The organism is Tatumella terrea, from assembly GCF_039523755.1.
Classification (GTDB): domain Bacteria; phylum Pseudomonadota; class Gammaproteobacteria; order Enterobacterales; family Enterobacteriaceae; genus Tatumella; species Tatumella terrea.
On the sequence record NZ_BAAAFX010000002.1, the window covers coordinates 1 to 56,920 of the forward strand.

A 56,920-nucleotide genomic window follows, 5' to 3' on the forward strand; every position below is an offset into this window, starting at 1 on the left:
CGGAAAAGATAAGTGCTGAAAGCATCTAAGCACGAAACTTGCCCCGAGATGAGTTCTCCCTGACTCCTGGAGAGTCCTGAAGGGACGTTGAAGACGACGACGTTGATAGGCCGGATGTGTAAGTGCAGCGATGCATTGAGCTAACCGGTACTAATGACCCGTGAGGCTTAACCTTACAACGCCAGAGGCGTTTTGCGAGAGACGCAAAGAATTTTCAGCGAAGTTCCGGATTGCTAATTTAACAATTTAGTGGGAATGAAAGATTTTACGTTCAGACAAGGCGGTAACCGCGCGATGAGAAGGAGCATACATGAGTATGTGACTGAACAGCGCAAGGGAAACCAACGCCGTATGAACGTAAAAGATTCATTTCCGCACCAAGATTTGCCTGGCGGCAAGAGCGCGGTGGTCCCACCTGACCCCATGCCGAACTCAGAAGTGAAACGCCGTAGCGCCGATGGTAGTGTGGGGTCTCCCCATGCGAGAGTAGGGAACTGCCAGGCATCCAATTTAAAGTGCTGATATGGCTCAGTTGGTAGAGCGCACCCTTGGTAAGGGTGAGGTCCCCAGTTCGACTCTGGGTATCAGCACCAGTTATACAATTAAGTAAAAAGAATTTGCCTGGCGGCAAGAGCGCAATGGTCCCACCTGAACCCATGCCGAACTCAGAAGTGAAACGTTGTAGCGCCGATGGTAGTGTGGGGTCTCCCCATGCGAGAGTAGGGAACTGCCAGGCACCAAATCAAGTAGAAGGCCCTGTCTGATGACAGGGCCTTTTATTTTGCGTGTAATATAAGCAGAAAATGGCTGAAAAGGCCGGATTTTCTCTGCTGAACGTCAGAAGGCCACCCGGAAGGGTGGCCTTTTTGCGTTTAATCCTCAGTAAAACGGCGACTAAAACCGGCCGGAAGCTGTTTTCTGCCCTTTTTATCGCGCAATCCATCGTCTTTTGCGAAGCGTTGCTAAACTAAGCTGAAACATTTTCATCATTGGCTAATCATTCTCGACTTTTCTGCAGACCCACGTTAGTCTTGGCTGTCTGGATGTCTAAACGTTTATATGGTTAAAAAAAGGTGTCAGGTAATGCCAATCAGAGTGCCGGATGAACTCCCTGCAGTAAATTTTTTACGTAATGAAAATGTCTTTGTCATGACCTCATCCCGTGCGCTGGTGCAAAATATCCGGCCGCTAAAAATTCTGATCCTTAACCTGATGCCCAAAAAGATAGAAACTGAAAACCAGTTTCTGCGCCTGCTTTCTAACTCACCACTGCAGTTAGATATTCAGTTACTGCGGATTGATAACCGTGAATCCAGAAACACGCCAACAGAGCATCTGGACACGTTTTACCGTAATTTCGCCGATATTCGTGATGAAAACTATGACGGTCTGATTGTCACCGGCGCGCCGCTGGGGCTGGTCGACTTTGATGATGTGGCTTACTGGCCACAGATCCAGCAGGTATTACACTGGGCGAAAGATCACGTTACTTCCACGCTGTTTGTCTGCTGGGCGGTTCAGGCGGCACTGAATATTCTTTATGGTTTACCTAAAATAACCCGTCAGCAAAAGTTATCGGGTGTCTATCAGCACAGCCTGGTACAGCCGCATGCATTACTGACCCGGGGATTTGATGACCAGTTTCTGGCCCCTCATTCACGCTATGCCGATTTTCCGACGGAAATTATCCGCGAACATACGGATCTGGATCTGTTTGCTGTCTCCGAAGAGACCGGAGCCTATCTGATGGCAAGCCGGGATAAGCGTCTGGTCTTTGTGACCGGCCATCCGGAGTATGATTCACATACCCTGGCCGACGAATATTTGCGGGACATCGGTGCCGGGATTGATTCGCCGCTGCCTTATAATTATTTTCCGGGCAATAATTGTCGCCTGACACCGCAAGCCAGCTGGCGCAGTCATGGGCATCTGCTGTTTTCAAACTGGCTGAATTATTATGTTTACCAGATAACTCCGTATGATCTGAAACATATGACACCCACCCTGGATTAATCCCTCCTTAATAAGCGAAGTCAGGCGCAGATGAGCCTTAGGGAATATTTGCGCCGCTAAAATATTTGCCGGCGACCAGCAGGGTCTCCTGATCTTCTTCGGCCAGCGGAGTCCCGCCGGGGCGTCCGGTAATGTGTCTCAGCCTCAGCTGTTCATTATACATCCTGAGTCCATGGACCGGGTTAACCGGCATCCGTCAGGATCGCTGTGGCGGTGTGCCGCCGTCTTGCTTAACCCGGCCGTGTCAGCCTTGCGGTGAGTTGCTGCCTGGCTTGTGACCTCTTCACCGCCAAATTCACCGTTTACCACGGTATTTTACCGAATGCAGAATCCCGGGGTGACGGTAAGAAGTCTGCCAGTACCATAGCGACCGCCAGTAAATCTGCACTGCCGCCGGGGCTTAGCCGCCGCAGAGTAAAGTGACGGTCCATTTCCTCCAGTTCAGCGACTCCCCAGGGGGTCATCAGTGTCTGCTGCGCAGAGTGGCGTACGTACTGCAACCCCTCTATCCCTCCCCGGGAAACCAGATTACTGTCTGCATTGACGGCCATCAGCCTTAACAAAGCATTATGGTGTTGCCGGTCGCCGCTTTCCTGGTGCCAGTAAGGCAGCACATACCGGCGGACGGTAAGAAACCCGCTTTCTGCTTCTCCTCTGGCACCGGTCAGGGAATACCGTTGATAGAGCCTGGCCCCCGCAGATGGCGTTGCCTGGCCGGTGGCCAGTTCACGAGCGACAATGCCCTGGCAGATAGCGCTGGTTTCCTGGCACAATGCTGTGGTGCTGAGGGGCTCTTTCCGCCCGGCTAAGCGGCCGGCCGCACAACAGAGCAGTCCCAGAGAAAATATCCCTCCCTGATGGGTATTGACCTGTCCGGTAGCAGAAAACATCGCTTCTTCACACGCCAGTCCAGCGGGCCGTAGCAAGGACAACTGACTTTCCGCCGGCAGGAAAGCCTGTCTGTATCCCAGTTGCTCAAATACCGTTAACCACGGGGTAATCGCACGGATACTCTTCATGAACAGAGCGTGGTCCATATCATGGTGGGCACCGTTATTATTACGGTCAACCAGTCCGGGCTTGGGTGTCAGGTCCAGCTCGCACCGGAGTGCGGCGATCACTTTTTCCGGCAGCGCGGTGACCGGAGAACTAATTGCGGGTAAACCAGTCATTAATGATCTTCTCTACACTGGCCAGAACTTCTGCCCGGGAATGGCATTGTGAACGGGAGCAACAGGCTGCAGGTTCATTGCATACGAGGCATCTTCGGCTATGCCGGTTTAGTGATTGCCTGCCGAGAGGACCGGCGACCGGACAGATAACATCAAAGTCCCAGAGCCTGCCCAGCGGATGAGTCTGTTCAGTCTCAATCAGCTGTGCTTTCAGCTCCGGTGCCGGATGATCGACGCACCATAAGGCTTCCGGTCCGGTCGGCAGCCAGTTCACTTCTCTGGCGATAACCGGCCAGCCATGACTCCGCAGCCACTGGTCACACACCTGAAGTGCCACTCCCATGATATTTTCATAGCGGGCACTGGTTTTCAGCGGGCCCGGCGTGACCAGAGTCAGAGAAATGAGCGGCCGGGAATAACGGTCTGACCATTCTGTCTGACGTTGCGCGCGCTTTTCTTTAGCCAGTAACATGGCTTCCAGGCTGACAGCCGTCCGGATAGTTCCCCGGGTCACCATAATTACTCCTCCCGCAGTATCTGACGGACCACATCGATGACACTACCATCACGGTAGTGGATGATGCCGACCACCTTATCGGTAAATTTTATCGGCTGTGGCTCGCCGCAAATCAGTAATGCACGCTGCCACAGATCTTCAATGGACAGGATATCCATCCCCGCATCAATAAGACGACGGCGGAGGTCCGGGCGGGCAGGGTTGACGGCTATCCCATGGTCAGTGACCAGAATATCGATGCTTTCACCGGGGGTGACCCGCGTGGTGACCTGTCTGACCACTGTCGGGATACGGGTGCGGATTAAAGGGGCGACAACAATGGTCAGGTTCGCGGCTGCAGCAACGTCACAATGCCCTCCGGAGGCTCCGCGCATCACACCATCAGACCCGGTGATCACGTTGACGTTAAAATCGAGGTCGATCTCCAGTGCGCTGAGGATCACTACATCCAGCTGGTCACAGCTGGCACCTTTACTGGCCGGATTGGCGTAGACATTGGTGGATATTTCGATGTGCTGAGGATTACGGGCCAGCGATCCGGCGGCCTGACTATCAAAGCACTGAGTGTCGAGCAGCTTTTCGATCAATCCTTTTTCATGAAGATCCACCAGGCTGCCGGTGATCCCGCCGAGAGCAAACCGGGCATGGATCCCCTGTGCGGCCATTTTATCCCCCAGGAACCGGGTACAGGCGGTCGCCGCAGCCCCGGAACCGGTCTGCATAGAAAATCCGGGCGTAAAATAGCCTGAATGTTCAATGACATCGGCGGCACGACGGGCGATCAGTAATTCACGGGGATTTCCCGTCATCCTTGCCGCGCCGACACCGATCTTTGCAGGATCGCCGACACAGGCGGTACGGACAACATAATCCACCTGATCCTGTAAAATACTGGCCGGTAAATTCGGGTAGGGCAGCAACTCTTCGGTCAGCAGTATCACTTTACGTGCATAACGGGCATCCGTCATTGCATAGCCAAGTGAGCCGCAGGCGGAATGGCTGCCTGTGCCACGGGCATTTCCAAATTCATCACAACCGGGAACCGCCAGAAATGCGACATCAATCGTGATCTCACCGTCCTGCAGCAGTTTGACCCGCCCGCCATGTGAATGGATATGAACCGGGTTCTCCATCAATCCGTTGGAAATGGCTTCTGCCAGCTTACCGCGCATTCCTGAGGTATAAACAGAGGTGATGACCCGCTGACGGATCGGTTCAATCAGCGGTGCATTGCAGCTCATCAATGAACTGGATGCTAAGGTTAACTCCCTGAAGCCCAGAGAAGCCAGTGTGGCCACCACATCATTAATGACTTTATCCCCTTCGCGGAAGGCATGATGAAAAGAGATGGTCATCCCGTCCTTCAATCCGCTTCGGCGTATTGCCTCCTCCAGTGAGCTGCAGAGTTTTCGGGTTCTTTTTTCCCGGGCGTCAGCAAGCCAGGGCGTGGAAGTATTGGCACCGCTGAAAGGGGCAGAGTGGTCAGTGCCGGAAAGGCTATCGATAGCATTCATTCTCTCATCCTTAGTGATATAAACCGGAGGCAGCAGCACGTTCAAGGACGGTCTGTGCATGGTTGATGATAGGGGCATCGATCATTTTCCCGTTCAGGGAGACCACGCCCAGGCCCTGTTTTTCCCCTTCACTGGCCGCTTCAAGCACCTGTTTCGCCTGTTCCACTTCCTGCGGGGTTGGGGTAAATGCCTGATGTAGCAGGGCTATCTGACGGGGATTGATCAGTGATTTCCCGTTGAATCCCATCCGGCGGATCAGGTCGGTTTCTTTCAGGAAACCTTGTTCATCGTTGATATCGGACCAGACCACATCAAAAGCATCAATGCCGGCGGCCCGGGCAGCGTGAAGTACTGCACAACGCGCATAGAACAATTCGGTACCGTCGCCCCGTTCGGTCTGCATATCCATGACATAATCGAAAGCTGCAAGCGCAATCCCTATCAGTCGTGGTGAACTGCGGGCGATGGCCACGGAATTAATCACTCCGGTCGCGGACTCTATCGCGGCCATCAGGCGTGTCGACCCAACCTGGCGCCCGCAGGCCTTTTCGATGGCTTCGAGATGAGTCTCCAGCGCGTAAATATCTTCCGGCGAATCTGTTTTGGGTAGCCGGATCACATCCGCTCCGGCGTGTACGGCAGCATGAAGATCCTTAAGTCCGAAAGGGGTCGTTAATGCATTAATGCGGACAACTTTCTCTATATCCCGATACATCGGATGCTGTAATGCGTGAAAGACCAGCAGACGTCCCGCATCTTTTTCATGAACCGATACGGCATCTTCCAGATCAAACATGATGGAATCCGGACGATAGATAAATGCGGTGGAAAGCATGGCAGCACTGGTGCCAGGCACAAACAGCATACTGCGACGAAGTTTTTTCATAACAGTTTCTCCGGGTCCAGTGCAGTGACTTCTGCGGCACGTAATATGGCGCACTGTATCCGTGCGCGTAGCACACAATCGAGAGCGCCTTTATCCTCGATAATGACTAATCCGCTGTTTACGCCAAGAGTCGTCAGCGTTTGTACGGCGACCGCATGGATTTGCTGTCCGAACTGCTGCATGACCTCACTGCGGATCACTATCTCTGTGGCGCCGTCGGCCGGGATCACTTTGATCTTTGCATCTCCGGATTCCAGAGTGCCTGCTAACGCCTCTCTGAGAATGTTCATTATTTTTTTCCTTTTTTATTCAGGGTGATACCGGCTGCGCGATATGCTGCGCCTCCAGATATGAAAAGGTGGTCGGGGGGACCTTGTCACGAAGCTGGTCATAATGCCGGCCGGCCAGTAACCGGCGCACTTCTGACGCTGAAACTGCTGTGCCGTCATGGCTGGCGATGCGGGATATTTCTTTCACCGTGACCTTTCCGGCCAGCAGGGTATGCATCGTTTCGTTATAACGACGAGTCGTCGGACAAAAAGGCTCAGAACCGATGTAGCGGTGGGTGATCCCCAGTGCCGGTGCGATGTCATCGCGAAAAAGGATCAGATCGATAGCGCACCAGGCCTGATCGACGACGGGGGTTTCTTTCAGGAAATAGGCAGGGAAGGTGGCCCGTGAAATAATGTAGGGAGACCCGCCATGGACCGTGACATTGGGCAGATGAGCCATCCCCCGGCTGACCATGGTGAGCCTGTCGGCATAAGAAAAGAATGACCCTTCTTCACCGACCAAAAACAGGTGTAACCAGTCACACTGACGTGCAGCCAGTCCGGCGAGGAACTGGTGGCCAAGGGTGAACGGATTCGCATTCATCACTATCGCGGCAATTTTTTCCCCGGGTTGACGGTATTGTGATAACTGCCGACAGTAATGTTGCAGACCCACAGGATTATTCTCCATCAGTACGGCACGATCCCCGTCACGGGCGAGGGGCCAGAAGCCACACTGGCGGAACTGCCCGATGTTCTCCGGACGGGTGCAGAGAAACAGTGGTGAGATTCGGTTCCGCAGTGCGAAGCCTTCCAGTACGGACAGTAACCGGGCGGTCAGATTAATGCCGCGCCAGGGGAGGTCGGTCACTACACATTTGATAATATTGCCGGCGAGCCCGGCACAGCCCGCCAGCCGGTTGCCGACAAAGGCCTCGGCAAAGTATTCGATATCGGCGTCGGGTTGAATATGGAAGTTCTGAAGAAATTCGGTGATCCGTTCAACGCGCTGAGTGTGTCCGGCGACGCGGGTGAGACGCAGAGAAAGTGCAGGCTGTAGGTCCATGGCATTCAGGCACTCCTTTTTTCCGTGGAGAACGCTGCCCCCACGGGATCATCGGCGACGGTGTTGATCAGATGGCCGATCTGTTCTATTTCCACTTCTACCCGATCCCCCGCAGACATAAAAAGCGGGGGATGACGTTTTTTACCCACCCCGCCGGGAGAGCCGGTAATAATGACATCGCCGGGACTGAGCCGGGTGAATGTACTGATATATTCAATCAGCCCGGGGATCTTATGGATCATGTGGCAGGTATTATCCTGCTGAACGACGTTGCCGTTCAGCCAGGTTCTGATCATCAGATTATGGGGATCATCTATTTCGTCGCGGGTCGTCAGGCAGGGTCCGAAGCTACCGGTATTACGCCAGTTTTTGCCGGCGGTAAACCAGCTGTGTTGCCAGTCTCTCGCTGAACCGTCCATATAGCAGCTGTAGCCGGCAATGTGGCTGAGTGCCTGGCTGCGGGGAATATGGCTGCCCCCGACGCCGATAATCACTGCCAGCTCACCTTCATAGTCAAATTCACTGGAATAATACGGTTTAAGCAGCGGTGTATTATGGCCGGTCTGTGAATCCGGAAAACGAATGAATAAGGTGGGGGCAGGATCCGTTTGCCCGAACTCCTGACGTTTTTCAGCGTAATTCATCCCGACACACAGTATTTTATTCGGATGCTCAATGACCGGTAAGTAATGGATTTCCTGCCCGGTAAAATCGACCTTCTCCCCGTAATATTGCTGGACGGAAGCGAGTTGCCCCGCCTCCAGCAATGATTTCAGGTCCGGAAACCGGAGACTCAGGCGACTGCCTAAATCAATAATCCCTTCCGGTTTCACTATCCCGTAACTGCGGGTTCCCTGGTGCAGATAACTGGCAATTTTCATTTTACGTCCTGCAATACGCGGTTAAATAAGGAAGTTACCCAGAATCAGTAACGACACTGAAACGTTAATGGCCCCCCCGATACGGGTGGCTATCTGCGCGAATGGCATTAACACCATCCGGTTGCCTGCGGTCAGAATGGCGACATCTCCGGTGCCGCCTTGCCCGCTCTGACAGCAGGAAATAATGGCGACATCAATGGGATGCATCCCCAGTTTTTTTCCGACGAAGAACCCGGTAGCGACCAGTGAGAGGACAGTACTGATAATGATCAGCAGATTACTCAGCGTGAAGGCATTCACCAGTTCCTGCCACGGTGTGATGGCGACGCCGACGGCAAACAGAATCGGGTAGGTGACCGCGGTCTGAAAAAACTTGTACACCACCTGAGAGCCTGCCAGCAGACGGGGAGAGACCCCGTTGATGAGTTTGATAAACACTGCGACGAAAAGCATACCCACCGGGGCAGGTAAGCCGATGTATTTGTGGCCCAGCATACCGACCATATAGAGCAGTACCGCCAGCAACACGCCGGAGGCAAAAGTGGTGACATCCGGCGTGATACTGACCGGCTGAGCCGTCTCTTCGGGTTTACCGGAAAGATCGGAGTTAGCCGAAGACGCGGGCATCAGCTGACCTTCGCCGGTCAGATGCGGGTAGCGTTTACCCAGCTGATTTAAGCAGCCGGACACCACAATGGCGGTCAGACTACCGAGCATGACCATCGGCAGCACCCGGCCCAGTGCTACACCCTGTTCCATATTCAGTAACGTGGCATAGCCTATCGACAGAGGGATAGCCCCTTCACCGACACCGCCGGCCATAATGGGTAAGATAATAAAGAAGAAAATCTGAAAGGGTTCCAGCCCGAGTGCGATCCCGACTCCCATGCCGACCAGCATCCCCACGATTTCACCGCACAACATCGGGAAAAAGATACGCAGAAACCCCTGGATTAACGTGGTCCGGTTCATACTCATAATACTGCCGACGATAATACAGCAGATATAAAGATAAAGAATGTTGGTGGATTTATAGAAGGTTTTCGTGGACTGAATGACAACGTCCGGCAGTAAACCATAATAAACCAGTGCCGAAGGAATAAAGGTAGCACAAATGGCCGCGGCGCCAATTTTACCGACAACAGGCAGCCGTTTACCGAACTCACCACAGGCGAAACCGAAAAAGGCAAGGGTAGCGATCATCACGACAATCTCACTGGAAAGTTTACCTCCCAGACAATCAATAGTGATAAGAACACCGCAAAGTATAAATAAAGGCAGCGGAATAATACCTATTTTCCACGTATCGAGGATATGCCACCACTTTTCCTTTAAAGACTGTTTCTCCGGCGTAGATACTGAGACATTTTTTATCATCATCATTGCTCTCCTTATTTTTACAGTAAAGTTTGCCGGTGCCGGGGTATCTATATTGTGATAAAGATTTTAATTAGTCCGGAGATTTTATGGCAGTTATGGTTTTTATGGATTTTAAGGAGTTAATGGATTTAAAAAGGATAAATAATCGGTTTTTTTATTAATTTATCTCTGTTGATATGTTCTTTTTTTGTTTTAATTTTTTCGATTTTATGTTTATAGCCCTCTGGTTGATTATGATCAGTGAAAATGAATAATTCTCATATAGATAAGCTGTGCAAAAGATCACAAGTTCTTTTGAAAATAAAATTTGATGAAATCAATAATGATATATTACCCGGGGTATCAGCATACTCTGGCGGACGGGATATGAAACTCTCTTTTCAGATAAAGTTATTTATCTCACTGATTATTATGTTCTTATCATTATTCTCTGTGTTTGCATCGTATTACTATCTGGAGGCGGGGCGACGGGTTTATCAGGAAATGGTCGTACGGACACGGGTGCAATCTGATTTGATCTCCGTCATGCCGGAATTACGTTCTGCAGTAATTCATCGGGATCTTCAGAAAATAAAACGCTTTATGGATAATATCGTTCCGTTGAGTGATGCCAGTTTTATTGTTATCGGAGATAATAAAATAAATCACTTATATCATTCTGTGAGCCAGGAAAAAGTCGGTACACCGCTGGTGGGAGGCGATAACGATGAAGTCTTACGGGGTAAAACGGTGACCACCTGCCGTCGGGGCGGTTTAGGGATCTCTTTACGGAGCAAGTCGCCGGTGTTTGATGACCAGGGGAACGTGGCCGGGATTGTTTCTGTGGGATATCTGAAAAGTGATATTGATAATATTACATTAAGTAAAGTATGTAACGCCTTTATTATTCTCTTCCTTCTGCTGGTCAGTCTTTTTATATATTGCTGGTTTTTCACAAGGAGTATAAAAAAACAGATGTTCTCCCTTGAACCCAGGGAGATAGGGTTACTGGTCCGGCAGCAAAAAGCGATGCTGGAATCGATCTTTGAAGGCGTGATTGCTATCGATGACCAGTTAAGAGTGATTGTTGTGAATAAGGCGGCTCAGCATTTACTTGGGATAAATGGCACAGGTAATTCCTTATCGGGGAAAAAAATTCATCAGCTGATAAAACCGGTCTCATTTTTTGACCCGCCGGTAATGCTGGAAAACGATACTCATGATGAAATCTGTCGTTTTAATCAGCTGACCGTTATTGCAAGCCGCATCCGGATAATACTGGAAGATAAATTACAGGGATGGGTGATTACGTTTCGTGATCGACAGGAAATCGAGAGCCTGACCACCCGCTTAAGCCAGGTGAACGGCTATCTGGAAAATCTGCGGGTAATGCATCATGAGCAGTTAAATCAGACCACCGTCATCTCAGGGCTATTACAATCCGGCCGCTACCAGGAAGCCATTAACTATATTCAGTTACAGTCTGAACATACGCAAAGTGTTCTCGATTTTATCTCCGCGCAGTTTGCTTCACCCATGCTGTGCGGCTTGTTGCTGGGTAAAGTGTCACGCGCGCGGGAGAAAGGGGTCGAACTGATTTTTGACCCGACCAGTGAACTGTTACACCCTTTTCATGGGTTGCCGGAATCGGAACTGATCTCGGTGATCGGTAATCTGCTGGATAACGCGATTGAAGCAACCCAGCAGGTCGATCCTTTGCACAGAACGATCGAAGTACTGATCGTCGGAGGGAATGGCGAACTGATCATCGAAGTGGCAGACAATGGTATCGGGATCCCGCCGGCGCTGAAAGATCATCTGTTTGAACGTGGAATAACTTCAAAAAACAGTGAAGGCCACGGTATCGGACTGTCGCTGATCCATAGCTTTGTCACCCAGGCAGGGGGAGTGATTGAAGTGGCTGATAACACCGGGGGTGGGACCATTTTTTCCGTATTTATTCCGGAGCGCCCTGCAGATCCGCCTGATCCCTGGTTACCCGGATCAGCTCTAACGAAAGATAACGCTTATGCCTGATGACCATATTGATGTACTGATTGTTGAAGATGAAAATGCCCTGGCGCAGTTACATGCCGGGCTTGTGAATAATTTCCCGTGTCTGCGGGTCATCGGGATTGCTTCAACCCTGCGGCAGGCCGAAGAGATGATAGAACAACGCAGCCCGAAACTGGTATTGCTGGACAACTATTTACCGGACGGACAGGGGATCACATTAATCAGCTCAGCCACGTTCAGCCGCGCTCAGTGTGCCGTTATTTTTATTACCGCGGCCAGTGATATGAATACCTGCAGTCAGGCGATCCGTGTGGGTGCGTTTGACTACATTCTCAAACCGGTATCATTGAAGCGATTAAGCCAGTCACTGGAAAATTTTATCCGTTTCAGCAGGCAGCAACGGGAGTGGAAAATTGTCGATCAGAAGAATGTCGATTCCCTTTACCAACTGCAGGCGAAAAATTTCCGGCAGCGGGAAACGGATAAAGGGATTGAGGAAAATACACTGGCACTGGTGCGAAAGCTTTTTACCGATGACCAGTCCTGTCTGAGTGTCGATGATGTGATGGCAGGTTCCGGCCTGAGTAAAACCACGGCCAGGCGCTATCTGGAATATTGTGTCAGAGCGCAGTTACTGGGCGTGGAACTGGTTTATGGAAAAATAGGCCACCCCCGGCGCTTATATCGTCGCCGGAAGGCGGGCGACCCGTAACGGATGTCTGCCGCAAAGCCGTGTTCAGGTTTCAACATTGACGCACAGGGCATCATATCGCCAGTATTCATGGTCACAATCGATCACCTGCTGATGCTGGTTCTGATTGATACGCGTGATACAAATCCCCGGGCTGCCCGAGGCAACATTGAGTGCCGGGGCGGAGAATGCTGGCAGAGGGCCAGGCAAAACGGTAAAGCGCACCCCGCCATAACGAATGTTATAGAGCTTTTCATACAAATGCGTCAGGGAAAGGGTGAGGTCTTCCTGAAGCAGACCCGGGAAAAAGGCCGGATTCAGATAATGCTCGACATAGAGCACCGCCCGCCCATCAATCCGTCTTCTGCGCCGGATGCAAAAAAGGGTATCACCGGCCGCGACCTGTAATTGCTGTGCCAGCAACGGGGTCGCCGCGATCTCGCCGGCACTGAGCACTTCGGTATGTGCCTGTCTGCCCTGACGGGCCGCCATTTCGTGAAAATGGCTGCGTAACAGAGGGTTATAGATCAGTCTGGGAGGGGCAATAAACCATCCGCGCCGGAGTTCACGATAAATCTCGCCGCGTGATTCAAGTAAGGCTAATGCTTCACGAAGTGTAATTCGGGTGGTGGAGTATTCTTCACTGAGTTGCCTTTCTGAAGGCAGGCGTCCGTTAATAAACTCATCATTTTTCAGCCTCTTAAATAAAGAGTCCGCAATCGAATCAACTGCTTTTGTGTTTCCGGAGATCACGTGTCAGCCCTGTGTTGGTGCATATCTGCACTTACGGAGTTCATTTTCAGAAGAAAGTCAGGTGTAAATGCTTTTAGCGATCAGCGATACAGCTTGCAGAGTATTGTAAAAAAACAGCTATCACAACGCTGTCATAAAATTTTCATACGCTGTCACTATATTGGCTTGGATTTTGCTGGACTAGACCAGTGAGCTTGTCACTTATCCGCAGGAGCCCGATATGAAAGCCAGTATTGTAACTCTGTTATCAGCCGCTATTTTTCTTGCTCTTCCCGCGGCGCATGCTGCGGACAATAACCTTGCTGCGCTTGAGAAAGCCGCCCGTAGCGAAGGTCAGGTCAACAGTGTCGGTATGCCTGATAGCTGGGCAGACTGGAAAGACACCTGGAACGACATCAGCCGGATGTACGGTATTAAGCATAGCGATACGGATATGTCATCGGCACAGGAACTGGCGAAATTTGCGGCCGAAAAACAGAATGCCACCGCAGATATCGGTGATGTCGGCGCGGCATTTGGTCCGATTGCGGTAGAAAAAGGTCTGGCACTGCCTTATAAGCCGGATCACTGGGATCAGATCCCTGGCTGGGCGAAAGATCAGGGAGGGCACTGGATGCTGGCTTATACCGGTACCATCGCCTTCCTGGTGGATAAACAGCAGGTAAAAGATGTCCCTCACAGCTGGGCGGACCTGAAAAAAGGCAAATATGTTGTCACCATCGGAGATGTCGGGGTGGCGGCACAGGCGGCGAATGGTGTGCTGGCGGCGAACTATGCTCTGGGCGGCGATGAAAAGAACCTGAAACCGGCGCTGACCTTCTTCGGTGATTTAGCCAAACAGGGGCGTCTCGGCTTAACCGATCCGGTGATCGCGAATATCGAAAAAGGGGAGATTCAGGTCGCCGTCGTCTGGGATTTCAACGGCCTGAGCTACCGTGATCAGATCGATAAAAACCGTTATGAAGTGGTCATTCCGTCCGACGGATCGGTCACTTCCGGCTATACCACCATCATTAACAAATACGCAAAACATCCGAATGCCGCCAAACTGGCGCGGGAATTTATCTTCTCCGATGCCGGACAAATCAATCTGGCGCGGGGCTATGCCCGTCCGATCCGTGCGCAATATATAACGCTGCCGGCCGATGTACAGGCCAAATTGCTGCCTGCTGCAGAATATAAAAACGCACGTCCCATCAAAGATCAGGCTGCCTGGGATAAATCATCGAAAATGTTGCCGTCTCTGTGGCAGCAATACGTGATGATCAATATGCAGCAATAACCGACGATCCGGAGGTCAGCGATGAAAACAATACTGGTGGTTCTGGATGGGCTGAGTGACAGCGTGGCAGGCTATGCAATGGGATATTTACACGCCGAGTGTGCTCAGGGAAACGGCCAGTATTATGCCATTACCTGTGAATTACCCTCCCTGTCGAGACCGCTGTATGAATGTATTCTGACCGGCGTTCCGCCGGTCATCAGCGGGATAATTCATAATGGCGTCTCGCGGATGAGCCATCAGCGCAGCATATTCCATTATGCCCGTGCTGCCGGGCGGGTGACGGCGGCCGCGGCTTACCACTGGGTCAGTGAGCTTTATAATCGTACGCCATTCGATCCGGTACGTGATCGCCATACCTCCGATCCTGAATTGCCCGTTCAGTACGGGCACTTTTATTCCGATGACAGTTATCCGGATTCTCACCTGTTTGAAGACGCTGAAAGTTTGCGGGTGCAGCACGACCCGGATTTCTTATTGATCCATCCGATGAATGTGGATGATGCCGGGCATAAGTTCGGGCTTAATTCTTCCCAATACCGAAACCGGGCCCGCAGAGCTGACGGTTATCTGTCGCACTGGATGCCGCAATGGCTGGCACAGGGGTATCAGGTTATTGTCACCTCCGACCACGGTATGAATGAGGATCATTCACACGGAGGAACACTCCCTGAAGAGACCCGGGTCCCGCTGTTTGTGTTTGGTCAGGCATTCTCACGACAGAAAGATCTTATGCCGCGGCAGACCGAGCTTTGCGGGACGGTGTGTGAAATCCTGGGCGTTCCTCATGATAAGCCCGTCTGCCGGGCGTTATTAGCCTCAGCCTGCGGGGAGGAGAGATGAAAGGAAAACACCGGGCCTTACTTTGGCTGTTACCCTTTGCTGTTTTTTATCTGGCTTTCCAGGTCGCACCGCTGGCCTGGGTTGCCGGAAACAGTTTCTGGAGCGATGTCAATAGCCGCTGGGGGCTGGATAATTACCATGACATTCTGACCTCACCGTTCTATCTGCAGGCGATACGTTTTTCACTGGATATTTCGTTCTGGTCGAGTGTGTATGGTGTGCTGATCTCGCTGGTGGCAGGCTATTCCCTGAGTCAGCTGGCAGAAAGTAAACTACACCGGTTTCTGCTGGCGTTCACCAATATGACCAGTAACTTTGCCGGTGTACCGCTGGCCTTTGCGTTTATTATCCTGCTCGGGCTGAACGGTTGCCTGACACTGATCCTGCGCCGCTACGGCCTGGCAGGGGATTTCCGGCTCTTTTCCCGTGACGGCATGGTGGTGGTTTATACCTGGTTTCAGATCCCGCTTGGCGTGATGTTACTGCTGCCGGCTTTTGATGGACTGAAAAAGGAGTGGCAGGAATCTGCAGCCTTACTCGGGGCCGGGCGTCTTAACTACTGGCGTCTCGTCGCGCTCCCCATCCTCTCACCCGCATTACTCGGGACGTTTGTGATCCTTCTGGCAAATGCCCTGGGGGCTTATGCCACCATCTATGCATTGACCAGCGGTAATTTTAACGTCGTTCCCGTACGGATAGCCGCACTGGTCTCCGGAGACATTTCGCTCGACCCCTATATGGGAAGCGCGTTAGCGATGTTGCTGGTGTTGCTGCTGACGGTGATCACCGTTGTACAGCAGTACCTGGTGCGTCGCAGCTACTTAAACGTTAAACGCAGCTGAAGGGAGTCCCTATGTCTCAGGCTGAAAAACTGTATCACCGGGTCGTTTGTTACGGGTTGCTGGTCATCCTGGCGCTTCCGTTACTGGCGACTTTATTTTATGCCCTCTCCCGGGAATGGAGTGACACCATCCTGCCGCAGGGGATAACGCTGTCATGGTTCATTGAGCTCTGGCAGGACCCGCGCTTTCTGACCGCGCTGGGTCACTCGTTAATCATCTGTCTCGGGGCATTAATCTTTTCGCTACTGCTGGTACTGCCAGTGATGTTTGTGATTGCTTACTATTATCCCAAGCTAGATAACATCATGGGTGTGTTGATCCTGATGCCTTTTGCTGTGCCGCCAGTCGTTTCCTCGGTAGGCCTGCTGCAACTCTACTCCTCGGCGCCACTGATGCTGACCGGAACGCCCTGGATCCTGATCGGTTGCTATTTCACCATCGCGTTACCTTTTATGTATCGCGCTATCGCCAACAATATGCAGTCCGTTAACCTGAAAGAGCTGATGGATGCGGCACACCTGTTAGGTGCAGGGACTTTCCGTGCCGCCATGTTTGTGGTGTTACCTAATTTACGGAAAGGGGTGATGGTGGCGGTACTTCTGTCTTTCTCATTTCTGATAGGTGAGTTTGTATTCGCTAACATGCTGACAGGCAACAGCTATGAAACTCTGCAGGTGTATCTCTATAACATGCGCAATGGCAGCGGCCATTTTACCAGCGCGTTAGTGATCTCCTATTTCACCGTTATTTTGCTGGTCACCGCCGTGGCCAATCTGCTTAACCGTAAGTGAGGCTCTGCATGGCAACGCTAAACGTAAAAAAACTGAATAAGAGCTTTGGTGAGACGTCTGTGTTCCGCGACATCAACTTTACGGCCAACGAAGGCGAATTTGTCACCTTACTGGGGCCGAGTGGCTGCGGGAAATCGACATTACTCCGCTGTCTGGCAGGGTTAACCCCGGTGGACAGCGGGGAGATTTTTTTAGCCAATAAAAATATCGTTCACCAGCCGGTTCAGGAGCGTGGTATCGGCATGGTGTTCCAGAGCTATGCACTGTTCCCGAATATGACCGTTGAGAAGAACGTCGCGTTTGGGCTGAAAATGCAAAAGCTTCCTGCCACGGAGATCCGCCGGCGGGTCTCTGAAGCGCTGGAAATGGTCGAACTGAATGAGTTTGCCAATCGTTATCCGCATCAGTTGTCCGGCGGTCAGTGTCAGCGTGTGGCGCTGGCCCGTTCACTGGTCACCCGTCCGGCATTATTGTTACTGGACGAGCCACTCTCCGCCCTGGATGCCCGTATCCGTCGTCATTTACGTGATCAAATCCGCCTTATCCAGAAGGAACTGAATCTGACGACGATTTTTGTCACTCATGACCAGGAAGAAGCCCTGACGTTATCAGACCGTATTGTTCTGATGAATAAAGGTAATATTGTACAAAACGGGGGGGCCGAAGAGTTGTATACTCAGCCGGCAGATTTGTTTGCTGCCGGATTTATCGGCAACTACAATTTACTGACGCCGGAGCAGGCAACGCGCTTAACCGGGCAGGTGTTTAGTGAGCATGTGGCTATCCGGCCGGAAACACTGAGTTTCTGCCAGAGCGGCCAGGGGCTGGCCGCTCGGATCCTGAGCAGCAGCTTGCTGGGAAATATCATCCGTTACCGGGTGGAGTGCCAGGGCATTGAATTATCGGTCGATATTCTTAATCGTAGCGATGATGATCTCTATGCAGCCGGGCAGTACATCGACCTGCTGGTGGACACTGCCGCATTACGGAATGTGGCCTGAAACAGACCGGAGACGAGCTGAACCGGTAAGACGGAGGTTAAGGCCCTGAATGCGATAGCCTGTCCGGAGTGATTGTCAAACTGCAGTGTATCAGACCGGAGGAGATCGTCACGTTTCCGTCACCGGTGGCGGGAATGTGCAGGAAAAGGAGCAACCTTAACGTGTTAACACTCTTAAATTTATTGTCAGCAGTCGCATTACTGGTCTGGGGAACACACATTGTTCGTACCGGTATTATGCGGGTTTACGGGGCTGATTTACGGCGGGTGATCAGCCGCAGCGTGGAAAAAAAGCCTCTGGCTTTTCTGGCCGGTATCGGTGTCACTGCTCTGGTGCAAAGCAGTAATGCAACGACGTTGCTGGTCACCTCTTTCGTATCGCAGAACCTGATGGCACTTACCCCGGCGTTGGTGGTGGTTCTGGGGGCCGACGTCGGGACCGCCATTATGGCGCGGATCCTGACCTATGATCTTTCCTGGTTGTCGCCGTTATTTATTTTTATTGGTGTCATCTTCTTTCTTAGCCGCAAACAGACCCGGCTCGGGCAAATTGGCCGAACCAGTATTGGCCTCGGGCTGATACTGCTGGCACTGCAACTGATTGTACAGGCTTCTCATCCCATCACTCAGGCCGCCGGGGTACAGGTTCTGTTCTCCTCACTGACCGGGGATATTTTGCTGGACGCGCTGGTCGGTGCCGTCTTTGCGATTGTCAGTTATTCCAGCCTGGCCGCGGTGCTGATCACCGCGACTCTGACCGCCACCGACGTTATCTCGTTTAAGGTGGCGTTGTGTCTGGTGATCGGCGCGAACCTGGGGAGCGGGCTGCTGGCCATGATCAACAATAGCGGTTCGACGACAGCCGGAAAGCGGGTGGCGTTGGGCAGCCTGCTATTTAAGCTGATTGGCTGCGTTATCATTCTGCCGTTTGTGAATCTCATCGCAAACGGGCTGTCGACCGTGCCGATGAGTAGCTCCGAGCTGGTGATCTCTTTCCATGTTTTCTATAACGTCATCCGCTGTGTGGCACTGGTACCGTTCAGCGGCATGATGGCCGGCTTATGCCGGCGACTGATTGCCGACGATGTGGAGCATGATCTGCGTCTGCGTCCGAAACACCTGGATTACAGTATGCTGGATACCCCGGCATTGGCGCTGGTGAATGCGGCCCGCGAAACCCTGCGTATCGGCGATGTGGTTGAGCAGATGCTGGAGATGCTGAATAAGGTATTACAGGGTGAAGTGCGTGAAGAACGTAATATCCGCCGGCTGGATGATGACGTGGATGTGTTGTATACCGCGATAAAACTCTATCTGGCACAGATGCCGAAAGAAGATCTGGCGGCTGAAGATTCCCGGCGCTGGGCCGAGATTATCGATCTGGCGCTGAATCTCGAACAGGCGGGCGATATTATTGAACGGATGTCCGCAGAAATTGCGGCAAAATCTCTGGCCGCCCACCGCCCGTTTTCTTCTGAGGGCGTGCTGGAGCTGGAATCGATGCAGGAACAGTTGCTGAAGAACCTGCATCTGAGCATGTCGGTCTTTATTTCACGGGATATCACCACGGCAAAACGCTTACGGCGAGCGAAACACCGTTTCCGCATTCTGAACCAGCGTTATTCGCTGGCCCACGTTAATCGTCTGCATCAGCAGAATGTGCAGAGCATCGAAACCAGCTCGTTACATCTCGGGTTACTGGGGGATATGAAACGACTCAACTCTCTTTTCTGCACCGTGGCTTACAGTGTGCTGGAACAGCCGGAGGAGAATGACTCCCGTGAGTAACACGGATGCCGGGTGTACCGGCATCCGTGATATCAGTCTTTGCGGGTAATCGGTTTGCCTGACCAGTACCCCGACAATAAAGACCCGGAGAAGTTATGCCAGACAGAAAATAATGCGCCGGGTAATGCGGCGACCGGGGTGAAATAGAGTTTGCCTAACGTCGCCGCCAGTCCGGAATTCTGCATACCGACTTCCAAAGCCAGCGTCCGGCAGGTCGACTCATCAAATCCAAACAGCTTACCGCCGAAATATCCCCCCAGCAGACCAATGGCGTTGTGCAGGATCACCGCGGCAATCACCACTAACCCGACAGAGCCGATAAAGGCACGGCTGCCTGCCACCACTGCGCTGATGATCAGCAGAATACAGACCATCGAAAATGCGGGCAGGTAAGGCTCGGCCTTCTTTACCACGCGCGTCGCACTGTGATGCACGATCAGACCCAGGCCGATCGGGATCAGCACGATTTCAATAATACTCCATAGCATGCCGGCAATATCGACCTGAATATGTGTATCGACATACAGCCGTGTCAGCAGCGGGGTAGCGACGACACCGACCAGCGCGGACACCGACGAAATGGTCACCGACAGTGCCACATCACCTTTGGCAAGATAGATCATGACATTCGAGGCGGTACCACTGGCCACACTGCCGACCAGGATCATTCCTGCCGCCAGGTCCGGGGGCATATGGAACAGCTTCGCCAGCCCCCAGGCAGCCAGTGGCATCACAAAATAGTGCAAAAATGTCCCGGCCAGTACGGGGGCCGGCCGGGTGATCACGCGTTTAAAGTCGTCAATGCTCAGCGTCACCCCCATGGCGAACATAATCAGCATCAGTAATTCACTGACCCAGGGGCCGATGGGTAAAAACAGGCCGGGGGTAAAATAAGCCAGCACAGAAAGCAGGATAGCCCAGAGGGGAAACAGGCGGGTGATGTTGGCGAGCATAGCCGGGAGTCCTTATAATTTTAACGTTATTTTTATCATGAGCAGGATTGCCACAGAACCAATGCCTCACCGCGCAGTCAGGGAGGCAAAATTTATCATAACATTTCGATCTGAATACAACAGAGGCATCACGGAACTTCGCCGGATGTGCTTTTAAAAGCAGGAAAACCAGAGGATTATCAGGAAATTCAGGGCAGGACTGGTCTGACGCCGCGGGAGGCAGACAGACGGCAGTGGATCATTGCCGTCTGTCCGTCAAAGGCTTAGCCGAAAAGATGTTTATGCAGGGTACGGACGACGTCTTCTGCTTCGTCCGCCGGGATCATAAAACATAGGTTGTGGCTGCTGGCACCATAGCAAATCAGGCGCAAACTAAACGGGTCCAGTACGCCGAACACCTCTTTACCCATTCCGGTGGCCTCTGCGAGATGGTTACCAATCAGGGCGACCAGAGAAAGATTTTCCTCGACTTCCACACGGCAGAGCGATGAGAGCTCAGTGAGTAATCCCTGGGTCAGCAGGCTGCCTTTAGACGAGGTAGAACCGGTCGTATCCAGCGTTAATGCCACACTGACTTCGGAAGTGGTGATCAGATCGACCGAAATATTATGCCGTGCCAGGATAGCAAACACCTCTGCCAGGAAGCCACGGGCATGCAGCATATTCAGGCTGTGCAGGGTTAACAGCGTCTGGTTGCGGCGTAACGTTACGGCACGGAACAGGGGCTGATGCCGGGTCTGGTTATCGACCAGCGTCCCGCCAGCTTCCGGGGCTTTACTCGACCCGACGAAGACCGGGATATCATTACGTACCGCCGGGATCAGGGTGGCCGGATGCAGCACTTTTGCGCCGAACGTCGCCATTTCAGCGGCTTCTTCAAAGGTGATTTCATCGATACGCACGGCTTCAGGCACAATGCGGGGATCGGTGGTATAAATTCCGGGCACATCCGTCCAGATATCGATACGGCGCGCCTGTAAGGCTTCACCGAGTAACGCGGCGGTATAATCGCTGCCGCCCCGGCCGAGGGTCGTCGTCAGGCCGTTGTCTTCACAACCAATAAAGCCCTGGGTGATCACCAGAGAATCCCGCACCAGGGGAGTGAGCAGGGAGCGGGAAAGCTCCGCGAGTCTGGCAATATCCGGTTCGGCACGTCCAAAATTATTATTGGTTTTCATTACCTTACGGATGTCAAACCACTGCGCGGGCACATTGCGCTCGCGTAAAATTTCGGTAAACAGCAGGGTGGACAGCAATTCGCCGTGACTGACCATTTCATCGGTCAGTTCTGCTCCCGGGGAATGTGTGGCTTTTGCCGCCAGCAACGCGACATTCTCAATGATACGTTCGATTTCGGTACGGATCACTGCTGCCGAGCGCAAGCGATCGGCAATGGCATACTGTATCTGACTGAGGTTTTTCAATAAAAGCTGACGTTGGTCGTCAGGCTGGCCTTCGGCCAGAGAAACCAGCAGGTTAGTGACGCCGGCAGAGGCAGAAAGAACGACAACTTTTACGTCAGACCGGGACAGGACAATATCAGCGCTACGGTTCATTGCTTCATAATCAGCAACGCTGGTTCCGCCAAATTTAGCAACGATTAATGCGGATTGGGACATGCAAATACAACCTCGGGTCAGGATCTTAGTTCAGGCTTGACACAAGGGTGAGCGGATACAGGCAGACTGGTGCAGCATTAATACAACGAGTCAGCCAGAAGCGCCCCACCTTGTGAAACATTCATCACGAACGCTACGCTACGGTGACAACCCAGAGGATTCAGCCCCTGTGGTCGACATGACAAACACTCCGCATGTTTGTTGCCTCGGCACCGCTCCCCCTGATATGTCGTCACCGGATACGGATCCTCTGACATACTGCCTGGGCGGCGCGCCTCTTCTGGTCTACGCATCAATACGTAAGAACTGCGTTAGAAATATCGTGTAATGGCCTGAGTGTCAACGGCTATCGGCCTGAGTATCCTCATTTTTTACTAATGCAATCAATGTACACGGCAGCTCCGGAGACTGATCCGTGCCTATCGGCGTCAGCTTTTTATCTTCATTCAGGCTGAGTAGAGGAATAACCCCCTGATTTTTATTGAGGTAATCTTCCCAGCCGAAATTTTCGTTCAGTCGGGTCGCTTTTATGGTCGCTCCGGCTGAAATCAAGCGGCTGAGATGACCAAAAGTATACTCCGTGCTAAACAGGGTTTCCTGACGGCGGAAGCGGCTGCTTTCCCGATCGTGCTTACCGCGGGTATTCTGGATATTGCCCGAACGCACGGCAGAGACTTTGTCTTTGCCGAGAATATGACTGAAGTGATAGACCGCCAGCGCATTCTGATGGCGGTTTGACGACATCGCCAGGACCCGCGAGGTCATGTTCAGGTCCAGATAGTTTTCCGCATGCTCTGACCAGGCATAGCCATAGTAAGCGGTCAGGCCCTCCATTCGTGCCTGGCGGTAATTTTCCCAGCCATTATCGGTCAGCTGTACCGGTAAGCCCTGTTTCTGTAATGCCTGCGCCAGGGCCCGGGCGACACTGTTTGCCCCGATAATCAGGACACCCCGCGGCTGTTTTTTCTGCACCTGTAACCAGCGCGCAATCGGCAGGCTGGTCAGGCTCTGTAGCACCACCGTACCAATGATGATGGCAAAAACGACCGTCACTAAGCGCTCCGCACCAGGATAGCCATTTTTGGCCAGGGTCAGTGCAAATAACGAACTGACCGCTGCGGCAACAATACCGCGGGGGGCAATCCAGCATAGCAGCAACCGGTCGCGCCAGCTCAGTGAAGAACCGGTCGCCGACGCGGCGATGCAGAGGGGGCGTGCAACAAACTGCACCACCAGCAAGACACCGACCAACGGCCAGCCCATGCCGGTTAATGCATGGATATCCAGACGTGCCGCAAGAATGATAAACAACCCGGAAATCAGCAGGGCGGAGAGTTGCTCTTTAAACTCAATAATATCCGTCAGGTCGACATCACGCATATTAGCCAGCCAGATCCCCATCACGGTCACCGTGAGCAGACCGGATTCATCTGCCAGAGCATTCGATAAACCAAACGCGCCCAGCATCATGGCCAGTACGGCAAAGTTCTGCAGATAGCCGGGCAGCCAGACTTTTCGCAGTGCCAGACCGACGATCCATCCGGCCACAATGCCGGCGACTAAACCGACGCCTGCCGTTTTTCCGAGAGTCAGGAACAGGTGTGAATAGGACCCGGCCTGCTGATGCAGCACAATAAATTCAAATACCAGCAGGGTAAAAATCGCCCCGACCGGGTCGATAATGATCCCCTCCCAGCGCAACACCTGATTAATAGTGTTCTTCGGTCGCACCACCCGCATCAACGGGGCGATGACGGTCGGACCGGTCACGACCGTGACGGCACCTACCAGGGCAGATAATTCGGCCGAAAAGTGCAACAGCAGGTGGCAGGCCACGCTGATGACCAGAAAGGTGATCAGCATACCCACGGTCACCAGGTTACGCACCACGCCGCCCAGCCCGCGGATTTCACTGAACCTCAGGGTCAGCGCACCTTCGAACAAAATTATTGCCACTGATAGTGATACTAAGGGAAATAACAAATTACCGAACAGTAAATCCGGTTGTAGTATATGCGTCGCAGGCCCCAGCAGGACCCCGAAAATCAGCAACGGCAAAATAGCAGGCAGCCGCAGTATCCAGGCCAGCCATTGGGCTGCCAGTGAACTGAGACCTATAATAACCAATAACAGTGGGGGCGATAACGCCATAAACGTTTTCCTTTCAACAGCAAGAGTCGTCATACTGGGGGTAATCATCCGTCGTGCTGGCTGGTAATTGCAAGCGACGTCGGGGTTTCTGTTTAATCATAGCTTCACTTTGTGGCAATGTAGGGTCAGGGTCAGCCTGGCACCGGTGGAGCTTTGTCAAAGCCAGATTCTGAATTCTTTAATCAATAAGAGTGTTGTTATGAAAAATATCAATCCGACACAAACTGATGCATGGAAAGCGTTACAACAGCATTTCTCTGACATGAAAGCGGTCAGTATTGCTGATTTATTTGCCCGGGACCCGCAACGTTTCTCAAAATTTTCCGCCACTTTTGATGATCAGCTGCTGGTAGACTATTCAAAAAACCGTATCACCGGCGAAACGCTGGACAAATTACTGGCACTGGCAAAAGAAACCGACCTGGAGGGCGCCATTGCCGCCATGTTTGCGGCCGAAAAGATCAACCGTACCGAAGATCGCGCGGTTCTGCACATCGCATTGCGTAATCGCAGCAATACGCCCATCCTGCTGGATGGTAAAGATGTGATGCCGGAAGTCAACGCGGTGCTGGCAAAAATGAAAAGCTTCTCTGAGCGTATTATCAGCGGGGAGTGGAAAGGTTACACCGGTAAGGCGATCACGGATGTGGTGAACATTGGTATCGGCGGGTCTGACCTGGGGCCTCTGATGGTCACTGAAGCCCTGCGTCCTTACAAAAACCATCTTAATATGCATTTTGTCTCCAATGTCGATGGCACACATATCGCGGAGACGTTAAAAACGCTGAACCCTGAGACCACATTATTCCTGGTGGCATCAAAAACCTTCACCACTCAGGAAACCATGACCAATGCGCACAGTGCCCGTGACTGGTTCCTGGCCAGTGCCGGTGATGAAAAGCATGTCGCCAGCCACTTTGCGGCGCTGTCGACTAACGCTAAATCGGTCGGTGAGTTCGGTATTGATACCGATAATATGTTTGAGTTCTGGGACTGGGTCGGCGGTCGTTATTCATTGTGGTCGGCGATTGGTCTGTCGATTGTCCTGTCGGTCGGCTACGACAACTTTGAAAAACTGCTGGAAGGTGCCCATGCCATGGATAAGCACTTTGCAGAAACTCCGGCAGAAAAAAACCTCCCTGTGCTGCTGGCGCTGATTGGTATCTGGTACAACAATTTCTTTGGCACAGAAACCGAAGCGATTCTTCCTTATGATCAGTACATGCACCGTTTTGCGGCCTATTTCCAGCAGGGGAACATGGAATCTAACGGTAAATACGTGGACCGTGAAGGCCATGCGGTAGATTACCAGACAGGACCAATTATCTGGGGTGAACCAGGCACGAATGGTCAGCATGCGTTTTATCAGCTGATCCATCAGGGGACAAAGACCATCCCTTGTGACTTTATCGCCCCGGCGGTGAGCCATAATGCATTAAGCGATCATCACCCGAAATTACTGTCTAACTTCTTTGCACAGACGGAAGCGCTGGCCTTCGGGAAATCCCGTGAAGAGGTAGAAAAAGAGTTCGCCGATGCCGGTAAAGCAGTAAAGGATGTGGCTCACATCGTGCCGTTTAAAGTATTTGAAGGTGACCGCCCGACGAACTCCCTGCTGCTGCGTGAAATCACCCCGTATTCACTGGGGGCGCTGATTGCACTGTATGAACATAAGATCTTCACTCAGGGCGCGATCCTGAATATTTTTAGCTTTGATCAGTGGGGTGTGGAACTTGGTAAGCAGCTGGCAAACCGTATTCTGCCGGAACTGAGCGGCAACGAAGACGTCAGCAGCCATGACAGTTCGACCAATGGCCTGATTAACCGGTATAAAAACTGGCGTTAATTCAGCGTTGTTGTTCGACAGGAAGCGGCCCCGGGGCCGCTTTTTTTGATCCTGTGGTCGTGCCGCGGATTAATTATTGTGATATTTATCACGCTATCGCATTATGCGCTCTTCGGAGTACTGTGTTCAGAGGACAGAATGGAAAACACAAATAAGGTCGTTAAATCCACCGTTGCCAGCCTGATTGCCGCAATATTGCAATGGGTATTGAATATTGGTCTGATCACCCTGGCCATTATCCTGGCGATTTTCTTAGGAAAAGAAACATTACACCTGGCAAATGTGTTATTTCATACCGGGGAGGAGTCTTCCTCGTACCTGCTGATTGAAGGCATCGTGATTTACTTTCTGTATTTTGAGTTTATTGCGCTGATCGTTAAATATTTTCAGTCAGGTTTCCATTTTCCGTTGCGCTATTTTATTTATATCGGCATTACTGCCATCATTCGTTTAATCATTGTTGACCATAAAGACCCGCTGGATACGTTATTCTACTCCGGTGCGATCCTGATTCTGGTCGCCACATTATGGCTGGCAAATACGAAACGGCTGAAGCGGGAGTAAACCGGTTCGTCCTGTCGCCCCGGTCGGACGGATTTCCGGGGCTTTACACAGAACACCCTGCTTCATCAGCGCGAGTCTGTTATAGTTCAGCCCTGAAATGCTCTGCGTTCTTTCCGGCAGCGCAGAGGAGTATTCACCGGCTTTCTGAGAGTAACAATGTCTGCACAGGAATTGCACAAGCTGTATCAGCTACAGTGGTTACCACTGTCTTCTCCGAAACTCACCCCTGAGATAGCTGACTGGCTGTCAGAAGAAACCTCGATGACCGTGCGTCTGGAACGTTATTGTCGCGAACTGACGGTGAAAGTCGTCAGAGAAGGTTTTGTCGGCAGGCAGGCATTGCTCGGGCATGAATCCGGCTATTCCGGTTTTGATAACGAGAACCGATTCTGGTTACGCGAAGTGATTCTGTACGGAGATGGTCATCCCTGGCTGGCCGGGCGAACTATTTTACCGGAAGATACTCTGAGCGGGCCGGAAAAATCCCTGATGAGTCTGGGGGAGTCCCCGCTGGGACGTTACCTGTTTTCCTCTCCCTTACTGAGCCGGGATTTTATTGTCCCGGGACACAGCGACGATCTCCGGGGGCGGTATTCATTGTTACGGCTCTCAGGAAAACCCCTGATATTAACCGAGCTATTTTTGCCACATTCACCCCCCTATACATCCCGGGCGAAAGGATAACCAACCCCGTGCAGGACACCATGAAAATCACCAAATTCCAGGCCTATCAGCGCCTGATGCGTATCGATAACCCCATAGGGACAGTGCTGCTGCTCTGGCCGACGCTCTGGGCCTTGTGGCTCTCGGGGAGGACATTGCCTCCTTTTAAGGTGCTGGTCGTCTTTGTGCTGGGCGTGATTGTGATGCGTGCCGCAGGTTGCGTGATCAATGATTATGCTGACCGGAAAGTCGATGGCCATGTAGAGCGTACCCGGCAGCGGCCTTTACCTGCCGGGCTTATCAGCGAACGTGAAGCGAAAGGTCTGTTTGTGGCACTGGTGCTGGTGGCATTTCTGTTGGTGCTTACCATGAGTGGTATGACCATTCTGCTTTCGGTGGGCGGCATCCTGCTGGCCAGTGCTTATCCTTTTATGAAACGTTATACACACCTGCCGCAGGTGGTGCTGGGGGCGGCTTTTGGCTGGGCTATCCCGATGGCATGGATGGCAGTGAGTGGGGACTTACCTCTTTCCTGCTGGCTGGTATTCCTGGCGAATGTTTGCTGGACAGTGGCCTACGATACCTTTTATGCCATGGTGGATCGCAATGATGACCTTAAAATCGGGGTGAAGTCGACCGCGATCCTGTTCGGGAAATATGATTGCCTGATTATTGGCGGGCTTCAGATCGCGACCCTGGCACTGCTGGCGCTGGCGGGCCGGTTATTACACCTGAATGGCTGGTATTATTTGTCGTTAGTGGTCGCTGCCGGTTTCTTTATCTATCAGCAACGTCTGGCGATCGGCCGGGAACGTCAGGCCTGTTTTCGCGCCTTCCTGAATAACAATTATGTCGGACTGGTGATTTTTGTCGGTGTGGTACTCAGCACACTGCCTTTTATTAATCTGATGTAAGCGTCACGGCTTTGCAGTAAAAAAAAGGGCGTTCCTCAGGAACGCCCTTTTTAATGGCCAGGGATCGGATCAGGCAGAAGGTTCTGCCTCAGATTCAATGGCATTCTCAATGGTCTGGCGAACATCGCGGGTCGTCAAATCCAGTAATATCTGACGCATGCCCCGGGTTTTTTCCGGTTCGGCATCATCTTTATCACTGATATAGCCTTCATCACGCAGAGTGAGTACTAACCCCGTGAATACAGCCTTATCGAAGAACTCCGGCGCATTGATACCGTGAAGCACCGATAACCGTTGTGCCAGGGTACGGCTTTCTTTCTCAAGTGTTCCGCGATTAATCGTCGGCTTGGCATTCAGGATGGCAACGGTGATCGCGTAGCGTTGCAGCGTCTCCCGCACTCCTGCGGCCAGTAAGCCGAGCACCCGATGGCGTGCCGGCTGAACAGAATAGTGTTCACCGTCCTGAGTGATCAGCGACTGATTGACCAGCTCTCCGCACAGACTGTCCAGCACTTCCGGTAACTCCGTCTTATCCCAGCGAAGGAATAATTCACTCCTGAGCATCGGATAAATCAGGGAAACCTGACGCAATAATTCCTCTTTATGCAGTGTGCCATGTTGCTGAATGATGGCGGCGATCAGGGAAGGCATCACCAGCAGATGCAGAATATTATTGCGGTAGTAGGTCATCAGTACCGCCTGCTCTTTTGGCAGAATAATCATGTCACCGATATTATCCTGCTCGGTGGTGAACTTATTCATGCTCATCGCGTGATCAAGCAGGGCCTCAACGCTCATATCCGGCACAGTACTGCCTTCGGAGTACGGAACATTACGCAACAGACCGGTATAACAGGTCAACTGCTCAAGCAATTGTTCACGCGTCAGCGAGCGTTGTGGTGATGCCAGTAATGCCGTGACACAGAGGTTCATGGCATTCGCGGCACCGGCGTTATTAATACGGACCATAATCTGTTGTGCGACATCATTGACGACCGGGGTCATCCATGCCGGACGCTGTGATTCTATCGGGTCGATAGAATCACGCCACTCAGGAACATGGGTATTCAGGTAACTGACCAGCGGCAGAGGTTCACCAAAGTTCACATAACCCTGACCGAGGTTACGCAGCTTACGGAGCCCGCGCAGCATCTGCAGCAGACTCTCTTTCTCTTTGGTGGCACCGCGCAGCTCTTTAGCGTAAGTGGCCACTTCCATCACATGCTCGTAACCGATATAGATAGGTACCAGGGTGATAGGACGATTCCCGCCGCGTAACATTGCCTGCAGGGTCATCGTCAGTGTCCCGGTTTTCGGGTCGAGCAGACGCCCGGTACGGGAACGGCCACCTTCGACAAAATATTCAACCGAGTAACCACGGCTGAACAGTTCACCCAGATATTCACGGAAAACGGTGGAATAAAGCTTATTACCTTTAAAGGTCCGTCGGATGAAGAACGCCCCGAGATGACGGAAAATCGGTCCGGCAGGCCAGAAGTTCAGGTTGATACCGGCCGCGATATGCGGAGGAACCAGTCCCTGATGATAGAGCACATAAGAGAGCAGCAGATAATCCATATGACTGCGATGGCAGGGCACATAGACCAGCTCATGGCCGTCCTGGGCTAGCTGGCGGATACGTTCGCCCCCGCTGACATTGATCCCTTTATATAACCGGCTCCACAGCCAGCCCATGACGCGGTCGGTAATGCGGATAGCTTCGTAGCTGAAGTCCGCCGCGATTTCTTCCATCATAGCGACGGCATTTTTCCGGGCCATCTCGTGAGAGATTTTCTTACTGCGGGCCTCGTCCTCAACAGCTTTCGCAATCGCTTTGGATTGCAGCAGCTTGTTGAACAGGTCCTGGCGGGCCGGCAGACGCGGGCCGACGGCAGCCAGACGCTGGCGGGAAAAATGAATATGAGCCACCCGTGACAGCTTCTGGGCTATCGACTGGTCGGTGCCGTGCTCATCGGCCATCTGGCGTAAGGACATTTTAGGGGAGAAGCGGATAAAGCTATCCCGTCCCAGCCAGAGAATGGCGCAGAATTTCTGTAACCCGTTGAGTTCACGGAGTAAAGGTGCCTGCGTCCCCTGTGTCTCTTTGCCCGGAGCCCGGCCAAACATCACCGATACTGGCACCAGCTGGACATCCAGCGCCGGATTGTTCCTGTGCAGATCCAGGTAATCGTGGAAAATCTTCACGGTTTCCTGATTCGGGGTGAAATAAGGTAATAACCGCGGACCGTCATGAATAAACACATGACGCGGTAGCAGACTGCCGTCGATTTCCAGAGGTTCTAACGGGTCGGGCAGATCATGCTTCAGGCATTCGGTACGGAGTGCCAGCAGATCTGCTTTGGAATCATACGGAAATACATAGATAATAGGGCGGGTAGGGTCCAGACCGAGTTCGGTCACAGGATCGCCCGGGATCACCTTGCTCTTTACCAGCAAAGATAATGGAATACTTAGTAATTTATAATAAAGTTTACGCCAGCCTGACATAGATAAATCCGGAGCCTCTTTTGATAGCAAAGCGGCGCAATCATACCAGAAACTGCAAAGAAGATCTGTGGCCAGGTGCACTATTGAAAATTAACAGGAGAACGGCCGATGGCAGGAAGGACAACGGGATGGCGGCGGCTGGTGAAGGCCACCGGCTATTCATGGCAGGGGCTGCGGGCCGCCTGGCGGCATGAGGCGGCCTTCCGCCAGGAAACCGTAGTGACTATCGTGGCAATAGTAATTGCCGGCTGTCTGGATGTGGATGCAGTTTCACGCATTCTGCTGATTGGATCGGTCGTACTGATTATGATCATCGAAATTATCAACAGCGCGATAGAAGCCGTGGTTGATCGTCTTGGCCCGGAAATACACCCCTTATCCGGCCGGGCGAAAGACCTGGGATCGGCCGCCGTATTGCTGGCGATCCTGCTGGCGGTGTTTGTCTGGGGAACAGTGCTCTGGCAATGGTGGTCGCTGGCGGGATAATGACCGACAGTTGTTTGTTTTATGACGGTTTTTGGTTTTCATTTATGAAAGACCTGTATATACTCACAGCGACTGTATAAACAACCAGGGGGCGGGATGAAAGCATTAACCAGCAGGCAGCAGCAGGTCTATGACCTGATTCGCGACCATATTCAACAGACGGGTATGCCGCCGACACGTGCGGAAATCGCTGCCCGCCTCGGTTTTCGCTCCCCGAATGCGGCAGAAGAACACCTGAAAGCTCTGGCACGTAAAGGTGTTATTGAAATCGTGTCCGGTGCCTCACGGGGCATCCGCCTGCTGATGGAAGAAGAAACGCCGGAAGGTCTGCCGCTGATCGGCCGGGTTGCCGCCGGTGAACCTCTGCTGGCCCAGCAACATATAGAAAGCCACTATCAGGTCGATCCGGGACTGTTTAAGCCGGGTGCCGATTTTCTGCTGCGCGTCAGCGGGATGTCGATGAAAGATATCGGTATCATGGACGGTGATCTGCTGGCGGTCCATAAAACCCAGGATGTCCGTAACGGGCAGGTGGTGGTCGCCAGAATCGATGACGAAGTCACGGTGAAACGCTGGAAAAAACAGGGGAATACGGTACAGTTATTACCTGAGAACAGCGAATTCTCTCCGATTGTGGTAGATGTCCGCGAACAGAGCCTGACGGTTGAAGGACTGGCGGTCGGTATTATCCGCAACGGAGAATGGCTGTAACTGACGGGCCGTTGTCCGTCAGCCGGCGACCGGGAGATCTGACTTCCGGTTGTTAAGATTCACCCTGCACCTTATTACAGTACGCTGATCGGCTGCTGCCGCAACCGGCGTTTGTCCGCCGGAAATCCTCTCCCGTCCGGCGGAGACACTGCGCTCTGTCAGGAAAACCCATGTCTTTTTTGAATACCACCGATAAAAAACTCTGGCGACTGGCATTACCGATGGTGTTATCCAACATTACGGTTCCGTTGCTGGGACTGGTGGATACCGCGGTGATCGGACACCTGGACAGTGCTATCTATCTGGGCGGGGTGGCTATCGGCACCACGGTCACCAGCTTCCTGTTTATGCTGCTGCTTTTCCTGCGTATGAGTACCACGGGGATGACGGCTCAGGCATGGGGAGCCGGCGATTCAGCAGCCCTCGCCAAAGCCCTGGCTCAGCCCCTGATCATGAGTGTGGCGGCCGGGCTTCTGTTTATTGTGGTACGTGACCCGGTCAGCCAGCTGGCCAGCGGATTTATCGGCGGTGATGCCGGTACGCTGGAACAGGCACGTGTTTTTATCCGTACGCGCTGGCTCAGTGCGCCAGCGACCTTCGCGAATCTGGTGATCCTTGGCTGGCTGCTGGGTGTTCAGTATGCCAGGGCTCCGGTGATCCTGCTGGTCGCCGGTAACCTGGTGAATATTTTGCTGGAGGTGTGGTTTGTTCTGCACCTGCATCTGGGAGTCCGGGGAGCAGCGGCCGCTACCGTGATCTCTGAATATGTCTCGCTGCTGGTCGGTGTGCTACTGGTGTTGCAGGTTTTCCGGCGGCGTAGGATGTCTGTCCGTTTACTGCTGGAAGGCTGGCGCGGCGATATCAGACGTTTGCTGGGCCTGAACCGCGATATTCTTCTGCGGAGCTTACTCCTGCAGATCTGCTTTGCTTCTCTGACCTTCATCGGTGCCCGGATGGGGGCTCAGGTCGTTGCGGTGAATGCGTTGCTGATGATGTTCCTGACTTTTACCGCCTATGCGCTGGATGGATTTGCCTATGCGGTGGAGGCGGTTTCCGGAGAAGCCTACGGGGCGCGTGAAGCCGGAAAATTGCATGAAGTCTGGTACGCCTCCTGCCGTCAGGCCGGTATTGTCGCTCTGCTTTTTTCGCTGGTGTATGGGCTGGCCGGGCAATACATCATTGAGATGATGACCTCATTACCTTCCCTTCGCCAGTTGGCTGACCATTATCTGATCTGGCAGGTCATTCTGCCTCTGGCAGGTGTCGGCGGGTATTTACTGGATGGTTTGTTTATCGGTGCCACGCGCGGACGGGAAATGCGTAACAGTATGGCGATTGCCGCGGCAGGCTATGGCCTGACATTGTGCAGTGTTCCCTGGCTGGGTAATCACGGGCTTTGGCTGGCGCTCTGTGTCTTTATGCTACTGCGGGGGATCACACTCTGGCATTGCTGGCAGCAGCATCAGCGCAGGGGAACCTGGTTTGATCACTGACCCGTCACTGAACCCCGGGGAAATTAGCGGCCGGCCCGTTTTTTAACTTCGCTGCTGTGGTCGTGCTGGCACTGTTCCTGATTATCACAGGCCGCGATCTCAGCACATTTCACGCACAGACCATGGGCTTCAATCACACTGTGGCGCAGCAGAAAGCCCGCCTGCTTTGCCTGGGTGACGATCAGATGTTCCACCCCTTCAGCATGACGCTCGCTCACCGATGCACAGTTATCGCAGACCAGCATAACCGAGGTATGAGACGGGTGTTCAAAGTGCGGGCATACCACATAGCTGTTATTAGAGGCGACCCGGTGAATAAACCCCTGCTCCAGCAGAAAATCCAGCGCACGATAGACGGTCGGTGGCTTGGCCTGCGGCTCACTGATGCGCAGTTTATCCAGCAGATCATAGGCGCTGATGGCCCCCTGTTCTTCGGCCATCAGACGTAACACTTCTGCGCGCTGGGGCGTCATACGTACCCCACGTTTCAGGCAGAGACTCTGTGCCTCGGCAAGAATCTGAGCGGGAAGTTGCTGTTGCATGATGGCTTTCTCCAACGAATAGTCTGCGGTAACGGGCTATCTTAGCATGGCTGGCGCTTTAATGCTGATCCTGTATGGCGAAGTGCGACAGGCGACGGAAAGCGGTCCCTGCCGGCGGGGGGCCCTGATTCCGTGACATGGCGGAAGCTGTGCGGTCACCCCCGGACTGCCGTTTTTCTATGCTATAGTAGGGCATGCTTTTGTCCCTTTTTTCAGTCCTTCCTGTCACGCCCGGGTGCGAACGGGGGCTGTTTTACCTGATGATATAAAGAAAAATGCACGAAAATAAAGAAACCTCCAACCTGCACCAGACCTCTCAACCGCAGGCCGTATCGCCTGAATACCTTGCCGGGCGTTTTTCCGTCGCGCCGATGCTCGACTGGACCGATCGTCATTGCCGCTATTTCCACCGTAAACTGACCGGCCAGACGTTGCTGTATACCGAGATGGTAACCACGGGCGCAATCATTCATGGCAAAGGCGATTATCTGGCGTATAACGACGCAGAACATCCTGTGGCGTTACAACTGGGCGGCAGTGACCCTGTGGCACTGGCACAATGTGCCCGGCTGGCAGAGCAACGGGGCTATGATGAAATCAACCTGAACGTGGGTTGCCCGTCTGACAGAGTGCAGAATGGCCGTTTCGGTGCCTGCCTGATGGGGGAAGCGGCGTTAGTCGCGGACTGCATTAAGGCGATGCGTGATGTGGTGTCGGTCCCGGTGACAGTGAAAACCCGTATCGGCATCGATGAGCAGGACAGCTACGCGTTCCTGTGCGACTTTATCCGTACCGTGGCAGAGCAGGGCGGATGTGACTCCTTCACTCTCCATGCCCGTAAAGCCTGGCTGTCGGGCCTGAGCCCGAAAGAAAACCGTGAGGTTCCGCCGCTGGATTACCCGCGGGTTTATCAGTTAAAGCGTGATTTCCCGCATCTGACGATAGCGATTAACGGCGGAGTGAAGACCCTGGAAGAAGCCAAAGCTCACCTGCAACATGTGGACGGGGTGATGATGGGGCGTGAAGCCTACCAGAACCCGGGGATCCTCGCTCAGGTGGACAGTGAGATTTTCGGCAGCACGTCGGCCAGTCCGGATCCGTTTGAGGTGGTGCGCTCGATGTATCCGTATATAGAAGCAGAACTGAGCCAGGGCACGTATCTGGGACACATTACCCGCCATATGCTGGGGCTGTTTCAGGGGATCCCGGGGGCCCGTCAATGGCGCCGTCACCTGAGCGAAAATGCGCATAAAGCCGGGGCCGATGTCCGGGTGGTAGAGCAGGCGCTGTCACTGGTCGCTTCCCGTTAAGTCCGATGCCGGGGAGATCCCCCGGTAATATTCCATACCGCGAATTACGCCAGTTCCTGGTTTTTTTCACCCCTTCAGCGGGCAGTAATTTTTCAACATTTCATTGTTATTCATTGAGTTATCGGGATGGCATGATTCTTGTATTGGTCATAGCAGACGTGTTTATCGCTAACTTATTCTCCTGTGATGGAAGAGGTATCATGGAATTCTTCTTTGTGATTGGTTTTTTTGTGGTGTTGTTACTGACCGGCGTCTCGGTGATCGGCGTACTGATCGCGTTATTTGCCGGTGCAGTGCTGCTGATGTTCTCCGGTTTCTTATTGCTGGCGATTAAACTGCTCCCCTGGTTACTGCTGGCGGTCGCGGTCGCCTGGATCTATCAGACCTTTATTGCGCCGCCATCGTCGTCTCCGGTCACACGCCGCTTTGATAAAACCATGGCTAAAATCAACCGGATGAACAGGCGCGGGTAAACGGCAACCAGGGGCGGGACTCAGTTTCTGACGTCAGGCCGCGGAAATGTGAATTACCCCGTATTTTCGGCAGACCGGTTCTGCGATGATACCGGTGTGCTCTGGCGAATAGCTGTCGCTCTGTCCCTACACAAGTACCAAAAATAATAAAAAAATAAGGGCTTCCTGCGGGAAGCCCTTTTCTGTGCATTACACGGGACCCGGTTCAGGGGATGAGCAGGCAGGAACCACGGGTAGCACGGCTTTCCAGTTGCTGATGGGCAAGGGCGGCATCTTTCAGAGCAAACTTCTGGTTTTCCGGGACCTCCGTCTTAATGGCTCCGCTGGCCAGCAGAGTAAAGAGCTCGTGGCTTGCAGCATCCAGTTCCTCTGGCGTGGTAATGTAACCAAACAACGACGGACGGGTGACAAACAAAGAGCCTTTGCGGGTGAGGATCCCCAGGTCCACACCGGTCACCGGACCTGAGGCATTGCCAAAGCTGACCATCAGGCCTCGGCGTTGCAGACAATCCAGTGAGGCTTGCCAGGTATCTTTCCCTACCGAATCATAGACGACCGGCACTTTCTGACCGTCAGTCAGTTCGCTCAGGCGGGCGGCAATATCTTCCTCGCGGTAGTTAATCGTCGCCCAGGCCCCTGCCTGACGGGCCGCCTCTGCTTTTTCCGCCGACCCGACAGTCCCGATCAGTTTCGCTCCCAGGGCCTTTGCCCACTGGCAGGCAATCAGTCCGACGCCCCCGGCGGCGGCATGAAACAGAAAGGTTTCTCCGGCCTTAATCTGATAGGTCTGGCGCAGCAGATACTGGACCGTCAGCCCTTTCAGGAAAGAAGCCGCGGCCTGCTCAAACGAAATTGCGTCCGGCAGGATCGCCAGCCTGTCCTCGTGAACAATATGGCTTTCACTGTAGGCTCCGGCCGCTGACTGCGCGTAGACCACCCGATCGCCCGGCGAAACCCGGCGGACGGCCCGGCCGGTGCTCACTACGATCCCGGCGGCTTCGCTACCGAGACCTGCGGGCAGGGAAGGCGGCGGATAAAGTCCGCTGCGAAAGTAGGTATCGATGTAATTGATACCTATTGCTTTATTTTCCACCACGACCTCATGATCGCCGGGTGCCGGCGGTGTAAATGAAGTCCACTCCAGGACTTCCGGCCCGCCGTGGCGGCGATACTGAATCCGGTTTGACATAGCAGCTCCTTGAAATCGTCTGGTTTGCCCGGGACAGGGCGACAATGCAGGTAAAAAAAAAGTATACTGTGACGCCCCTTGTTTAACACTGGTAATGACATTCACTATGGCAGGAAAGACACCCGCGAACAAATCCAACGAATCCCGTGATCGTCAGATGGAAGGCGTGAAGATGCCCCCCCACTCTGTCGAGGCAGAGCAGTCCGTTCTCGGGGGATTAATGCTGGACAATGAACGCTGGGATAATGTTTCCGAGCGAGTGGTGGCTGGCGATTTCTACAGCAGACCACACCGGCTGATTTTCTCAGAGATGCAGCGCTTGCTGGAACTCGGTCAGCCCATCGATCTGATCACCCTGTCAGAATCCCTGGAAACCCGCGGAGAGCTGGACATGGTCGGGGGGTTCGCCTATCTGGCGGAGCTGGCCAAGAATACCCCGAGTGCGGCGAATATCGGTGCCTATGCGGATATTGTGCGCGAGCGTGCCGTTGTCCGTGAAATGATCTCGGTGGCGAATGAGATAGCAGATGCCGGTTACGATCCTCAGGGACGCAATAGTGAAGATCTGCTGGATCTGGCGGAATCCAGCGTGTTTAAGATCGCTGAAAAACGGGCGAACAAAGAAGACGGTCCGCAAAATATTGAGCAGGTTCTGGAAGCGACCATCAACCGTATCGAATCACTGGTTGGCACGCCACATGACGGGGTCACCGGGGTTGATACCGGTTACCAGGATCTGAACAAAAAAACCGCCGGCCTGCAGGGATCCGATCTGATCATCATCGCGGCCCGTCCTTCGATGGGTAAAACGACCTTTGCCATGAACCTGTGTGAGAATGCGGCGATGGTTCAGGATAAGCCGGTACTGATTTTCAGTCTGGAAATGCCCAGTGAACAGCTGATGATGCGTATGCTGGCCTCGCTGTCCCGTGTCGACCAGACGCGTATCCGTACCGGTCAACTGGATGATGAGGACTGGTCGCGTATTTCCGGCACCATGGGCATTCTGCTGGAAAAGAAAAATATGTATATCGACGACTCCTCCGGTCTGACACCGACCGAGGTGCGTTCACGTGCCCGACGTATTTTCCGTGAAAATGGCGGCCTGAGCATGATAATGATCGATTACCTGCAACTGATGCGGGTACCGTCGTTGTCTGATAACCGTACCCTGGAAATTGCAGAAATTTCCCGCTCACTGAAAGCGCTGGCAAAAGAGCTGAATGTGCCGGTGGTTGCTCTCTCCCAGCTGAACCGTTCACTGGAACAACGTGCCGACAAACGACCGGTCAACTCCGATTTGCGTGAATCCGGATCCATTGAGCAGGATGCGGACCTGATCATGTTTATCTACCGGGATGAGGTCTACCACGAAAACAGTGATCTGAAAGGGATTGCAGAAATTATTCTGGGAAAACAGCGTAACGGCCCGATCGGCACCGTCCGTCTGACATTTAATGGCCAGTGGTCACGGTTTGATAACTATGCCGGCCCGCAGTACGACGACGAATAACGACGCCAGTGGCCTAATAACTTACTTTCACCGCAATGCAGCGTCTGTCTGCTTTTTTGTCAGTCCGGGGAACGGAGCACCGTATGGATCGTATTGATGATCACGATATTCACATCCTGAGGTTATTGCAGACTAACGGGCGTCTAACCAATCAGGAACTCAGCGAACTGGTCGGGCTGTCGGCGTCCCAATGCTCACGACGTCGTATTCAGCTGGAACAGACCAGCAAGATCCTCGGCTACTATGCCAGACTGTCACCCGAGGCGTTGGGGCCGGAGATTACCGGTCTGATAGAAGTCCGGCTGATGAATCATACCCCCGATTATGTGGACGATTTCCATCGTCGTATTATTAATGATCCTTCAGTTATCGATGCCTATAAAACGACCGGGGATGCCGATTATCTGTTAAAAGTGACGGTTTCCGACCTCAACTCTCTGAGCACACTGATCAGTCAGCTGGTGGCTGGCTATCAGAGTGTGGCGCACGTGAAGACCTCAGTCGTGCTGAACCGCATCAAAGAAGGCGGCCGGATACTGAATACCCCCGGCGAATCCGCATAAATTTTTCCGCAAGACCGTTCCGGATCGTGCGTTTTATCTCAAATAATGCATAAATAGTGCGTCGGAGTGGTTTGTGATGCATGTTATGCCTTTTGCCGGCATGCCTGCACACCTCTTTCACCGCACCGGTATTTTCATGAACACAGTAATGTGACCCTTTCTGATTGCCGGAAAGGGCTTTTTTGTTCTGACTGACTGTTTTGTTACGGGGGGAATATGTCATTAATGAAAACCGCTGACGCGGAGAAAATTCCGCACAGCCTGGCAGAAGATGCACTGGCCATACTGTTCGGTACCTTACTTGTTTCGTTCGGGATTGTGATGCTGAAACAGGCGGGCGCGTTGACCGGCAGTACGGCGGGTATCGCTTTTTTAATCAGTTATATTTCACCCTTATCCTTCGGTGCCGCCTTTTTTCTGATTAACCTGCCATTTTACTGGCTGGCGGTGAAGCAAATGGGCTGGGAATTCACCCTGAAAACCTTCAGTGCGGTCGCGCTGGTTTCGCTGTTTACGCATCTGCATCCATTATTTATTCACTTTTCGTTGCTTAACCCTTTCTATGCTGCCCTGTTTGGTAATATTGTGATGGGCATGGGGTTCATTGTGTTATTCCGGCATAAAGCCAGCCTGGGAGGCGTGAATATTCTTGCGCTCTGGCTTCAGCAACGGATCGGACTACGGGCAGGAAAATTACAAATGGCGGTGGATACCTGTGTGGTGCTGGCGTCTTTGTGGGTCGTGTCTTTACCCATGTTGCTGGCGTCAGTCTGCGGTGCTGTGATACTGAATCTGATTATTGCGATGAACCACCGTCCCGGTCGCTACAGTGTGTAAGCCTGCCTGCGACCCTTTACATTGATTAATGATGGAGAAGTCCACTGTGTTCCAACATGTCGATGCCTATGGCGGCGATCCTATCCTCACTTTGATGGAAAAATTCAAAGAAGACCCTCGGGCAGAGAAAGTGAACCTGAGTATCGGTCTCTACTATAACGAACAGGGAATTATTCCTCAGCTTCAGGCCGTTGCAGAGGCCGAAAAGCGCTTACAGGGCACGTCCGCAGAGGCTTCGCTCTACTTGCCGATGGAAGGGATGACCGCCTATCGCCAGGCTATCGTTGAGCTGTTATTTGGCACGCAGGCGCCGGCCGACCACGATCGTATTGCCTGTATTCAGACACTGGGCGGTTCCGGTGCACTGAAAGTGGGTGCGGACTTCCTGAAAGCGTATTTTCCGCACTCTGACGTCTGGGTAAGCGACCCGACCTGGGAAAACCATATCGCGATTTTCTCCGGGGCAGGCTTCAATGTGCATCGCTATCCGTGGTATGACGCCTCTACGGGGGGAGTGAATTTCTCTGCCTTTATTGATGCCATCAGCGCACTCCCGGAACGCAGTATTGTTCTGCTGCATCCTTGCTGCCATAACCCGACCGGTGCCGACCTGACGCCGGCACAATGGGATCAGACCCTCGACGTGCTGAAATCACGTCAGCTTATCCCGTTTATGGATATCGCTTATCAGGGCTTCGGTGCCGGGGCGGAAGAGGACTGTTACGCTATCCGCGCAGCGGCGAAAGCCGGATTGCCGGCCCTGGTCAGCAACTCCTTCTCGAAAATATTTTCACTGTACGGTGAGCGCGTCGGTGGCTTATCGGTTCTCTGTGAAAGCAGTGATGAAGCGGGTTGTGTGTTGGGTCAGCTAAAAGCCGCGGTGCGTCGTAACTATTCAAGCCCGCCGACGCACGGGGCAAAACTGGTGATGACCGTGCTGAATGACAGCGGATTACGTGCACAGTGGCTGGCTGAGCTGGAGGCCATGCGTTTACGTATCCTGGAGATGCGTCAGGCCCTGGTTGAGACCTTGAGTCAGGCATTGCCGGGCCGTGATTTCAGCTATCTGGAGAAGCAGCGTGGGATGTTCAGCTATACCGGACTGAACGCACAGCAGGTGGACAGATTACGTGAAGAGTTCGGTATCTATCTGATAGCGAGTGGTCGCATGTGTGTCGCCGGGCTTAACCGCAGCAATATTCATCGTGTTGCGGAAGCTTTTGCCGCAGTGATGTAAGCCTCTGTCAGGGTCACCGTATCCTCTGCACAACCGGTGCGGTGACCTGACTGAACATTCTGTGCGGCCAGCAATTCTCTGCTGCCGGGAGCGCTGGCTGATCTTCTGGCTGTTTAAGAGATTTTCGGCACTCAAAGGTAATTGATATCAGACGATTATAACGTGCCCGTCATATACTGCGCTTCGCCATAACCAAAGCTCCAGTCACCTTTGTTATTGCTGATAAATGAGATCATCAGGTCATTCCCTTCAATCCCACAGACGGTGCGGAGTTCTTCTGCCAGTCGTTTCATAAAGAACTGTTTTTGCTCATCGCTGCGCGGGCTGGTGAAGACCCGGAGCATCACGAATTTTTCACTGCGTTCAAAGCCGAGTCCGGTATCCTGGAAGACCATCTGCCAGGCTTTATTTTCATGAACAATCTGATAACGGTCACGTTCAGGGACGCTGAAGGCTTCCAGTACGACCTTATGCGCCGTATCCAGCAGTGTTTTGACTTCTTCTTCGCTACGACCTTCAATAATATCAAACTGTAGTAATGGCATTTCTCTTCTCCTGAACGGTTGAGTTTTAGTATTCTGGCCCGTAAATGGCGGAAGAAAAAGCGCTGTCAGTGAAATGATTGTTTAACAGGGTGAACAATAGTGATGAAAAAGAGCCATGCCGACGCATTATGGGTTCATCTGCACTGGCTGATTGTACTGGCCGAACAGCAAAGTTTTACCCGTGCGGCTGAACAGCTGGAGGTCAGCAAAGCGGCGGTCAGCCAGAAGATAAAACAACTGGAAGCCCTGGCCGGTGTGTCGCTGGTACAGCGAACGACCCGCAGTGTACGCCTGACGGAAGCCGGTAAAAAGCTGGTGGAGGAACTGCGTCAGCCTTTTGAACAGATTGAACAGCATTTTAATGCTCTCCGGGATGCCAGCGGACCGCTGCGTGGGGTTATCCGCGTGACAGCACCGGTGGCCTTTGCCAGGCAACAGTTGCTTGAACCGGTACGACAGTTTTTGCGTCAGTATCCGGAGGTTCGTATTCAGCTTGAAGTCTCTGATCAGCTGTTATCGCTGGCCAGTGAAGGCTATGACCTGGCTATCCGCCATAGCCATCGGGTGCCGGACACCCATGTAGTGTTGCCCCTGTGCGATACCAAAACCGTGCTGGTCGCCGCCCCGGGGTACCTGAGGCAAGCGGGCAACCCGCAGCATCCGCAGGATCTGGTCCGCCACGATTGCCTTTACTATCCGCGGGGGAATGAGCTTCCGCACTGGAAACTTAGCCATCCTCAGACAGCCGGGGCTGTTTCTGTCGCAGTTAAAGGCGGGTTTGCCACCAATAACAGCGAATCGATTCGTGATGCCGCGATCAGTGGCCTGGGGATTGCGATGTTACCCGATTTCAGCGCGCGTGCGGCGCTGGCCAGCGGACAACTGCTACCGGTACTGGAAGACTGGCAGGTTGACGGCGGATTTGCGGATAAAATCTGGCTGGTACGGCCTTATTCGGCCCGGGTTCCGCGGGCGGTCACTGTCTTCAGCCACTGGTTGCAGGAGTGTTTCCAGGCGCAGCGACACCCGGCAGGATAACGGCGTATACCCTCGGGGGAAGGCGACCGATAGCGTTATCCGGCGGCCATTTTTTCGAACACTTCGGGATAGCGTGACCCGGCAATATTTTCGGGACGGAAAAATAGTTTATAGCTGATAATACCGGAGTATGATTGGTTAAGTAATATACAGGGAGAACAGAATGGACGCGGCATTCCCAGATATGATGCGCTCAGGCGGGAGAAATAAAGCCTGGGCTGAAACAATGATTAACCTTGAAGCCAGAAAGCTGGTTGATACTGCTAACAGACTTTCCGCCTGTCACCTTCAGGACGGTCTTACCCGAATTAATTTTATTCAGGAAATAAAATATGTTGTAGAGCAGCAATTTGCTGCAGCCCGGCGCGCGGAATCAGATGACGAATGCATAGCGTGCATCAAAAATCTGAGAGCAGAGACCGAAAACCTCGAAGAACAGAGCCGGATGTTACGTATTAAGACGGCAAAACTTTATGCCAAAGTGGAGTTCGTCCGGGAAAATAACAAAATTGCAGGTTATGTGATTTCTGCTGTTCATATTGTGGTATCAGGTGCAGCATTGTTTGGCGGAATGATCATGATGTCGACAATGACTCCTATTGGAGTGCTTGCCGGAGCAATACTTTTCGTTGACGGTATCAATGGGATCACAAAAGAGGCCAGCTATCTTCGTTATGGCGATCAGTTCAAGTCAGAGGGAATATTTGCAGACAGTTCTAAGGAAGCTGCTAAGTATATGGGTTTTAAACCTGAAGCAGGGCTGGCATTTTATAATGCAGTTACGCTAAGTGCCAGTGTCTATAGTATTTTGGGCCTGGCAAAAAAGCCCGAGGCCTGGCGCTTATTCAGATGGATTTCCCGGGATTATTACCGGAAAGTTGAAACCATAAGCAGAACAAAACTCACGATGAAAATAGTAGGTTATGGTGTAAAAGCAAAGGTCATTTTTGACCTTTTGGGCACAGATAACTCCTGCACCTAACGTCGATGAAGTCTTTGATAACGCCAACATTTATAGGCTAGCACTGGCGGTTGTACAAATATCGCCACCGCAATAGCGCAAAGCAGCCCGACTGAGCCAGAGAAAAGGATTTCGGCTGAACCAAACAGAACCAGCAAAACGAATACGGTAAGGCAACCCGCGACTACAGACAGGGCTATGACAAAGCGATTCGCCAGATCCCGAAGGGTATCACCCATAGAACGCCCGAAATTTTCCACATTGCTTTTAATTTTCAGGACATCGGAAGGACTGAAGCCGGACTTCAGCAGTGTTTCTTCGCTGACTTTCATGAATTTTCATCCCTAAAATTCATCAGAACATCACCGGTCAGCTTACCCAAAATCGGGTGATAAATCACCACCTGAAAACCCGGTTTTGACACCGATGATTTTATAGACAGGTTTATGCCCTTATCATGGTTTGCACGATTGGATATAAAACCCTTATCTGTCGTTGTCTTTTCCACTTCATACCCATAGATTATTACCGAAAAGTCAGCAGGTTAAGTCGTCCGAAGCTCACCATGAAAATAGCCGGATACGGCGTTAAGGCTAAAGTTATTTTTGATCTGATAACAATTACTGATCGCCCTCACTCCGGGTAGTATATTGATACCGCCAGGCTTTAAACGCGAGTCTGGCGGGCGTTAAATACCAGATAAGTGGCAATCCTGCCATTAACGCAAAAGCCAGAGAGAGTGTGTTATTTTTTGTCGATAAAAGAGAGGTCAGCGTCAGAATGACAAAGGCAACAAGGGTTATCCATTTAGCGACATTAAATCGTTTTGCTAAATCCTGAATTGCTTCATCGGGAGTACCCCCGAAATTTTCCACATTGCTTTTAATTTTCAGGACATCGGCAGGACTGAAGCCGGACTCCAGCAGTGTTTCTTCACTCACTTTCATGAATTTTCATCCCTAAAATTCATCAGAACATCACCGGTCAGCTTACCCAAAATCGGGTGATAAATCACCACCTGAAAACCCGGTTTTGACATTATCCGGCACGCCAGCAGATGCGCCCGGTATGACGCGCGTTTATCGGTTTTTTTCTGTCCTCAGCGCCGCACCCGGCAGGGCTAAGCAGACGGCGGTGTAGCATGCTGGCAGCCTGGCTGCCAGCATAAGTGGCTCAGATAATTCAGGCCGCGGTGCTGTTTCTCAATGTATTGATATCAATAACAAAACGGTATTTTACGTCGCTTTTCAGCATCCGTTCATAGGCCTCATTGACCTGTGCAATATCGATTAGCTCAATATCGGAAATAATATTGTGCTGCCCGCAGAAATCGAGCATCTCCTGGGTTTCGGCGATCCCGCCGATCAGTGATCCTGAGACACTGCGACGTTTAAAAATCAGGCTGGCGATGTCGGGGGCCGGATGGTTATGCTCAGGGACACCCACCAGCGTCATATTCCCGTCCCGCTTCAGCAGATTAATAAAGGGCGTCAGATCATGGGTGGCCGCGACCGTATTAAGAATAAAATCAAAACTATGGATGTGTGCTTCCATCTGTTGCGGATCTTTAGAGATGACGACTTCATCTGCCCCCAGGCGTTTACCGTCCGCAATTTTTGAGGCAGAGGTGGTAAACAGAACGACTTTTGCGCCCATGGCATGAGCAAGTTTGACTCCCATGTGTCCCAGTCCTCCCAGGCCGACGATCCCGACTTTCATGCCCGGACCGACTTTCCAGTGTTTCAGTGGGGAGTAGGTGGTGATCCCTGCGCATAACAAAGGAGCGACGCCTTTAAGATCCAGATGCTCCGGCACTTTCAGGACAAAGTCTTCGTGCACCACGACCCCGGTCGCATAGCCGCCGAAGGTTATTTGATCATCAACGCGGTCTCTGGCGTTATAGGTGGCGGTAAAGCCTTCTTCACAATACTGTTCCACCCCTTCTTCACAGCTTTCACAATGGCGGCAGGAATCGACCATACACCCTACACCGACCAGGTCACCGATGCTGAATTTATGGGTCTTTGCACCTACAGCCGTGACGCGGCCGACAATTTCATGGCCCGGTACCATGGGGAAAATACTGTTGCGCCATTCATTGCGGGCCTGGTGCAGGTCGGAATGGCAGACGCCACAGAATTCAATTTCTATCTGAATATCGTGGTCACGTAGCTGTCGGGGTTCATAACTGAAGGGGGCAAGGGGAGAGTTTTCGTTCTGCGCGGCGTAAGCATGGATAATCTTCATCATTTCTCCTGTCAGACAGATCACAGATAACCCCCGGCGATAATACCGGGAGTGAGGAACCTGAAATAAGGATAGTCAGAGATACGGCTGAGGGACACCGCCGATCGCTGTGAATCCCCCCGGGCCTGACCCTTTTCAGGATCAGGTCCGGCACGGAAATTACTGCAACGTTCTGATGTTACACAGATTTTAGTAATGGTTTCAGGAAGCGGGCGGTATGTGACGCGTCACATTCTGCAATAGTTTCCGGGCTACCGGCGACCAGAATTTCGCCTCCGCCACTGCCGCCTTCCGGCCCCAGGTCGACTATCCAGTCTGCGGTTTTAATGACATCGAGGTTATGTTCGATAACCACAATGGTATTCCCCTGGTCCCGTAACTGATGGAGCACGGCCAGCAGTTGCTGGATATCCGCGAAGTGCAGGCCGGTGGTCGGTTCGTCCAGAATATACAGCGTCTGACCCGTCCCGCGTTTAGACAGCTCACGCGCCAGTTTCACCCGCTGCGCTTCCCCGCCCGACAGCGTGGTCGCCGACTGACCGAGACGGATATAGGACAAGCCGACATCCATCAGGGTTTGCAGTTTACGCGCCAGCGCCGGTACCGCTTCGAAAAAGTCACGGGCTTCTTCGATGGTCATTTCCAGCACTTCGTGAATGCTCTTGCCCTTGTATTTTATCTCCAGTGTTTCGCGGTTATAGCGTTTACCCTGGCACTGGTCACAGGGGACATAGATATCCGGCAGAAAGTGCATTTCCACCTTAATCACCCCATCTCCCTGACAGGCTTCGCAGCGTCCGCCACGCACGTTAAAACTGAAACGGCCCGGCGTATATCCACGGCTGCGGGCTTCCGGCACGCCGGCAAACAGTTCACGTACCGGAGTGAAAATCCCGGTATAGGTCGCCGGGTTGGAACGCGGTGTCCGGCCGATCGGGCTTTGATCGATGTCGATGACCTTATCGAAATGCTCCAGTCCTTTAATATCACGGTACGGCGCCGGTTCGATGACGGTGGCCCCGTTTAACTGGCGCTGTGCCAGTGGGAACAAGGTGTCGTTGATCAGGGTAGATTTCCCGGAACCGGACACCCCGGTCACACAGGTAAACAGACCCACTGGCAGCGTCAGCGTGACATTCTTCAGGTTATTGCCGCGGGCGCCGGTCAGGGTCAATACCTTATCCGGCGACCCTTTTACCCGTTCGGCCGGGACTTCAATACTGCGCTTGCCGCTAAGGAATTGTCCGGTAAGGGAGTCCTCATTGGCCATAATCGCGTTAACATCCCCTTCCGCGACGACCTGACCGCCATGAACCCCGGCACCGGGGCCGATATCGATCACATGGTCAGCGGCGCGGATAGCATCTTCGTCATGCTCGACCACAATGACGGTATTCCCCAGATCACGCAGGTGCACCAGGGTACTCAGCAGGCGTTCATTATCACGCTGATGTAAGCCGATTGAGGGTTCATCCAGCACATACATCACACCGACCAGCCCGGCACCGATCTGGCTTGCCAGACGAATACGTTGTGCTTCACCCCCGGAGAGGGTATCCGCAGAGCGGGAGAGTGACAGGTAATTCAGACCGACATTGACCAGAAAGCTCAGACGTTCGCTGATCTCTTTTAAGACTTTTTCGGCAATTTTTGCCCGCTGACCTTCCAGTTGCAGCTCATCAAAGAAAGTTGTCGCGTGACCGATACTCATCTCTGAAATTTCCGGTAACGTTGTTTCTGCGACAAAGACGTGGCGTGCTTCTTCCCGCAAACGGGTGCCATGACAACTGGTGCAGGAGCGGTTACTGATATATTTTGCCAGCTCGTCCCGGACGGCATTGGATTCCGTCTCTTTGTAGCGGCGCTCCATATTATGCAGCACCCCTTCAAACGGATGACGACGTACAGAGGTGTCTCCGCGGTCATTCACGTATTTGAATTCGATGTTTTCTTTACCGGAGCCGTAAAGAATGACCTTTTTGACCTTGTCACTCAGGGTATTAAACGGCGCTTCCACATCGAACTCATAATGTTCGCCCAGCGAGCGCAGCATCTGGAAATAATAGAAATTACGACGGTCCCAGCCACGGATAGCACCGCCGGCCAGCGAGATATCTTCATTCTGTACCACGCGCTGCGGGTCAAAAAATTGCTGTACCCCCAGGCCGTCACAGGTCGGGCACGCCCCGGCCGGGTTATTAAAGGAGAACAGACGCGGTTCCAGCTCACGCATACTGTAGCCACAGACCGGACAGGCAAAGTTCGCTGAGAACAGTAACTCCGCGACGCTGCTGTCATCCATATCGGCGACGATGGCTGTGCCGCCGGAGAGTTCGAGTGTCGTTTCAAAGGATTCCGCCAGCCGGGTGGCCAGATCATCACGTACTTTGAAACGGTCGACAACGACCTCAATGGTGTGTTTCTTTTGCAGTTCCAGTTTTGGCGGATCAGACAGGTCACAGACTTCACCGTCGATCCTGGCCCGGATATAGCCCTGCGCGGCCAGGTTTTCCAGGGTTTTACTGTGCTCACCTTTACGGTCTTTGATGACCGGTGCGAGCAGCATCAACCGGGTGCCTTCCGGCTGCTGCAACACCTGGTCGACCATCTGGCTGACGGTCTGGGCCGCTAAGGGTACATTATGTTCAGGGCACCGCGGTTCACCGACCCTGGCAAATAACAGGCGCAGGTAGTCATGGATTTCGGTAATGGTACCGACCGTCGAACGCGGGTTGTGTGAAGTCGACTTCTGCTCAATAGAGATGGCCGGCGACAGCCCTTCGATATGGTCGACATCCGGCTTTTCCATCAGTGATAAAAACTGACGGGCATAGGCGGATAATGATTCCACATAACGGCGCTGACCTTCGGCATACAGTGTGTCAAATGCCAGCGACGATTTGCCAGAACCTGATAACCCGGTGACAACGACCAGCTTGTCGCGAGGGATAATCAGATTGATGTTTTTCAGGTTATGGGTGCGGGCACCCCGTACTTCTATCTTATCCATTCACCTTTCCCGGAGTATCAGCGTCGTCCATGCCTGCTGAGGAGACATGGGGAGAATCAAACGAACCATTATGGCATAAAAAATAAACTGATTAAATATCCAGTAGTCTGACGAAAGAACCGGTCACCGGCAGAGGCAGGTCAGTCCCGGACGTACTTATCTGTTTTTCGTCAGTGACTGTCTTTTACTATAGATGATTTATGTCAGCCTGCCGTGTTGTGGGGTGTGGTGCACGGCTGTCTGGAGGAATTTCCGGCAGAAAAAATCCCGCCGGCTGTTTTTTTGAACAGTCCGGGCAGGGGAGCATCGGGGTTTGCGGCGTCCGCCCGGGGCGCAGGGTGAGATGCGTGACATTACGGCTGGAAAGCGGTTCGAAAGTATCACTATCGGTACGTGACGTGATATGATTTACCGCTTAGACTTTGAGTAATTATTCTTCAGGAGAGACCTCTATGGCCAGTCGCGGCGTTAACAAAGTGATTCTTGTCGGGAATCTGGGACAGGACCCGGAAGTCCGTTATATGCCAAATGGTGGTGCGGTTACCAACATTACACTGGCCACCTCTGAAAGCTGGCGTGACAAGCAGACCGGTGAAAACAAAGAAATTACCGAATGGCACCGTGTGGTTCTGTTCGGCAAACTGGCTGAAGTCGCCGGTGAGTATCTGCGTAAAGGTTCTCAGGTTTACATCGAAGGTCAGTTACGTACCCGTAAATGGCAGGATCAGGGTGGCCAGGACCGTTATACGACCGAAGTGGTTGTTAACGTTGGTGGCACCATGCAGATGCTGGGTGGCCGTCAGGGCGGTAACGGCGGAGCACCTGCCGGCGGGCAGGGGAATAATAATGGCTGGGGTCAGCCACAGCAGCCGCAGCAGTCACAGGGCGGTAACCAGTTCAGCGGCGGCGGTTCAGCACCGGCAGCACGTCCGCAACAGAACAGCGCCCCGGCCAGCAGCGAACCACCGATGGATTTCGACGACGATATCCCGTTCTGATCATCGTCTGATCAAAGCGATTTTGTCTGTCGATAAGGCCCCGTAACACGGGGCTTTTTTTATGCCATAAAAAGCGGTTCTGTCCGGCCACCCTTTTGCCGGAGATACGGCGGTCACCCGCCGGGTTTAAGACAGATGCCCGCGGATCACCACTTCCAGGTCTTCAGGGACCTCGTTATAAGACAGCACAAACAGCTCACGTGAAAATGAACGGGCATAGCGTGCCAGCAGTGGCCGCAATGCCGGCGGGACGATCAGTACCGGAGGCAGATTTTCGGCTTTCATCTGTTCGGTGATCAGCGGCATATTGGTTTGTAACTGCGTTAACAGATGCGGATCCAGCGGCACGTTATCCAGCTCTTTATTGCCTGCCGCCTGCTGGGCGCGTAGCAGTAACTCTTCTAAGGCATCACTGAGGGTAAATACCGCAAACTGCCGGCGATCCTTATTGATCCCGTGGACTATCTGACGACGAAGGGCGTAGCGGACATCGGCGGATAACAGCAGCGGATCTTTGGTGATCTGGTGCCCGGCGAGCAGTGCCGTCGCAATGGTGACAATATCCTTCAGGCTGACATTGTCGGTCAGTAACTGACGATAAATACGTAACTGTTGGGTGTAATTCAGTGCTGCATTTAAGTCTTCACTTAACCGGGGCGCGGGCTGAGCTAACCGGCGATGCAGTGCCGTAATATCATCGTACTGAAAAAGCTCCGGCAGATACTGCTTCACCACTTTATTCACATGCGTTGCAATCACGCTGGCGCAATCGACTACCTGATATCCGAAGCGTAGTGCCTGGCTTTTCTGTGCCGGATCAATCCAGATAGCGGACATGCCATAAGCGGGATCGGTCCCGAGGATCCCATCCAGTTCGCCATAGACTTCACTGCTGGCGAGCGCCATCAGCTTATCGGCATGAACTTCTCCCAGCGCGGCACGGACACCATGGATCATAATACTGTACTGCGTGGGTTTCAGGCGGAAGTTTTCACGCACCTGAATTTCCGGCAGCAGCATCCCGCTACTCTCGGAAAGGACCTGCCGGACGCCGGTGATGCGCTGAGACAGTAAGCCGCCCTGGTGTTTGTCGATCAGGCTGACCAGCCGGTAGCCCAGGTTAAGCCCGACCGGCTCGGTCACGGAGAGGCTTTCCCAGTGCAGCTGAGGGACTTCCGGCTCCAGCGCCTTCTCCACCACCTCCGTCGCGGACTGGCTGGCTGCCAGAACACGTTTTGACTGACGCCATCCGGCAAAACTCAGTAAAAGCGCAAAGCTCAGGAAGGCGATATGCGGCATGCCGGGAACGAGGGCCATGGCCAGCATAATGCCGGCGACGGTATACAGGATCGCGGGCTGGGCCAGCAGCTGTTGACGCACTTCGTGGCGGATATCCTGACCATCACTGACCCGGGTCACGATGATCGCGGCCGCCGTTGACAGCAGTAACGAAGGCAATTGCGCGACCAGACCATCCCCGATCGTCAGCAGGGCATACTGCTGAAAGGCATGACCGGCATCCAGATGGTGTTTAAATATGCCGATAGCCACGCCGCCGACCATATTGATCACCAGAATCAACATACCGGCGATCGCATCACCCCGCACAAACTTCGAGGCACCATCCATCGACCCATAGAAGTCAGCCTCGCGGGTCACTTCAGAACGTCGTTCGCGGGCCTGGGCCTGAGTAATGATCCCGGCGTTAAGGTCGGCATCGATGGCCATTTGTTTGCCTGGCATGGCATCCAGCGTAAAGCGTGCGGAGACCTCGGAAATACGTTCCGCGCCTTTGGTGATCACCACGAAGTTAACGATCATCAGGATCACAAAAACGACAAATCCGACCAGGAAGTCTCCGCCAATCACGACCTGACCGAAGGCTTCTATCACTTTCCCTGCCGCCCCTTCGCCTTCCTGTCCATGCAGCAGCACAACCCGCGTTGAGGCGACATTCATGGACAGTCTCAGCAGCGTGGTGATCAGCAGCAGTGTCGGAAAGATACTGAAATCGAGGGGCCGTTGCGCATTGACGGAGACCAGCAGGATCAATATTGCCAGCACAATATTAAAGGTGAACAGGCAGTCCAGTATCAGCGGATCTAACGGCAAAATAATCATGGCCAGCACTGCCATTATCAGCAGTGGCAGGCCCAGCGGCAGCGCTTTGCCGCGCCGGAGCCAGTGAGTCAATGGCAATTTATTCACGGAATTGTCCTTCTGAAGGCATCGGGATTTTTCGATTGATGGTCGGTTTTTGCTGAGATTTATCCTGCCGCCAGCGCCGTAATTGCATGACATAGGTCAGTACATGGGCGATGGCCTGATAAAGCTGATTCGGGATCTGCTGATTCACACGTGTCGAGGCATAGACAGCCCGCGCGAGCGGCGCGAACTCAACGATTTCTATCTGATGTTCTTCACCAATCTGCCGGATAAAAAGCGCCAGATCATCGGCTCCTTTCGCGACCACATACGGAGCGGCGGCCGCCTGCGGATCGTATTTCAGTGCCACCGCATAGTGGGTCGGGTTCGTGATAATGACATTGGCCTGAGGGACGGCTTTTCTGAGTTGTCCCTGAGCCAGCTGGCGCTGTAACTGGCGTAAACGCCCCTTAATCTGCGGGTTCCCTTCGCTGTGTTTAAATTCATCTTTGACTTCCTGTCGCGTCATTCGCATTTTACGCCGGAACTGATAACGACTCAGCGGCCATTCAAGCAGGGCAAACCCCAGCATCAGCAGTACAAAATAGCCAAACAGGCGGGCTACCAGGGCCAGCCCTTCACTCATCGCCACAGGCCAGCCCAGCTGTGATAACAGCATGATGTCCTGCAATGAATGGCGTAATAACAGGCTTAACATCAGTAAAATAAGCCCGGCTTTCAGTATCACTTTCGCTAATTCGATGAAATTGTCGGCGGCAAACAAGCGGGTGATACCGGTTAGCGGATTCAGTCGCTTACCGTCCGGCATAATTTTTTTCAGGCTGAATATCCATCCACCGCTGAACAGCGTAGCAATACCGGCGGCCAGCGGAACCGTACAAAAGCTGAGCGTGATGGTTAATAACAACCCCAGCGCCTTACCTGTCAGCAGGACTAACCGTGCGCCCGGATCAGAGGTGTGTACCCCCTCTGACGCTTGCCGGAAAAAATCGCCAATCAGGTGCCAGTACCAGGGTAATAATCCGGTCAGCGTCATAAAGGCGACCGCCAGTGAAATCGCCGATGAAAACTCTTTGGCCCGGCCGGTATCGCCTTTTTCGCGGGCTTTTTTGAGCTTTGCCGGTGTCGCCTTCTCACTTTTATCACTGGCCTGAGACATGGGGTGTCCTCAGCAGGTCAAACTGATGGATCACCTGATCCGTCAGTGAGAGATAGTGTCCGGATAGCGTCGGGATCAGTAAGGCAATACTGATAATTCCGGCCAGTGCCGCCAGCGGGAAACCCAGCGAAAATAAATTCAGGGTCGGTGATATCTTATTGAGTAAGCCAAAGACCCCCTGAATCAATAACATGATCACCGTTGAGGGCAGGGCGATGATCACCGCCGCAGAAATTATCCAGCCAAAACTGATAATCAGGGTATTTACCGACGGCCAGTTAAGTGCCGTGCCGACCGGCCAGTAGATAAATCCCTGATACAACACCGTCACCAGTAATAAGTGACCGTTGGCCGCAAAAAAGATCAGCACCATGGTTAAATTAAACAACTGTGAGACCAGGGTATTACTGGTGCCATTGATCGGGTCGTTCTGTACCGCCATCGAGAGGCCCATATTCATGGCGATGATCTGGCCCGCTGTCTGCAATGCCGAAAAGGCGAGTTGTAACAGTTGTCCGAAAATAAGCCCCCAGGCAATTTGTTCGGCGACCTGGGTAAGCAGGGTGACCGATAAAAATGCCGGGGGAGAGGTCTGTGGCAGAAGGGGGGCAATTAACGCCGTCAGCACCAGTGAGAGGACTATCCTGACTTTTCGCGGAATTAATGTACTGTCTGCCAGCGGACTGAATTGCAGAAACGACACTATCCTGACCCAGGGTAATAGCAGGGCTAACAGATGGCTGTAAAATCCTGAAAGATCGAGCATGCCGGTTAACCTGAAATATTTCCGGCCTGGTGAAACAGCAACTGAGTGAAGTCGATAAGTTTAATCAGTATCCATTTTCCGGCCACAATCAGTACCAGCAGGGTCACGACCAGCCGGGGCAGGAAGCTGAGGGTCTGTTCATTAATCTGGGTAGCCGCCTGGAAGATACTGACACAGAGACCGACCAGTAATCCGGGCAGAATAATGACGGCAGAAATCAGCAGCACTAGCTGGATCGCGCCACCCATTTGATCACTGATGCTATCTAACGTGAACATGATTAAAAACCCTGAATACTTTGGGTCAGTGTTCCGGTGATCAGTGACCAGCCATCACATAAGACAAACAGCAGTAATTTGAACGGCAGAGACACCACCATCGGTGAAAGCATCATCATGCCCATGGCCATCAATATGCTGGAGACAATTAAGTCGATGACCAGAAACGGCAGATAGATCATAAAACCAATCTGAAAGGCCGTCTTTAACTCACTGAGTAAATACGCAGGCGTAATGATGGTCAGGTCCTGGTCTGCGGGATCGCCGGTGACGTGCGCAATCGTCATGATCTGACTCATGGCTGTTTTACTGGTCTGCGCCAGCATAAATTTTTTCAGTGGCTGGCTGGCCTGGTGCAGGGCCTCATTCAGCGAGATTTTCCCTGACTGATAGGGGATCAGCGCCTCCTGATTCATCGTCATCCATACCGGACGCATCACCAGCAGCGTCAGACAGAGCGCAATCCCGGTCAGCACTTTATTGGGTGGGGTTTGTTGTAACCCCAGCGCCTGACGCAATATGGCTAATACAATAATAAAGCGGGTGAAACTCGTCATCATCAGTACCATTACCGGCAGTAAACCGAGTAAGGTCATCAGGATCAGTATTTCAATATTGACGCTATAGCTCTGCCCGCCCTGCTCAGTGCGGGTACTGAATAATGTCAGACCCGGCTCCGCTGCCGTCAGACAAGGCGTCACTATCATCAGTAAACCGGCGCAGAATTGTCGCCAGTAACGGCAGATATTCATGAGGTCAGGTCACTTAACTGCTGGCCGGTAAATTCGATAATACGTAAACCATATTTATCATTCACCACGACAACTTCTGCTTTTCCAAACAAAACACCGTTAACTTTTAAGTCCAGTGGCTCACCGGCCATTTTATTCAATTCAATGACCGTATTTTTATCCACCGCTAACAGGTCGGCCAGAGAGACGCTGACCGAAGCCACTTCCAGCGTCAGGGTCAACGGAATACGGTTAAATAACTGGCGTTTACGGTTTTCTTCCTGCCGTTGCTGCGGGTCTGCCGCGACGTTCTGCTCCGTCGCCGTGGCGGATAACTCATCGAAATTAAGATCATCCAGAGAAAAAGCCGACGGTGTTTTATTATCTTCGTAATTCATTATTTATCCGGTGTAATGATCAATAAATTCTGACAGGACGAGTTGCCCCTGATGTTCAGAGACTTTGGCATGAAATAACACTTCATCGCCGAGTGTGACGGGAACGGAGTCATTAAGGAAAACGGGTAACACATCATCCACTTGCAGATGTAATAATTTTTCCAGGGTGGTTTCCATACACACTAACTGAGCGTTTAGCGTGAAAGGAAGACGACGTAACTGCTGCTCCAGGCGGGCTTCAGAAAAAGGATTCGCCTCCCCCGGCTCAGGTTCATTACGTAATGTGCTCAGTATCTGATCGATCAGGGAATGGTCAAAACGTAAGGTGATGGCACCCTGTTGATAACCCCGTAACCGGAACGAAAGACACCAGGCCCAATGACTGTGCTGCTGATTATGTACGGGTTTAACCGACAGATCGTGACCGGTCACTTCCGGCGTCAGAAATATTTTGCAGATCTCATCACCGAGACGTTCCTGTAAGCGTTTCTCGGTCTGAGTGATTTCGGCGTCATTGTCTGTCGCGGGGGTGTCGCTGACCCCATAAAAGTCATGTAATAAATTCAGTAACAGGACACGATCAATTTCAAAGGCTATTTTTCCCGCAGTACAGGAATATATTTGATGGCATTTTTTATTCTCTTCAATAGTGAAGTTAATATTAGCCAGCGAAGTATTGACCCTGAACTTATTCAGAAAATAACGGCTTAAGGCAGCATCGAAATTATCATAATTTTTATTAATGTGTTCAGCCAGCTTATGCCAGGGTTTTCCCAACTGACTCACCCCTAAAGGCAGAATAGTATCCTTCGGGTCGATGTTAAGCTTTTTTAAAATGTTTTTGCAAAGAACCATGGGTTGCCCAGTGTCTGCATGCAGTATCTGATTAGTTATACTTAGCATTAGGCCGGAAATTTTTGGAATCTTATGAGATATTGGTTGCCAGTTGCAAGGGATTTGTTTAGATTTAAATGAGAATTTTCTGTTTATTTCTCTGAGGGATGGGCATCTCTGTTTTCTGAGTGACCTGTAACCGATAATCTATAGATATATCAGGGGTTTCAGAAATTCCACCGATAGGTTAGATTAAATAAAAACAAGAGTTATCTGAGCATTGCTTATTAGCGATGTTAATGGAACTGGTGTCATGACGCCGGTTTTTTAAAAAATTTAAATAAAAATTCACATTACTTCCGGGAAATATCAATGAGTACTTATTCTTCAGGGATAAATACTGCTGATGCTGATCTTATTTCATACTCTGCCAGGAGTATGGAAACTCTGCGCATGGCCGAAAAAATGGCCAGAGTCGCTGTACCCGTATTAATTTATGGTGAATCAGGCACAGGAAAAGAGTGTATTGCG

At 52.5% G+C, this 56,920-nt stretch carries 54 protein-coding genes, 1 tRNA gene, 3 rRNA genes and 1 riboswitch (1 of these 59 cut by a window edge); of the genes, 30 read left to right on the forward strand and 28 right to left on the reverse strand.

What is annotated here, in order from left to right:
- The 5 genes from ABD035_RS00010 to metA form a co-directional block, all read left to right on the forward strand.
- Positions 1-175: ribosomal RNA gene (locus ABD035_RS00010) — 23S ribosomal RNA — on the forward strand; the annotation flags it as partial.
- A 212-nt stretch (positions 176-387) separates the two neighbouring features.
- A 5S ribosomal RNA gene (gene rrf / locus ABD035_RS00015) occupies positions 388-503 on the forward strand.
- A 14-nt stretch (positions 504-517) separates the two neighbouring features.
- Positions 518-593, forward strand: a tRNA-Thr gene (locus ABD035_RS00020).
- Positions 594-620: 27 nt separating this feature from the next.
- Positions 621-736, forward strand: a 5S ribosomal RNA gene (gene rrf, locus ABD035_RS00025).
- A gap of 347 nt (positions 737-1,083) precedes the next feature.
- On the forward strand, positions 1,084-2,013 hold the full coding sequence (metA, locus tag ABD035_RS00030; protein ID WP_212715164.1) for a homoserine O-acetyltransferase MetA: 930 nt from the start codon (positions 1,084-1,086) through the stop codon (positions 2,011-2,013).
- 37 nt (positions 2,014-2,050) lie between these two features.
- Here metA and ABD035_RS00035 read toward each other — a convergent pair whose 3' ends face one another.
- The 9 genes from ABD035_RS00035 to ABD035_RS00075 all read right to left on the reverse strand — a co-directional run bounded on the left by ABD035_RS00035 (position 2,051) and on the right by ABD035_RS00075 (position 9,704).
- A complete protein-coding gene (locus tag ABD035_RS00035) occupies positions 2,051-2,176 on the reverse strand; it encodes a hypothetical protein (RefSeq protein WP_343866655.1) in 126 nt (41 codons plus the stop codon).
- Positions 2,177-2,315: 139 nt separating this feature from the next.
- Complete coding sequence (gene citG, locus ABD035_RS00040; protein ID WP_343866657.1) at positions 2,316-3,185, reverse strand: triphosphoribosyl-dephospho-CoA synthase CitG; 870 nt, start codon at positions 3,183-3,185, stop codon at positions 2,316-2,318.
- Complete coding sequence (citX, locus tag ABD035_RS00045) at positions 3,163-3,702, reverse strand: citrate lyase holo-[acyl-carrier protein] synthase (protein WP_343866660.1); 540 nt, start codon at positions 3,700-3,702, stop codon at positions 3,163-3,165. The genes citG and citX overlap by 23 nt, the downstream gene beginning before the upstream one ends.
- 2 nt (positions 3,703-3,704) lie before the next feature.
- On the reverse strand, positions 3,705-5,216 hold the full coding sequence (citF, locus tag ABD035_RS00050) for a citrate lyase subunit alpha (RefSeq protein WP_343866663.1): 1,512 nt from the start codon (positions 5,214-5,216) through the stop codon (positions 3,705-3,707).
- 10 nt (positions 5,217-5,226) lie between these two features.
- Complete coding sequence (gene citE / locus ABD035_RS00055; protein ID WP_343866665.1) at positions 5,227-6,102, reverse strand: citrate (pro-3S)-lyase subunit beta; 876 nt, start codon at positions 6,100-6,102, stop codon at positions 5,227-5,229.
- The gene (gene citD, locus ABD035_RS00060; protein ID WP_343866667.1) at positions 6,099-6,392 is read right to left on the reverse strand and encodes a citrate lyase acyl carrier protein; all 294 of its coding nucleotides are present in this window, start codon (positions 6,390-6,392) and stop codon (positions 6,099-6,101) included. The genes citE and citD overlap by 4 nt, the downstream gene beginning before the upstream one ends.
- Positions 6,393-6,411: 19 nt before the next feature.
- The gene (gene citC / locus ABD035_RS00065) at positions 6,412-7,440 is read right to left on the reverse strand and encodes a [citrate (pro-3S)-lyase] ligase (RefSeq protein WP_212715159.1); all 1,029 of its coding nucleotides are present in this window, start codon (positions 7,438-7,440) and stop codon (positions 6,412-6,414) included.
- A gap of 5 nt (positions 7,441-7,445) precedes the next feature.
- Complete coding sequence (locus ABD035_RS00070) at positions 7,446-8,321, reverse strand: fumarylacetoacetate hydrolase family protein (RefSeq protein ID WP_343866672.1); 876 nt, start codon at positions 8,319-8,321, stop codon at positions 7,446-7,448.
- Between the two features lie 21 nt (positions 8,322-8,342).
- Complete coding sequence (locus ABD035_RS00075) at positions 8,343-9,704, reverse strand: 2-hydroxycarboxylate transporter family protein (RefSeq protein ID WP_343866674.1); 1,362 nt, start codon at positions 9,702-9,704, stop codon at positions 8,343-8,345.
- Positions 9,705-10,067: 363 nt separating this feature from the next.
- Between ABD035_RS00075 and ABD035_RS00080 the strand changes: the two genes are divergently transcribed.
- Positions 10,068-11,717, forward strand: coding sequence for an ATP-binding protein (locus ABD035_RS00080; protein ID WP_343866676.1), 1,650 nt, complete (start codon positions 10,068-10,070; stop codon positions 11,715-11,717).
- Positions 11,710-12,408 carry a response regulator gene (locus ABD035_RS00085; RefSeq protein ID WP_343866678.1) on the forward strand — a complete coding sequence of 233 codons (699 nt, stop codon included), beginning with the start codon at positions 11,710-11,712 and terminating at the stop codon, positions 12,406-12,408. The genes ABD035_RS00080 and ABD035_RS00085 overlap by 8 nt, the downstream gene beginning before the upstream one ends.
- 24 nt (positions 12,409-12,432) lie before the next feature.
- Here the strand turns inward: ABD035_RS00085 and ABD035_RS00090 are convergent, their stop codons facing one another.
- Complete coding sequence (locus ABD035_RS00090; RefSeq protein ID WP_371813171.1) at positions 12,433-13,137, reverse strand: UTRA domain-containing protein; 705 nt, start codon at positions 13,135-13,137, stop codon at positions 12,433-12,435.
- A 223-nt stretch (positions 13,138-13,360) separates the two neighbouring features.
- Between ABD035_RS00090 and ABD035_RS00095 the strand changes: the two genes are divergently transcribed.
- The 6 genes from ABD035_RS00095 to ABD035_RS00120 all read left to right on the forward strand — a co-directional run bounded on the left by ABD035_RS00095 (position 13,361) and on the right by ABD035_RS00120 (position 19,686).
- Positions 13,361-14,422: an ABC transporter substrate-binding protein gene (locus ABD035_RS00095; protein ID WP_212715153.1), complete on the forward strand. Its 1,062-nt coding sequence runs from the start codon at positions 13,361-13,363 to the stop codon at positions 14,420-14,422.
- Positions 14,423-14,443: 21 nt separating this feature from the next.
- A complete protein-coding gene (locus ABD035_RS00100; RefSeq protein WP_343866682.1) occupies positions 14,444-15,265 on the forward strand; it encodes an alkaline phosphatase family protein in 822 nt (273 codons plus the stop codon).
- A complete protein-coding gene (locus ABD035_RS00105; protein ID WP_343866684.1) occupies positions 15,262-16,107 on the forward strand; it encodes an ABC transporter permease in 846 nt (281 codons plus the stop codon). Before ABD035_RS00100 ends, ABD035_RS00105 begins: the two co-directional genes overlap by 4 nt.
- A gap of 11 nt (positions 16,108-16,118) precedes the next feature.
- A complete protein-coding gene (locus ABD035_RS00110) occupies positions 16,119-16,898 on the forward strand; it encodes an ABC transporter permease (protein WP_343866686.1) in 780 nt (259 codons plus the stop codon).
- Positions 16,899-16,906: 8 nt separating this feature from the next.
- Positions 16,907-17,899: an ABC transporter ATP-binding protein gene (locus ABD035_RS00115; protein ID WP_343866688.1), complete on the forward strand. Its 993-nt coding sequence runs from the start codon at positions 16,907-16,909 to the stop codon at positions 17,897-17,899.
- A 161-nt stretch (positions 17,900-18,060) separates the two neighbouring features.
- Positions 18,061-19,686: a Na/Pi cotransporter family protein gene (locus tag ABD035_RS00120; protein WP_343866690.1), complete on the forward strand. Its 1,626-nt coding sequence runs from the start codon at positions 18,061-18,063 to the stop codon at positions 19,684-19,686.
- A gap of 32 nt (positions 19,687-19,718) precedes the next feature.
- On the opposite strand, the gene panS is transcribed toward ABD035_RS00120, so the two are convergent.
- The 3 genes from panS to ABD035_RS00135 all read right to left on the reverse strand — a co-directional run bounded on the left by panS (position 19,719) and on the right by ABD035_RS00135 (position 24,409).
- Entirely contained in the window at positions 19,719-20,639 is a 921-nt protein-coding gene (gene panS, locus ABD035_RS00125; RefSeq protein ID WP_343866692.1) for a ketopantoate/pantoate/pantothenate transporter PanS, read from the reverse strand.
- A 263-nt stretch (positions 20,640-20,902) separates the two neighbouring features.
- The gene (lysC, locus tag ABD035_RS00130; RefSeq protein ID WP_343866694.1) at positions 20,903-22,258 is read right to left on the reverse strand and encodes a lysine-sensitive aspartokinase 3; all 1,356 of its coding nucleotides are present in this window, start codon (positions 22,256-22,258) and stop codon (positions 20,903-20,905) included.
- A 90-nt stretch (positions 22,259-22,348) separates the two neighbouring features.
- A riboswitch (Lysine riboswitch) is annotated at positions 22,349-22,546 on the reverse strand.
- Positions 22,547-22,597: 51 nt separating this feature from the next.
- A complete protein-coding gene (locus ABD035_RS00135) occupies positions 22,598-24,409 on the reverse strand; it encodes a cation:proton antiporter (protein WP_343866696.1) in 1,812 nt (603 codons plus the stop codon).
- Positions 24,410-24,608: 199 nt separating this feature from the next.
- Between ABD035_RS00135 and pgi the strand changes: the two genes are divergently transcribed.
- The 4 genes from pgi to ubiA all read left to right on the forward strand — a co-directional run bounded on the left by pgi (position 24,609) and on the right by ubiA (position 28,396).
- Positions 24,609-26,255 carry a glucose-6-phosphate isomerase gene (gene pgi, locus ABD035_RS00140; RefSeq protein WP_343866698.1) on the forward strand — a complete coding sequence of 549 codons (1,647 nt, stop codon included), beginning with the start codon at positions 24,609-24,611 and terminating at the stop codon, positions 26,253-26,255.
- 138 nt (positions 26,256-26,393) lie between these two features.
- Positions 26,394-26,819 (forward strand): phosphate-starvation-inducible protein PsiE, encoded by a 426-nt coding sequence (gene psiE, locus ABD035_RS00145; RefSeq protein WP_343866700.1) that lies wholly within the window; start codon positions 26,394-26,396, stop codon positions 26,817-26,819.
- Positions 26,820-26,975: 156 nt separating this feature from the next.
- The gene (gene ubiC, locus ABD035_RS00150) at positions 26,976-27,503 is read left to right on the forward strand and encodes a chorismate lyase (protein WP_343866702.1); all 528 of its coding nucleotides are present in this window, start codon (positions 26,976-26,978) and stop codon (positions 27,501-27,503) included.
- Between the two features lie 20 nt (positions 27,504-27,523).
- A complete protein-coding gene (gene ubiA / locus ABD035_RS00155; protein ID WP_425579695.1) occupies positions 27,524-28,396 on the forward strand; it encodes a 4-hydroxybenzoate octaprenyltransferase in 873 nt (290 codons plus the stop codon).
- 69 nt (positions 28,397-28,465) lie between these two features.
- On the opposite strand, the gene plsB is transcribed toward ubiA, so the two are convergent.
- On the reverse strand, positions 28,466-30,904 hold the full coding sequence (gene plsB, locus ABD035_RS00160; protein WP_343866706.1) for a glycerol-3-phosphate 1-O-acyltransferase PlsB: 2,439 nt from the start codon (positions 30,902-30,904) through the stop codon (positions 28,466-28,468).
- A 108-nt stretch (positions 30,905-31,012) separates the two neighbouring features.
- Between plsB and ABD035_RS00165 the strand changes: the two genes are divergently transcribed.
- From ABD035_RS00165 to dinF, 3 genes are all read left to right on the forward strand, one after another.
- On the forward strand, positions 31,013-31,390 hold the full coding sequence (locus ABD035_RS00165) for a diacylglycerol kinase (protein ID WP_343866708.1): 378 nt from the start codon (positions 31,013-31,015) through the stop codon (positions 31,388-31,390).
- Positions 31,391-31,486: 96 nt separating this feature from the next.
- Positions 31,487-32,101 (forward strand): transcriptional repressor LexA, encoded by a 615-nt coding sequence (gene lexA, locus ABD035_RS00170; RefSeq protein ID WP_212715193.1) that lies wholly within the window; start codon positions 31,487-31,489, stop codon positions 32,099-32,101.
- Positions 32,102-32,271: 170 nt separating this feature from the next.
- Positions 32,272-33,594, forward strand: coding sequence for an MATE family efflux transporter DinF (gene dinF, locus ABD035_RS00175; RefSeq protein WP_343866711.1), 1,323 nt, complete (start codon positions 32,272-32,274; stop codon positions 33,592-33,594).
- Positions 33,595-33,617: 23 nt separating this feature from the next.
- Here dinF and zur read toward each other — a convergent pair whose 3' ends face one another.
- Positions 33,618-34,136: a zinc uptake transcriptional repressor Zur gene (gene zur / locus ABD035_RS00180; protein WP_212715195.1), complete on the reverse strand. Its 519-nt coding sequence runs from the start codon at positions 34,134-34,136 to the stop codon at positions 33,618-33,620.
- 275 nt (positions 34,137-34,411) lie between these two features.
- Here zur and dusA point away from each other — a divergent pair, with 275 nt between their 5' ends.
- Positions 34,412-35,446, forward strand: coding sequence for a tRNA dihydrouridine(20/20a) synthase DusA (gene dusA, locus ABD035_RS00185; RefSeq protein ID WP_343866714.1), 1,035 nt, complete (start codon positions 34,412-34,414; stop codon positions 35,444-35,446).
- A gap of 200 nt (positions 35,447-35,646) precedes the next feature.
- A complete protein-coding gene (gene pspG / locus ABD035_RS00190; protein WP_343866716.1) occupies positions 35,647-35,919 on the forward strand; it encodes an envelope stress response protein PspG in 273 nt (90 codons plus the stop codon).
- 205 nt (positions 35,920-36,124) lie between these two features.
- On the opposite strand, the gene ABD035_RS00195 is transcribed toward pspG, so the two are convergent.
- Positions 36,125-37,108, reverse strand: a complete 984-nt coding sequence (locus tag ABD035_RS00195; protein ID WP_343866718.1) for a quinone oxidoreductase — start codon at positions 37,106-37,108, stop codon at positions 36,125-36,127.
- 106 nt (positions 37,109-37,214) lie between these two features.
- Here ABD035_RS00195 and dnaB point away from each other — a divergent pair, with 106 nt between their 5' ends.
- From dnaB to ABD035_RS00215, 4 genes are all read left to right on the forward strand, one after another.
- Positions 37,215-38,621: a replicative DNA helicase gene (gene dnaB / locus ABD035_RS00200; RefSeq protein WP_212715198.1), complete on the forward strand. Its 1,407-nt coding sequence runs from the start codon at positions 37,215-37,217 to the stop codon at positions 38,619-38,621.
- 83 nt (positions 38,622-38,704) lie between these two features.
- Positions 38,705-39,184, forward strand: coding sequence for an Lrp/AsnC family transcriptional regulator (locus ABD035_RS00205; protein WP_343866720.1), 480 nt, complete (start codon positions 38,705-38,707; stop codon positions 39,182-39,184).
- Positions 39,185-39,409: 225 nt separating this feature from the next.
- Complete coding sequence (locus ABD035_RS00210) at positions 39,410-40,021, forward strand: YitT family protein (protein WP_212715209.1); 612 nt, start codon at positions 39,410-39,412, stop codon at positions 40,019-40,021.
- 46 nt (positions 40,022-40,067) lie between these two features.
- On the forward strand, positions 40,068-41,258 hold the full coding sequence (locus ABD035_RS00215) for an amino acid aminotransferase (protein WP_343866722.1): 1,191 nt from the start codon (positions 40,068-40,070) through the stop codon (positions 41,256-41,258).
- Between the two features lie 155 nt (positions 41,259-41,413).
- Here ABD035_RS00215 and ABD035_RS00220 read toward each other — a convergent pair whose 3' ends face one another.
- Positions 41,414-41,803 (reverse strand): tautomerase family protein, encoded by a 390-nt coding sequence (locus ABD035_RS00220; RefSeq protein ID WP_025900971.1) that lies wholly within the window; start codon positions 41,801-41,803, stop codon positions 41,414-41,416.
- 102 nt (positions 41,804-41,905) lie between these two features.
- Between ABD035_RS00220 and ABD035_RS00225 the strand changes: the two genes are divergently transcribed.
- Entirely contained in the window at positions 41,906-42,841 is a 936-nt protein-coding gene (locus tag ABD035_RS00225; protein ID WP_343866726.1) for a LysR family transcriptional regulator, read from the forward strand.
- 163 nt (positions 42,842-43,004) lie between these two features.
- Positions 43,005-43,823, forward strand: a complete 819-nt coding sequence (locus ABD035_RS00230; protein WP_343866728.1) for a DUF4225 domain-containing protein — start codon at positions 43,005-43,007, stop codon at positions 43,821-43,823.
- Here the strand turns inward: ABD035_RS00230 and ABD035_RS00235 are convergent.
- From ABD035_RS00235 to uvrA, 4 genes are all read right to left on the reverse strand, one after another.
- The gene (locus ABD035_RS00235; protein ID WP_343866730.1) at positions 43,820-44,134 is read right to left on the reverse strand and encodes a hypothetical protein; all 315 of its coding nucleotides are present in this window, start codon (positions 44,132-44,134) and stop codon (positions 43,820-43,822) included. The two genes, ABD035_RS00230 and ABD035_RS00235, sit on opposite strands and share 4 nt — an antisense overlap.
- A gap of 288 nt (positions 44,135-44,422) precedes the next feature.
- Positions 44,423-44,749, reverse strand: a complete 327-nt coding sequence (locus tag ABD035_RS00240) for a hypothetical protein (RefSeq protein WP_343866732.1) — start codon at positions 44,747-44,749, stop codon at positions 44,423-44,425.
- 235 nt (positions 44,750-44,984) lie between these two features.
- Entirely contained in the window at positions 44,985-46,049 is a 1,065-nt protein-coding gene (locus ABD035_RS00245; RefSeq protein ID WP_343867281.1) for an NAD(P)-dependent alcohol dehydrogenase, read from the reverse strand.
- Between the two features lie 178 nt (positions 46,050-46,227).
- Positions 46,228-49,059 carry an excinuclease ABC subunit UvrA gene (uvrA, locus tag ABD035_RS00250; protein WP_212715207.1) on the reverse strand — a complete coding sequence of 944 codons (2,832 nt, stop codon included), beginning with the start codon at positions 49,057-49,059 and terminating at the stop codon, positions 46,228-46,230.
- A 452-nt stretch (positions 49,060-49,511) separates the two neighbouring features.
- Here uvrA and ssb1 point away from each other — a divergent pair, with 452 nt between their 5' ends.
- Positions 49,512-50,057 (forward strand): single-stranded DNA-binding protein SSB1, encoded by a 546-nt coding sequence (ssb1, locus tag ABD035_RS00255; protein WP_029990506.1) that lies wholly within the window; start codon positions 49,512-49,514, stop codon positions 50,055-50,057.
- 126 nt (positions 50,058-50,183) lie between these two features.
- Here the strand turns inward: ssb1 and ABD035_RS00260 are convergent, their stop codons facing one another.
- Genes ABD035_RS00260 through ABD035_RS00290 form a run of 7 tightly spaced genes read right to left on the reverse strand, consistent with a single transcriptional unit; the run spans position 50,184 to position 56,410 of the window.
- Positions 50,184-52,256: a flagellar biosynthesis protein FlhA gene (locus tag ABD035_RS00260; RefSeq protein ID WP_343867283.1), complete on the reverse strand. Its 2,073-nt coding sequence runs from the start codon at positions 52,254-52,256 to the stop codon at positions 50,184-50,186.
- Position 52,257: 1 nt separating this feature from the next.
- The gene (gene flhB / locus ABD035_RS00265) at positions 52,258-53,382 is read right to left on the reverse strand and encodes a flagellar type III secretion system protein FlhB (protein ID WP_343866736.1); all 1,125 of its coding nucleotides are present in this window, start codon (positions 53,380-53,382) and stop codon (positions 52,258-52,260) included.
- Complete coding sequence (fliR, locus tag ABD035_RS00270; protein WP_343866738.1) at positions 53,366-54,148, reverse strand: flagellar biosynthetic protein FliR; 783 nt, start codon at positions 54,146-54,148, stop codon at positions 53,366-53,368. Before fliR ends, flhB begins: the two co-directional genes overlap by 17 nt.
- Positions 54,149-54,153: 5 nt before the next feature.
- Positions 54,154-54,426, reverse strand: coding sequence for a flagellar biosynthesis protein FliQ (gene fliQ, locus ABD035_RS00275; RefSeq protein ID WP_212714059.1), 273 nt, complete (start codon positions 54,424-54,426; stop codon positions 54,154-54,156).
- A gap of 2 nt (positions 54,427-54,428) precedes the next feature.
- A complete protein-coding gene (gene fliP / locus ABD035_RS00280) occupies positions 54,429-55,178 on the reverse strand; it encodes a flagellar type III secretion system pore protein FliP (RefSeq protein ID WP_343866742.1) in 750 nt (249 codons plus the stop codon).
- Positions 55,175-55,555 carry a FliM/FliN family flagellar motor switch protein gene (locus ABD035_RS00285; protein WP_212714061.1) on the reverse strand — a complete coding sequence of 127 codons (381 nt, stop codon included), beginning with the start codon at positions 55,553-55,555 and terminating at the stop codon, positions 55,175-55,177. The genes fliP and ABD035_RS00285 overlap by 4 nt, the downstream gene beginning before the upstream one ends.
- 3 nt (positions 55,556-55,558) lie before the next feature.
- On the reverse strand, positions 55,559-56,410 hold the full coding sequence (locus ABD035_RS00290; protein ID WP_343866746.1) for a FliM/FliN family flagellar motor switch protein: 852 nt from the start codon (positions 56,408-56,410) through the stop codon (positions 55,559-55,561).
- 351 nt (positions 56,411-56,761) lie between these two features.
- On the opposite strand from ABD035_RS00290, the gene ABD035_RS00295 reads away from it, so the two are divergent.
- Positions 56,762-56,920 carry the beginning of a sigma-54 interaction domain-containing protein gene (locus ABD035_RS00295; RefSeq protein ID WP_343866748.1) on the forward strand. Its footprint extends 831 nt past the window's final position, so the window shows 159 of its 990 coding nt (coding positions 1-159); its start codon is at positions 56,762-56,764; its stop codon lies beyond the right edge, outside the window.

Bases quoted from the DNA above. Each gene is read 5' to 3' on its own strand.
- metA (WP_212715164.1), top strand. From the start codon at position 1,084: ATGCCAATCAGAGTGCCGGATGAACTCCCTGCAGTAAATTTTTTACGT.
- ABD035_RS00035 (WP_343866655.1), bottom strand. From the start codon at position 2,176: ATGTATAATGAACAGCTGAGGCTGAGACACATTACCGGACGCCCCGGC.
- citG (WP_343866657.1), bottom strand. From the start codon at position 3,185: ATGACTGGTTTACCCGCAATTAGTTCTCCGGTCACCGCGCTGCCGGAA.
- citX (WP_343866660.1), bottom strand. From the start codon at position 3,702: ATGGTGACCCGGGGAACTATCCGGACGGCTGTCAGCCTGGAAGCCATG.
- citF (WP_343866663.1), bottom strand. From the start codon at position 5,216: ATGAATGCTATCGATAGCCTTTCCGGCACTGACCACTCTGCCCCTTTC.
- citE (WP_343866665.1), bottom strand. From the start codon at position 6,102: ATGAAAAAACTTCGTCGCAGTATGCTGTTTGTGCCTGGCACCAGTGCT.
- citD (WP_343866667.1), bottom strand. From the start codon at position 6,392: ATGAACATTCTCAGAGAGGCGTTAGCAGGCACTCTGGAATCCGGAGAT.
- citC (WP_212715159.1), bottom strand. From the start codon at position 7,440: ATGGACCTACAGCCTGCACTTTCTCTGCGTCTCACCCGCGTCGCCGGA.
- ABD035_RS00070 (WP_343866672.1), bottom strand. From the start codon at position 8,321: ATGAAAATTGCCAGTTATCTGCACCAGGGAACCCGCAGTTACGGGATA.
- ABD035_RS00075 (WP_343866674.1), bottom strand. From the start codon at position 9,704: ATGATGATGATAAAAAATGTCTCAGTATCTACGCCGGAGAAACAGTCT.
- ABD035_RS00080 (WP_343866676.1), top strand. From the start codon at position 10,068: ATGAAACTCTCTTTTCAGATAAAGTTATTTATCTCACTGATTATTATG.
- ABD035_RS00085 (WP_343866678.1), top strand. From the start codon at position 11,710: ATGCCTGATGACCATATTGATGTACTGATTGTTGAAGATGAAAATGCC.
- ABD035_RS00095 (WP_212715153.1), top strand. From the start codon at position 13,361: ATGAAAGCCAGTATTGTAACTCTGTTATCAGCCGCTATTTTTCTTGCT.
- ABD035_RS00100 (WP_343866682.1), top strand. From the start codon at position 14,444: ATGAAAACAATACTGGTGGTTCTGGATGGGCTGAGTGACAGCGTGGCA.
- ABD035_RS00105 (WP_343866684.1), top strand. From the start codon at position 15,262: ATGAAAGGAAAACACCGGGCCTTACTTTGGCTGTTACCCTTTGCTGTT.
- ABD035_RS00110 (WP_343866686.1), top strand. From the start codon at position 16,119: ATGTCTCAGGCTGAAAAACTGTATCACCGGGTCGTTTGTTACGGGTTG.
- ABD035_RS00115 (WP_343866688.1), top strand. From the start codon at position 16,907: ATGGCAACGCTAAACGTAAAAAAACTGAATAAGAGCTTTGGTGAGACG.
- panS (WP_343866692.1), bottom strand. From the start codon at position 20,639: ATGCTCGCCAACATCACCCGCCTGTTTCCCCTCTGGGCTATCCTGCTT.
- lysC (WP_343866694.1), bottom strand. From the start codon at position 22,258: ATGTCCCAATCCGCATTAATCGTTGCTAAATTTGGCGGAACCAGCGTT.
- ABD035_RS00135 (WP_343866696.1), bottom strand. From the start codon at position 24,409: ATGGCGTTATCGCCCCCACTGTTATTGGTTATTATAGGTCTCAGTTCA.
- pgi (WP_343866698.1), top strand. From the start codon at position 24,609: ATGAAAAATATCAATCCGACACAAACTGATGCATGGAAAGCGTTACAA.
- psiE (WP_343866700.1), top strand. From the start codon at position 26,394: ATGGAAAACACAAATAAGGTCGTTAAATCCACCGTTGCCAGCCTGATT.
- ubiC (WP_343866702.1), top strand. From the start codon at position 26,976: ATGTCTGCACAGGAATTGCACAAGCTGTATCAGCTACAGTGGTTACCA.
- ubiA (WP_425579695.1), top strand. From the start codon at position 27,524: ATGAAAATCACCAAATTCCAGGCCTATCAGCGCCTGATGCGTATCGAT.
- plsB (WP_343866706.1), bottom strand. From the start codon at position 30,904: ATGTCAGGCTGGCGTAAACTTTATTATAAATTACTAAGTATTCCATTA.
- ABD035_RS00165 (WP_343866708.1), top strand. From the start codon at position 31,013: ATGGCAGGAAGGACAACGGGATGGCGGCGGCTGGTGAAGGCCACCGGC.
- lexA (WP_212715193.1), top strand. From the start codon at position 31,487: ATGAAAGCATTAACCAGCAGGCAGCAGCAGGTCTATGACCTGATTCGC.
- dinF (WP_343866711.1), top strand. From the start codon at position 32,272: ATGTCTTTTTTGAATACCACCGATAAAAAACTCTGGCGACTGGCATTA.
- zur (WP_212715195.1), bottom strand. From the start codon at position 34,136: ATGCAACAGCAACTTCCCGCTCAGATTCTTGCCGAGGCACAGAGTCTC.
- dusA (WP_343866714.1), top strand. From the start codon at position 34,412: ATGCACGAAAATAAAGAAACCTCCAACCTGCACCAGACCTCTCAACCG.
- pspG (WP_343866716.1), top strand. From the start codon at position 35,647: ATGGAATTCTTCTTTGTGATTGGTTTTTTTGTGGTGTTGTTACTGACC.
- ABD035_RS00195 (WP_343866718.1), bottom strand. From the start codon at position 37,108: ATGTCAAACCGGATTCAGTATCGCCGCCACGGCGGGCCGGAAGTCCTG.
- dnaB (WP_212715198.1), top strand. From the start codon at position 37,215: ATGGCAGGAAAGACACCCGCGAACAAATCCAACGAATCCCGTGATCGT.
- ABD035_RS00205 (WP_343866720.1), top strand. From the start codon at position 38,705: ATGGATCGTATTGATGATCACGATATTCACATCCTGAGGTTATTGCAG.
- ABD035_RS00210 (WP_212715209.1), top strand. From the start codon at position 39,410: ATGAAAACCGCTGACGCGGAGAAAATTCCGCACAGCCTGGCAGAAGAT.
- ABD035_RS00220 (WP_025900971.1), bottom strand. From the start codon at position 41,803: ATGCCATTACTACAGTTTGATATTATTGAAGGTCGTAGCGAAGAAGAA.
- ABD035_RS00225 (WP_343866726.1), top strand. From the start codon at position 41,906: ATGAAAAAGAGCCATGCCGACGCATTATGGGTTCATCTGCACTGGCTG.
- ABD035_RS00230 (WP_343866728.1), top strand. From the start codon at position 43,005: ATGGACGCGGCATTCCCAGATATGATGCGCTCAGGCGGGAGAAATAAA.
- ABD035_RS00235 (WP_343866730.1), bottom strand. From the start codon at position 44,134: ATGAAAGTCAGCGAAGAAACACTGCTGAAGTCCGGCTTCAGTCCTTCC.
- ABD035_RS00240 (WP_343866732.1), bottom strand. From the start codon at position 44,749: ATGAAAGTGAGTGAAGAAACACTGCTGGAGTCCGGCTTCAGTCCTGCC.
- ABD035_RS00245 (WP_343867281.1), bottom strand. From the start codon at position 46,049: ATGAAGATTATCCATGCTTACGCCGCGCAGAACGAAAACTCTCCCCTT.
- uvrA (WP_212715207.1), bottom strand. From the start codon at position 49,059: ATGGATAAGATAGAAGTACGGGGTGCCCGCACCCATAACCTGAAAAAC.
- ssb1 (WP_029990506.1), top strand. From the start codon at position 49,512: ATGGCCAGTCGCGGCGTTAACAAAGTGATTCTTGTCGGGAATCTGGGA.
- flhB (WP_343866736.1), bottom strand. From the start codon at position 53,382: ATGTCTCAGGCCAGTGATAAAAGTGAGAAGGCGACACCGGCAAAGCTC.
- fliR (WP_343866738.1), bottom strand. From the start codon at position 54,148: ATGCTCGATCTTTCAGGATTTTACAGCCATCTGTTAGCCCTGCTATTA.
- fliQ (WP_212714059.1), bottom strand. From the start codon at position 54,426: ATGTTCACGTTAGATAGCATCAGTGATCAAATGGGTGGCGCGATCCAG.
- fliP (WP_343866742.1), bottom strand. From the start codon at position 55,178: ATGAATATCTGCCGTTACTGGCGACAATTCTGCGCCGGTTTACTGATG.
- ABD035_RS00285 (WP_212714061.1), bottom strand. From the start codon at position 55,555: ATGAATTACGAAGATAATAAAACACCGTCGGCTTTTTCTCTGGATGAT.
- ABD035_RS00290 (WP_343866746.1), bottom strand. From the start codon at position 56,410: ATGGTTCTTTGCAAAAACATTTTAAAAAAGCTTAACATCGACCCGAAG.